We start from the raw sequence: 57,671 nt of genomic DNA, 5'->3' as shown, positions 1-57,671 counted from the left end.
GTTTTTACATCTTCAATCTCTCTACTATTTCCTTCGGCATCTTTAAAATCTGAAAACGGGACGTTATATATTTCTTGATTTGAGTCTGCTGGTATCACATACCTCAATCTATTGTTCCAATCACTTAAATCTTCAGTCATTAATACAACTTCTATTGTATTCGTTGTCTTCATTTCAAAAGATATATAGTTATAAGAATCTACTTTTAATGTTTGATCACCAGGTAACACATGTCTAAATACATTAATATTCCCTTTTACTTCACCTTGAACAATAATATTTCTATTGATTTCATACGTTCCTTCTTCATCGTAAACATCTTCATTTTGAACATCAAAATTAGTAACAGTTGCGTATTCATCAAGATAATCTAACCCCCAAGGTCCATCAGCTAAATACAATCCGTCAATCGCACTAGAATTTGGTGCCTTTAAAGAAAAACCTATATCAAATAAAACACCAGTTTCAATCTCTAAAGATTCTTTCCTTTCACCAGATAAACTTAACATTTCAGAATAATTTGCTACTGAAGCAATTTCTGTACTTTGTATGTTTCCATTAAAAACAACTTCATTAACACCTTCCTTATTGATAATGTTTAAGAATAGTTTTCCGTTCGCATATTTCCCTGAGCTAACAAATACTGAAGGAAGAATAGTATTATCTCTATTACTTATTAAGCTTTTCTCTCTAGAAAAAGTATCTAAAATATAATTCACATTTGAAAAAACTTGGGCATAAGTACTTCCCCATACTTGAAAGTTATAATAATCTCCTAACGGATATTGCTCTATATTCCAGTAGCTATGTAATTCATTTTCTACACTGCCTACCTTAATTGAAAAGCCAACTGTATACTCTATAAGTCCGTTTGCTCTTTTTATTTTTGAACTCACCATTTTGTGACCTCTAGATATCACAGTTCTTACATCTTCTACTGATGAACTATTTAAACGATCACAAATAGCTTTTGAATGATCATAAACAGTTCCTTCTGTCTTTGTTGCTAAAATAGCTGACACTCTATTATTCCCGTCGTAATAATCAGCAGCAAAAACTTCTTTTGCATTCGTAATTCCTATCAAATCATCTGGACTAGAAACAGAAGCCGTTTCTACACCATACATTCCCGTTGAAGGTAAATAGTTAATTATACTTGTACCTCCTCTGCTCATCAATAATTCTTTCTGAAATCTAGGCTGGAATTCTTTTAAATTCCTGTAGGTTTTGCTTTTACTTCTTTTTAAGTTTCTTTTTGCTATTAGTTGTGCCAACTTACCATTACTCTCTAATCCTCCATCATAAGACGATGTAACATTGTTTGCAGAATTAACATCTGCTACATTATTAATACGCATAGCTTCAAAAGGCGTTGCTGTTATGTAAAATATTGCATCATTAAAATCATTATCACAACTTCCATAATCTCTTCTAATATCTTCAAAACCTAGAATTATTCTTTCATTTTCAGAATCAGATAGCAATACATTATGATGTCTTAACTCTTCATCTGCTTCAGGATTAAATTGTGGATCTGAAAAAACTGCCCAGTGACCATACCCCACTCTTTGTTGTGAAGAACTCCATGCGTTTGCAAGTAAAACCCAACCTATACCTGTATTAGCTGGAAAACTACCTATATTAACTTTATCACCAACTTCCAATCCTCCACCACTACCTAAAGCAGATGCATTTGGAAATATAATTGTGATATCTTCTTCTGACGGAGCTGAAGTAGGCGGATTATCTAAATCATAAGTGTAAAAACCTAAGACATTTCTATACCCAGCACCTTCTGCAACAAATGTTACAAATACTTCAGCAGCTTGAATTAGTTCTACATTTGTATCATAACCAGCTGTTATATATTGCGGATTATATTCTGGTACAGGATAAGATTCAGGTAATGCATTACTGATCATTTCCATGGTTTCTGTTGAAACTTCATCTCCTGGATTTTCAAGATAATGTGGTGTTCCATTCGAAGAATAAGATCCTAAATATTTATAGTTCTGAGCTAATGTAACTTGAGAGATAAAAACGAATAAAAGTAATAATTTTTTCATGATAACGGGGTTTTACTCCCACTAAATTACTACCAAACAAACAGTTAAAACTCTAAAATTCGTTTAACCGTTTTCAACTGTAGACAAAAAGAACATGCAATTTACCCATCTGTTTATATGATGGTACCAAATGCAAAAAAGCTTCTACGAACTGCAGAAGCTTTTTATAATGTTGGCCTACAAGGACTCGAACCTTGAATATCGGTACCAAAAACCGGTGTGTTACCATTACACCATAGGCCAATAGTTATTGCGGCTGCAAATTTATAACTATTTTTTGTTTCTGCAAACTTTTTTTTCTTTTAACAGAAATTTATTAATGAAGCATAAGCTTTCACTCTATTTTTGTTTTGTATTCAACATCAGAATAATTGCTAAATTTTTACATAAAATATTTAGTACATTCGCATTGATTTTTTATTCAAATTATGAAAGACTTTAGCTTCAAAAAATGGAACATAATATTAGGTTGGGTTTCATTTGGTATTGCACTAATAACTTACACCTTAACTCTGGAACCTACAGTAAGCTTTTGGGATTGTGGCGAATATATTTCTACAGCCGTGAATTTAGAAGTTGGTCACCCTCCTGGTGCACCTCTATTTCAAATGTTAGGAGCTTTTTTTGCTATGTTTAGTGGTGACCCTAGTAATTGGGCTTTCTTGGTTAACTTCATGTCTGGTTTAGCAAGTGCTTTTACTATTTTATTTATGTTCTGGACTATTACAAATTTAGCAGAGCGTTTAGTTAATAAAAATAATTCGTTCGGTCTAGGAGAAAAGATTGCTGTTTTAGGAAGTGGACTAGTGGGCTCATTAGCTTACACATTTTCTGACAGCTTTTGGTTTAGTGCTGTAGAAGGCGAAGTATATGCAATGTCTTCATTCTTAATGGCAATTTTATTTTGGCTAGGTTTAAAGTGGGAAAGTGAAATGCATTTACAAAGAGGAAATAAATGGTTATTAGTAATTAGTTATGTTGTTGGTTTATCATTTGGTGTCCATATTTTATCATTACTGGTTATTCCTTCTATAGTAATGTTATACTTTTTTAAAAATTTCAAAGAAATTAATATTAAAACTACTGCTATAGCAACAGTTATTTCAATCTTAGTATTAGCTTTTGTCTTCAAATTTTTATTCCCTTTTACTTTAAAATTCTTCAGTGCTTCTGAGTTATTCTTTATTAATTCAGTAGGGCTTCCATATAATTCTGGAACAATAATAGCAGGTTTAGTATTGGTTGGCCTTTTTATATATGGTTTACAATACACAAGAAGAAAGAATTTAGTATTAGTTAATACTGCAATTTTATCTATTCTTTTTATCATGATAGGTTTCTCTTCTTGGTTAATGCTTCCTATTAGAGCTAATGCAGACACAATTATTAATGAAAACAACCCTTCTAGTGCAAGAGAATTATTAGCATATTATAATCGTGAACAATATGGAGATGCAAATGTGTTTTATGATAAATATTATTCATTTGCTTTTGATAAAGAATTGGAAAGAGATTCAAATGGAGAAGAAATTTATGTAGATGACAAACCTAAGTATGAAAAAATTAATGGTAAATATGAAATTGTAAATCAATACCAAAATGTAATTCCAAAGTGGTCAAGCAAACACAAAGGCTTTATTCCTAGAATGGTTGATCCTGGTGCTGAACAATACTACAAACAAATAGCAGGCATACCTCCAAGAAGTAGACGTAGACCAACTTTTGTTGAAAACTTAAAATTTATGTTCAATTACCAATTTGGTTATATGTACGGACGCTATTTTATGTGGAACTTTGTTGGTAGACAAAATGATATACAAGGACATTTGGATAATAACGGTAATTGGTTAAGTGGTATAAAACCTATTGATGAATTTTTTGGAATTCCACAAGATAAATTACCAGATGATGTTAAAAACAACAAAGGAAGAAATACATATTACTTTTTACCTTTAATATTAGGTATTATTGGTTTATTATACCATGTAAAAGAAGATAAAAAACGCTGGTATACTTTAGGTTTATTCTTCGTTTTTACTGGTTTTGCCATCATATTCTATACAAACCCTAAACCTTTTGAACCAAGAGAACGTGATTATGCTGTTGTTGGATCTTTTTATGTCTTTGCCATTTGGATAGGCTTTGGTGTTCTAGCACTTTATGAAGCTTTAAAGGTTTATGGTAAAAAACCTATCGCAGCTTTAGCTATATCGATTGTATCTTTATTAAGTGTTCCTGCATTAATGGGATTCCAAAACTGGGATGATCACGATAGAGCAGATCGTTACATTGCACAATTAAACGCACAAACTTATTTAGAAAGTTGTGACCCTAATGCCATTATATTTACCATCGGAGATAATGACACTTTCCCTTTATGGTATATGCAACAAATTGAAGGCGTACGTAGAGATATTAAAATTATCAACACAAGTTTATTTGCTACAGATTGGTACATCGATCAAATGAAGAAAAAAACATATGATGCCGATCCTATACCTTCTAAACTTCAACATCATCAGTATAAGTATGGAACTTTAGATATCGCCTATCATTTTCCTCATCCTAAATTAAAAGATTCAGTAATTCCATTAAAATCTTTCATGGACTGGATAGCTACAGATCATGAAGCTACTTATTACGAATCACCAAGTGGATTGAAAGAGAAAATATATCCAACCACAAGAATACGTATACCTGTGAATAAGCGAAATGCACTAAAATCAGGAATTGTAGCGGCTAAAGATGCAGATAAAATGGTAGATTATATTGATATAAAAATAGATGAAGCCATTACAAAGAATAGAATTTTAATGTTAGACATTTTAAATAATTTTGACTGGAAACGACCAATATACTTTACTGGTGGAGCTGGAGCAGATGAAGAATACATATGGTTAAAAGATTATTTACAGTTAGACGGAATGGCCTATAAATTAGTTCCTATTAGAACTCCTATTGCTGGTAGATCAATGTTTGATATGGGACGAATTGATCCTGAAAAAATGTACACTAACGTTAAAAAATGGGATTGGAAAACAATAAATAATGGAGAAATTTATTTAGATGAACAAGCAAAGCGTAATGTTATTTCTTTACGTAATAACTTAATGCGTTTATCTGAAGAATACTTAATCAAAGGAGATACGGCAACTGCAAAAGAAGTTTTAGACTTATCACTTCATAAAATGCCTATAAAAGACTTTGGTCATTATAGTATTTCTTTAGGTTATCCTGAACTTTACTATAGAATTGGAGATAAAAACAAAGCAAGAGAAACAGCTGAGACTCTTCTTGATATTTTTAACCAACAATTAGAACATTACAGCACATACGACAAAATCGATTACATTGCTGATGACCTAGAAACCACAATATTTATGTATCAAAATATTATGGCTCAAATTAAGAGGTTTGATAACGATAGAGCATATCAAAACACAATTGAGCAAATGCTAGACAGCAAACTCTTTTTATTAAATCATTTGGTTCAAATGCCAGAAGAGGAAAAAGAACGCGAGTTGCAAATGCTTGATTCTTTAGAAATGATGCAAAAAAAATTACTGGATTCTATCAGTATTGAATAAATCAGAAAAAGAGTATCTAAAAAATAGATACTCTTTTTTTTCTTTATAAAACATTTATTCCTTTAAAAACCTTGCTTATTCCCTCTTTTTAGCTTCTTAATACATTTCTTCTAATTACCATAGTTTCTAAAACTAAATTTGATTACAAACCTAAAATCAGATAACAATGAAACTACGAATTTATCCATCTATAGGAATTGCTAGACTTGGAAATGGTCCTACGAATAAAAAAGATGTTGTTTTTACCCCAGAAGTTCCTTGGGCAAATTTATACGAAGAAAACTTAGAATTCCACACCAAAGACGGAGCCTTAAAAAAACAAGCGCAACGCTTTTATATTTACGAATGTGACGATAACGGAAAACCTATTCAAAAAATAGATCCGGCTTCTTGCGATATCGAATGGACTGTTGAAGTTGCTAATAAAAAACCTTTCTGGTATGATTTTAATAACAGTTTAGATTTATCTGTAAACACAGATAATCACAATTTAAGTCCTAATTTTTTCACTGAAAAAATTGCTCCAGGAATAAGTACCTCTAGAAGAAATCCGAATGTTCTTAACGAACAATTAATTAACGGTAAAGATTATGATTACAGAAAGGAATTGGTTAACAGTCCAGCTCCTACAACTATTACTTCTAAAAACACATCACCAGTAGCATTAGGCGGTAAATTTCCTTTTCCTTTAGAAGGACAAAACAATAGTTTTATTGCAAAAGCAATGAATTTAAATGCTAGAGATGTAAACTTAGGAGCTATTGAATACGATGAAGGATCACTTATTTTTTATCCGGGTGATGGAATTTCTGCTGCATTAAATCCTTCTGACTTAAACACAGATTTTGCTGATAACTCAAACTGGTACGATGATATTTGTGATGGAAAAGTGACTGCTAAAGTGACCATGAATGGAACAACTTACGAACTTAATGATGCTGATTCTGCTGCTTGGGTTGCTTCTGCTCCACCAGATTACGCTCCGCAAATTCAACCTTTAGCAACAATGTACGATCTTATTTGTGGTATCGCTAACGAAAGTTTTACTACAGACTTTAGTTTAATCTTCCCTGTACTTTACAGATTATATAGAATGCAATGGGTTAACTTAAGTGATTTCCTAGCACCTTCTTTTAGAGAAACTATAGATGAATTGACAACTGAAGAATTTAAAGCTTTGTACAGTAATTCTGAAGCTGCACAACCTGTTCGTAATAAGATTTTTCAATTATTTAGAGATCCATTATACAACTATAATAACGAACCAATAATCCCTAGTAAAAGCAAAACAGATATCACAAATATTGGTAGTGGAACTCAAGAATTACAATATCCGTTTTATCCTGGAGATGGAATTAATTACCCTGGAAGTCCAGCGCAATGGTTTGCTATTCCACCAGTTTTATATGATGAATTAAGAAAATGGAGAGATGGTAGCTTTACTTCATTAGAAGGAGATTATACTACCATGGACGAGCTTGGTAAACATTATCAAAATCAATATTTAGAAGCAGCTAAAGATCCAGCTAAAACAGCTTTATTAATGACTCGTGCCGTTTTAGAAACATTATATGGTGGAGGATTCCACCCTGGTGTAGAATTAACATGGCCAATGCGACATGCACAAATGTATGCTGAAAACTCTTTAGCATATGCAAATATTACTCCTGGGAATTCTTTCTTCGGATTACGCGAAGTAAGAATTGGTGCAGCTACTCCAGAAGAACAAAGTCAAATATTTTATAATGATTTTGGATTTCAAATGAATTCTGATGATGTTAAAGAATCTATCAGCGGAAATAGTAATAAGGGGTGGTTATGGAAAAGTACACCAGGTGATTTAACAAAATGGATGGGAATTCCTTGGCAATCAGATGCTGGTAGTTGCCAGAAAGTATTTTTAGATAGTCAATATCCAATTCCTGCTTGGTGGGCCGCAAATTTACCTGTAGATGTGCTTACTGAAGAAAGTTTAGTTGCCATGCGCAATTCTGAATTAAAACCTGAAACTATTCAATATGTTTATGCGAACAGACTCCCTTGGTTAATGACTACAGATACTGGCTACGTTGGTTATCATGCAGAAGGCGGATATATGAACGGCTTGATTAACATGGTATACAAATGGAAAAATGTTGGTGTGGTTGCTGGTAGAAAATCTAATGTAAACGGAATTCCAGAATTGGTTTATGTAGCTTCAGAAAGTAAAAACGTAAAAAACATAACTTCGGTATTTTTAGGAAAAGCTATTCCTGCTAAACCTGTGAGATTAGCTCCGCCAAGTGTATTCTACACAAACACAAGAGAAATGGTTTGGATTCCAGAAGACTTATCAGCATTCCTATCATCTAATCTTGAAGGAACAGGTAATGTTCATGTTGACGATGTTTTTGAAATGAAAATTAACGGTAACATTGTTTTTACTCACGATTTTAGTAATAATTGTAGTGGCAGAATCACTCCTGAAGCTCCAATTGACATCACATCAAACTTACAAGAATTTGCAAATTCATTTGTGACTATAGAAGTAAATTACATTGATAAATGTGGAGGATCTGAAGGTTCTTCAGAATTCTTTTTAATCTTCAAATAATACATTATAATGAGTCCTGAACAATTAAAAACCGAGGTTCTAATTATTGGAAAAGGAGTTTCAGGACTCATTTTACAATTACTATTAGAAAGAAAGGGAATCAATAGTATTCTTGTTGATAAAGTAAATTCAAAACAAAACTTACCTCTAGCTGAAACTATTCCTCCTAGTACTTTAGAACTTTTATATGAAATTGATCTTTTATCTGTTTTTGAGGCTTTTTCAACAAAAACATATGGCTATCAATCAAAATGGAACAATTCACAAATTAGTGATGAAAACTTCTTCTTAAAAGGAAAATATAATAATGGTTTAAAAATCAACAAACAGAAAATCATTACTGCTTTAGAAGAAAAAAGTAAACATATTGTTCATGCTAAAGATATTACTAAAGTAGCTTTAAACGAGAAACCAAACAGTATATCAATTAGAAAACTTAATAATAAAGCCATAACAATTAATAGTGATTTAATCGTAGACGCCACAGGAAGAAAAAGATATATTTTAAAACAAGCTAACATTAGCAGTATTGAATATGATAAGAACTTGGCTTATTTATGTTATTTACCTAAAACGGGACCTAATTTAAAATACGGATTTTTCACTGAATCTTTCAGTAATGCTTGGGGAACAATTTCTGATTTAAATGAAACAACTAGAATTGTTTCTTTATACACCACAAAAGAAAATAAACTTTATACCGATTTTAAAGATTATAAAAACTGGAACACTTTACTTAACGAAACATCTTTTTTAAAATACTGTATTCCTGCAAAAGGCAATTTTAAAGTTTTTGGAAAGCAAGCAAATTCTTCAATCCCATCAAAAATTTCATTTCAGAATATATTAAGTATAGGTGATGCAGCTATGGCTTTTAACCCTATTTCTTCTCATGGAATCTCAAATGCGATTTATACAGCTAAAGAAGCTGCAATTACAATTGAAAACTATATGCGTGGTAATCTTCAAAGCCTAAAAGAATACCAAGATAAAATGTATGTTATTTTTAATGAGTACTTAAAACAGAAAGAAAAGCTATTCGAACTACATTAAATCGTAAAAACAAAAAAGTCACCTATTGGTGACTTCCTTTTATTTTTGTTTAAATTTTATACATATTGTTGAACTAAACCTATTAAGGTATTAGCATCTTGTTCTCCTGTTTTTCTCCACATCATTTCTCCATTTTTATATATCATAAAAGTTGGATTTCCTTTTACTTTTAATGCAGATGCTAAAATTTCATTTTTCTTAATGTCAATTTTAATCACTTTAGCTTTGTCTCCTAAAGCGGCTGCAACATCTCGAAGAGTGTCAAGATTATTTTCAGTATCGTCCCAGTCAAAATAAAAATCGATCAATACTGGTTTTTGAATATTAATGATTTCTCCAAACTTTGTCATTTTGTTAAAGAATTTTAACTATATAGCGCTTAAAATTACTATTTTTTTATTAAGAACCCATAAAAACACTATAAAAAAGCTGGAAATCAAGCTTTTTTTAACTCTATAACAGTAATTTCTGGCCAAATTCCTACTCTACCCGGAAAAGCATGGTATCCAAAACCTCTGTTTACGTTAATATAACGTCCGAACTCTTCATACAATCCTGCCCATTGTTTATATACATATTGAGACGGACTCCAGCGTAAAAAACCAGGAATTTCAATTCCGAATTGTAAACCATGCGTATGACCACTTAAAGTTAATTGATAATTGAAATCATCTTCTTTTACCTTTAACTCCCAATGTGTTGGATCATGACTCATTAATACTTTAAAATCTTCTTTTTGTATTCCTTCTGAAGCTTTCTTTAAATCACCTTCTTTTTTAAATCCTTTTCCCCAATTTTCAACTCCAACTAAAGCAATTTTTTCACCATCTTTCTCTATGTATCTACTTTCATTCAATAAAAGTTCAAAGCCAATTTTTGGATGAATATCTTTTATCGCTTGAAAATTAGCTTCTTTATCTTCATCAGTTTTCCAAGAAGAGTAATCTCCATAATCGTGATTTCCTAAAATAGAAAACTTACCTCGAGGTGCTTCTAATTGTTTAAACACATCAATCCAATCATCCATTTCATGAGCAAAATTATTTACAATATCACCCGTAAATAAAATCATATCCGATTGTTGCTCATTAATTAAATCTACTCCATATTGAATTTTCTCTTTATTATCGAAACTTCCAGAATGAATATCTGTGATTTGTGTAATTGTAAAACCATCAAAAGCTTCTGGCAAATCTTTAAAAGCCAATTGGTATTTTAAAACTTTGTAATTGTACTTTCCTTTAAAAATTCCATACAACATACTAGCAAAAGGAATCGCTGCTAAACTTAAAGCTAATTGAGAAATAAATTTTCTTCTTCCTGCAAGAGGTTTTGTTGCTTCATTAGACATCATCGAAACTCCTTTTTGAAAAAGTCGTACAATATCTTCACCAAACATTACAAGTACAATCATAATTTTTGGCAATAATGCTAACAACATAAATCCTGCTGCCCATTGAAATTGCCTAGTTTGACCAGAACTTCTATCAGAAGAAAAAATCGTGTAAAAAAAGTTTATGTAAGCAATTAAACTTAACCCAAGCCAAAGATATTTAATATAGGTGTTTTTTGTCACCATCTTAATGGCTTGAAAAGTATAAGCTTCAAAAATTACAATTAAACTTGTAATAATTAATACTGGGATTAACCAACGCGGCATAAATTCTATTTTTTAAAGAAAAGGCAAAGATACGGCTATCTATCAATAAATTATAAATTTCTAAATAGTAGAACATCTAAAAATATGTTAACAACCTGTAACTATAAACCTTCAGTTATAATGAGCTTAGTCGACATTTTTTAAGAACCTTAATCAGTTCTATTCGTAATATATAACTTAGAATTAAAACTCTAGTAATCGTTATTGGCTTCATGGTTGCTACAAACTCAAATACAAGAATCTAAACTTAATATACCTTTTGAATAAACTTTAAGAGGATTTTTTATAGATGGAATATATATTTTGTAGTTTTACATTCTTCAATTTTATAACCATATGGATACCAAAAAAAGACTTTTTTTATTAGATGCATACGCACTTATTTTTAGAGGATATTATGCTTTTATTAAAAACCCAAGAATAAATTCCAAAGGATTAGACACTTCAGCTATTCTAGGATTTATGAATTCTTTGTTGGATGTTATAAAGAGAGAAAAACCAGATTATTTAGCTGTGTGTTTTGATCGTGGAGGAAGTGTAGATCGTAATGAAATATTCCCTGAATACAAAGCAAACCGTCAAGAAACTCCTGAAGCTATTCGTATCGCAGTTCCATATATTGAACAAATTTTAGAAGCGATGAATATTCCTGCAATTGTAAAGGAAGGATATGAAGCTGATGATATTATTGGAACACTTGCCAAAAAAGCAGAAAAGGAAAACTTAGTGACTTATATGGTGACTCCTGATAAGGATTATGCGCAATTAGTTTCTGAAAATATTTTCATGTATAAACCACCAAGAATGGGGAATGGTTATGAGAAATGGGGTATTGAAGAAGTTCAAAAAAAGTTTGATGTAGAACGACCAGAACAGGTAATTGACTTTTTAGGAATGATGGGAGATTCTGTTGACAATATTCCTGGTTTACCTGGAGTTGGAGAAAAAACCGCTAAAAAGTTCCTTGCTGCTTATGGAAGCATGGAAGGTTTATTTGAAAATATTCATGAGTTAAAAGGCAAAATGAAAGAGAAAGTAGAAGCCAATCAAGAATTAGGTTTACTTTCTAAAAAATTAGCAACCATTATGCTCGATGTTCCTGTTGAATTAGAACAGGAGAAACTAATTTTTGAGCAACCAAATATTGAAAAAACAAAAGCAATCTTTACCGAGCTTGAGTTTAAAAGGTTAACAGATAACTTCTTAAAAACTTTTGGAGCAGCACCTACAGCAGATAATGCTACAGCTACAAAAACTGCAACAAAAGCTTCTAATCCTGCTCAATTTGATTTATTCGCTACTCCAGGAGGAGGAAATAAAACTGAAGAAATTACTGGTTTTAAAAACATAAACAATACATCTCACTTTTACCAATTAGTAAATACACCACTTTCTAGAAAATTATTACTTTCTAAATTGTTACAACAAACTTCTGTTTGTTTTGATACAGAAACTACAGGTTTAAAAGCTTTAGAAGTAGAATTGATTGGTATTGCTTTTTCTTGGGAAGCTGGCAAAGGGTATTACCTAGCTTTTCCTGAAGATCAAGAAGAAACTCAAACTATTTTAAATGAGTTTTTACCTTTCTTTGAAAATACAACTATTGAAAAGATTGGTCATAATATAAAATACGACATTAAAGTTTTATCTAATTATAATATTCCTGTTGAAGGAAAATTATTTGATACTATGATTGCTCATTATCTGATTAATCCAGATATGCGCCATGGTATGGATATTCTTGCAGAAACATACTTAAATTATCAAGCCGTTCCTATTACTGATTTAATTGGTAAAAAAGGGAAGAATCAACTTTCTATGCGTGTTATTGAATTAGAAAGACAAACAGAATACGCTGTAGAAGATGCAGACATTACATTACAACTAAAGGAACATTTTGTAAAAGAATTAGCAGACGGAAAACTTACTGAACTTTTCAACAATGTAGAACTGCCTTTAGTTTCTGTACTTACCGCTATGGAAATTGAAGGGATCAATTTAAACACGGAATATTTAGGTTCTTTCTCCAAAGAGCTTTCTGGTGATATCGAAAGTTTAGAAAAAGCCGTTTACGAACAAGCCGGAGAAGAATTTAATATTGCTTCACCAAAACAATTAGGTCCGATTTTATTTGAAAAATTAAAATTAGTTGACAAACCTAAGAAAACAAAAACGGGACAATATTCTACTGCAGAAGATGTTTTATCAGCTTTAAAAGAACATAAAATTGTTGCTGATATATTAGAATACAGACAATGTAAGAAACTATTAAGCACCTATGTTGATGCTTTACCCAATGAATTAAATCCGAAAACGAATAGAGTTCATACTGTATACGCACAAGCTGTTGCTGCCACAGGAAGATTAAGTTCTAACAATCCGAACTTACAGAATATTCCAATTCGTACAAAACGCGGACAAGAAGTTCGTAAGGCTTTTATTCCAAAAGACGAAAACTACACATTATTAGCAGCCGATTACAGTCAGATAGAGCTTCGAATTATTGCTGCTTTAAGTGAAGAAGAAACTATGATCAAAGCTTTCCAAGACGGAGAAGATATTCATGCTTCTACAGCTGCTAAAGTATTTAATGTAGCTCTTGATGAAGTGACTCGTGAACAACGTAGTAATGCAAAAACAGTAAACTTCGGAATTATTTATGGAGTTTCTGCCTTCGGATTAAGTAATCAAACAAATTTAACTCGTTCAGAATCTAAAGAATTAATTGAAGCCTATTATAAGACATATCCGAAACTAAAAGCATACATGGCAAAACAAGTTGATTTTGCTCGTGATCATGGATATGTAGAAACGGTTCTTGGAAGAAAACGTTACTTAAAAGATATTAATTCAAGAAATGCTATTGTTCGTGGTGCAGCAGAACGAAATGCAGTAAATGCTCCTATTCAAGGAAGTGCAGCAGACATTATTAAATTAGCCATGATTAACATTCATGAACGATTTAAAAAAGAAGGATTTAAATCAAAAATGTTATTACAAGTACATGATGAATTGGTTTTTGATGCTCACAAAGACGAATTAGAAACGATTAAACCAATTATTAAACATGAAATGGAAAATGCTTTTAAATTAGCTGTTCCTTTAGATGTTGAAATTGGTTTAGGAGAAAATTGGTTAGAAGCACACTAAAATAAATTACGATAGATCTTCAATCATTCTTTTATAATCCATTAAAGAATGATTGAAGTTATTTTGGTCATTATTTATAATATTTGATATTCTACTATCATTTATAAAGAAATCACAAAAATAAAAGTCTATTTTTTTCTCCCTAATAGATACTCCCGTATTAAATAAATCTAAGTTATCTAAACTATTAGGCGTGATACTATTCAAATTAAATGGTAAAAAAATGGTGGCAAAATCCCTAAAACCAAAAGTTGGAATTTTTTGATTGATGATATCTTTATCTACTGCATTAATTATCACACCTGTTATTTTAGAATATTCTCGAAAAAATTCATTCGAATTAGAACTTTTGTTAAAATAGTTTTCTAAAGCTATTTTTATACTTTGTTTTTTAAAAATTAAATCTAAAAAACTATCGAAAATTTGTGATTCAAACTCCTTTAGAATTAATAAATACAATGTCAATAATGTTTCAAATAAAGTTCCTGAGTTCTCAGTAATAATATTAGGTAAATCAGAAGTTTTATTATCTTGCTTTTTCAAAGAATCTATTAAAGAATATTTATTTAAAATCTTTTTTACTCTCCTTGGGTTTTCAAATTTTAAAGCCTTAAGAAACACTGCTATTTCATTAGATAAATCTATAGATTTACAATTTACATCAGAATACTCTTCTTCATTAAAATATACTTTTACAAGCTTACTTATATCATTTTCTTTTGGCATTGAAAAAGAAAGATCAAACACCTTTTCTAAATACTCATTTGCTTTCACTACATCTTTATATTTAGTTTTCACTGCTTCATCTACGGCTTTTTTATCTATTCCGCACAAGAAAATAGTTTTCTTCCCGTAAGTAAAAAACAATTTAATTGCCGATAATAAATTCAAAACATTTTCTGGTTCACAACGATCTAAATCATCTATAAATACAATATTATATTCTGGTTTTTTATCACCATTTTCCTCCTTTACATTTCTTCTTTCCCACGCTTCAAACTCTTCTTTGAATAGCTGTTTCAATTCAAAAAACGAATTCTCTTCAACACTTTGAATAATTTTATCTGAATTAATATTAAAAACAGGAGTTTTAAATGTAATTGATCTTGCAAAACCTTCTAAAAGTTTAGCTCCATTCTTAAAAAAGGTATCGACTTTAGTATCTGATTTATAATGCAAAAACTCTAATAAAGATTTTGGTAAGTTATGATCACTTTCATATTCCCAGGCTTCAAAGAAAAAAGTATTGAAAGAATCTTTTAATTCTTTTTCCAAATATTTCATTAAAGTACTTTTTCCACTTCCCCATTCTCCATACAAAGCAAAAAACTTAACTCTATTAAAATCATGTTTATGAGTTAGAAAAAAGTTTTTGATGATATCTCCTTTGGTTAATATTCCTATATAATCGTTTTCTTTGGTTAATTTATCTATTGGTAAGTTCGGGAGTATTTTAGCCATTCTTTTTTTTCTTAAAAATAAGAATTCATTTATGTTATTAAAGCACAAACTCGTTTTTCTAATATTCACGCCAAAAAGTTATCAACACGAAAACGTGATAGTACCCAACTTTAAGAAATCCTTGTATTTTCTAGTGTTTTTTTCTTGTAATTTTAAAAACACATAGGTTTTATTTAGAAAAACCTAAAAAGAGTTATGAAAGTTTTATGAAGTTTTGATTTCACATGAATTGCTAGGGAATTTCATTTTCACTCTCATCTATTTACACTCCAAAATTAATGTATTGTTAATTCAATATATCAATTCAAAAATAGATTGCGCAATCCAGACCAATGAAAAGTTAAAGTCTTAAAAAGTTCACTTTTATCTTACATAGCGGAAACCGAAAAGCTTACGAGTAGGTATAAACTTAAATCAAATAAAAATGAAAAACAATTTTTTAAACAAAGTAAAAGGAGCTATCCTTTTATCTAAAGAAGAGGCTAAAACTATTTCTGGAGGATACAGTGGCACTTACGACTACAGTTGCTTTTTTGTTTGTTGTCCAAGCAGTGTACCTCGTACGCATGGAGTTATTAATGCTAACGGATGTACAAGAGACAGACGTTATAAATATTACGCACCTCAGTTTGCATCTAATTACTGTGTAGCGTGTAATTAAAACATAAAAACTTTTTGAGATGAGTGTTAAACTCATCTCTTTTTCTAATAAATAACAACCTATTATGATTATTCAAAGTTTTTGGTCTAAACCTTTCTTACAAAACTCCAACCATCCTAACGCTAGATTTAAAGGTGGATGGCTTGATGAAAAATACTTTTATTATAGTATAGCATTGAGTTGTTTAAAATTTAAAGAAAATTATTCTGAAATTATACTATATACAGATCAACATGGTAAAAAGGTTTTGGGTGATATTTTAAATTTACCTTATACTCAAATCCACACTACCTTAGATGAATTAGACAATTATAATCCTAATCTTTGGGCACTTCCAAAACTTCACACCTATAGTTTACAAGAACAACCATTCATTCATGTAGACACTGATGTTTTTATTTGGGAAAAATTTCCAGAATCAAAAGTTAATAGTCCTATTTTCTGTCAGAATATTGAAGACAACTACCCTATTTATCAAGAAACTTTAGATGCGATTTTAAAAATTTTTGATTTTGTTCCTACAGAAATTATAAATTCATTATATCAAAATCAGAGAGTTTTAGCTTTTAATGCAGGAGTTATTGGAGGGAATGACATAACTTTTTACAAGAATTTATATTCAAAAGCATTAGAAATGATACATAAGAATGAACATTTATTTCCTAAGATAGATGTTGGTATGTTCAATATGATTTTTGAACAATTATTAGGTCATGCTTTAGCTAGTAAAAATGATATCGGTATTAGTCCTTTATTAGAAAATGTTGATTCGAACTTTGCCAAACTAACTAACTTTCATCTTGCTGGTTTCCAAACAAATTATGTACATGCCATAGGATATGCAAAAAGATCTTTACATGCCTGTGAACAAATAGAAGCCTTGTTAATGTATGAATATCCTGAAGTGTATAAAGATATAACTAGAAAAGGAATAGAAAATTCACTTTGGGAAAATCGATTTGAAATTTCTGAACGTAGAAAAGAATATCTTTTTACAGTTTATGATTACTTAAGATCTAAAGATATTTCAATATTATATGACACCAAATTCAAATTAAATCCAACAGTTTCATTTTCTGAAGAAAACGAAAACTCTGTTTTAAGCTTTATAAGCCCACAAGAAAACAAACTCGAAAAACTTGAACTTATAGATTGGGAAAATTTAGTTTTTTATTTTGAGGAAGCTATGAGCACAAATGAATTATGCCGTGAATTACTTAGCGATGAAGACATTCAGAAAACATACACTAAAAATCAATTACAAGAAAAAGTATTCTCTTTCATTCTTGATAAATGTATTTTACAAGAAATTTTGATCCCAGAAATTTTTGAAGATTCAGATTACACCAAATTCTTTTTAAATAAGAATTTGGCTAACTTTATTTCTTAATTCTGGAACAACAAATTTTTCAAACCAAGGATTTTTAGAAAGCCAAAATCTATTCCTTGGCGATGGATGAGGCAACACGAAATAATCTGGTAAATATTCTTCATAATTATTTACTGTCTCAGTTAATGTTCGTTTTGCTTTATCCTTTAAATAATAATTTTGTGCGTACATACCTATTAGTAGTACTAATTCAACATTAGGCATTTTGTCCCATAATCGTTGATGCCACTCAGGCGCGCACTCTTTTCTTGGAGGAAGATCTCCTGATTTTCCTTTTCCAGGATAACAAAACCCCATTGGTACTATTCCAAAAAGCGATGTATTGTAAAATTGTTCATCTGTAACATTCAACCATTTTCGCAATTGTTTACCACTAGGATCGTTCCAAGGAATGCCTGTGGCGTGAACTCTGGTTCCTGGAGCTTGACCAATAATAATAATCTTAGAGTCTACACTCGCTTCAACAACTGGTCTAGGTGCTATAAAATCTTTACAAATTTTGCAATTTTTAATCTCTTGTAGTAATTGTTTCATTAAATTATTAGGGCATAAAAAAACACTTATTACTTAGCCCGTAATAAGTGTCTCCGTTAACGGTTTTTCTTTTAATTTCTTAAAGCATAGCTCGCTCCACTCCCGAAGTCTGCTAATAATCCGAATAAACTTTTAAAAAAACCACTAACTCTCTTAAGTAATAATTTCCCCATGATAGTTAATAATTTAAAATAATCCCAATACAAAGATACACAGAAGGTTGCGTTTTTTTAAAGGTTTTTTCCTATTTTGTATTAAATGTTTAGAAATTGTTATAAATGGACATAAATTTTACATATTCTGCATTATACTGATTATCAATATCATAATTTCAGAAAATCATCAAAAGCAAAATAATACGGTTGATCTTTAAAAACCGGTAAATCAACACTTTCCGCATTTGCTATACCTACTCCCGCATACCAAACTTTGGCATTCATCTTTTTTGCGTGTGCTAAAAATGTTTCTATCCAAATTGTGTCATAATCATTAGGATTTTGTAAATTCTTGGTAGCTTTTACAATTACAAAAATTGTAGGTTCACCTTTTTTAAATAATACAAATTGAGGATATTTTTTGAGTTTACTATTTACTGCTACAAACTCATACCCCATTTCCTGCAACTTTTTCCCTACAAAATTCATTGCTAAATTATGTAAATCTTGTTCTGTAAGTGCCTGCATTATTTCTTTTTATTTCTTTTATTGAAATTCTTGTCTCCTCTTGTTTTAGGTTTCTTGTATTTTTTTGCAATCTCTCTTCGATAACTACCTCCTAGGTTTACTTTTTTATTTTTATCCTTCTTTTCATGGAAAGCTGGCCCAGGAACGTACTCTTGTGACGTTCTGTTATTAGATTGAGATTTATCTTCTTTAGGTCTTTCTTCTTCTGTCAATTGATTAGAAATCTCAACCTGTTCTGGAATCGCTAGTTTAGGAATCTCATAATTCATCAATTCTTCAATCCTAGTTTTCGCCTCTTGCTCTTTAGGAGTACTTAGCAAAATAGATTTACCTTTATGCTCTGCTCTACCTGTTCTACCAATTCTATGCATGTAATTTTCTGCATATTGAGTTGGATTAAAATTAATTACATGCGAAATCTCTTGTAAATCTAAACCTCGAGCAATTACATCTGTTGCTATTAAAATTCTATGTTTTCCTTCATTAAAGTTTTCTATAGACTTAATTCTATAGTTTTGAGTCTTATTTGAATGGATTACACAGTTGTGTCCAGGAAATTCTTCTTCTAATAAGTTAAAAATACGATCTGCATTTCTTTTATTAGGTGCAAATATTAAAACTTTATGAAACTCATTCTTATCAAAAAGTAAGTAATTAATTAGGTTAATCTTGGTATAAAAATTAGGAACTTCATAAGCAGACTGTTCTATATTATCTAACGGTGTTCCACTTACAGCTATGGCAATCTTTTTTGGTGCAATAAAGAAATCATCAATTAAAGCTTCAACATCTTCGGTCATCGTCGCCGAAAACATAATATTTTGTCTTCTAACAGGTAGTAGATCAAAAATATTTAGGATTTGAAATCTAAATCCTAAATCTAACATTACATCTACTTCATCAATTACTAATTTCTGAATTGATTTTAACTTTAAAACCTTACTAACAGCTAAATCATATAATCTACCTGGAGTAGCAACAATAATATCGCATCCTTCGGCAACTGCTTGCTTGTGTCTATTTAAATTCACACCTCCGTAAACTCCTAAAACTCTTAATGTAATATATTTAGCTAGTTTTTCTATCTCTTCTACAACCTGTAAAACAAGTTCGCGAGTTGGCACTAAAATTAAAACTCTTGGATTTAGCTGCTTTGAGAATTTTAAATCTCTTAAAATTGGTAAAATATAGGCAAACGTTTTTCCTGTACCTGTTTGAGCTATTCCAACAACATCGTTTCCTGACCTTACTACTGGAAAGGCTTCTACCTGAATAGGTGTGGGATGAGAAAAACCCAAATCGGCTATTGAGTTTCTTAGTGGATTTGATAAATCTAAATCTTCGAAAGCTGTCATTTAACTTAATTTCCGCAAAGGTACAACCAATATTTTGTATATTTAAAGTTGATAAATATAATGTAGATGGAAACTCCTAAACGTTTAGAACAAGCTTTAATAAAATTATACAATGCCTTTCATAATAATGAGTTAAATCCTGAATGTTGCTCGGCTTGTGCAGTAGGTAATATTTTAGACAACCATGATAGTTGGAAACATTTATCGGATGAACACGGTTCCACAGAATTAAGTTATGTGGGTAGAGTTCACCAAAGATTGGGAAGAAAATTTAATGGTTATACTCCTTTAGAACTTTTACGCATTGAAAAAATCTTTTTAGAAGCTTGTGGATTTGTTGTACCTCTTTGTCACTATAACAAAAAACCAGAAAACCCAACACATAAAGACAATTTATTTAATGGCTTGTGTGCCGTTGTTGCCTACTTATGTAAACTAGATAACATCGAAAATGTAATGGATTATTCTAAAATTTTTGAATTTGAGAATGAAGATCCTGTTTATCAATTTGATGTAATTTACAGTTAATATCATTTTTTAAATTGTCAAGTAAAAACACAACAGTTAACATTATTAACTGCATACCATTTTTAGTGGGTATAACTCTTTTATACTTTTCCATAAGACAAGTTATTAATAATATCAACTTTATTAATAACTCTGTAAAAGTGAAAGGATATGTTTATGGGTTTACTTCTAATTACTCCAGTTCGAGTTCAGACCAAACTACGTATTATACAGATGTTTATTTTAAAGATAATACTAATAAAACTGTTTATATCAGATCTTGTAGTTCTTCATCATTCGTTACCGATGAGGTTGGCGATGAAGTTACTGTTCGTTACATAAAAGGTAAAAGTGAAGATGGTAAAATAACTAGTTTTTTCTTTGATTTTTGGGGTGTTGCTATTATTCTTGGAGCTATTGGGATTTTACCTGCTGTTGTTGGCTTTATGTTAGCATGGAACGTTGCCGTTGATATTTTTATGAAAAGGAATTCTAAAAATTTCACAAAAATTATAGTAGCAGATGTTACTCAAGTATATGTAAATCAATCTTTAGCATTGAATCAAAAATCGCCATATATCATAGAGGCTGAATGGATAGATAAAAAGACAAATGAAAGCTATATTTTTCTTAGTGAACATATCTGGGAAGATCCACGAAGTAAGGTAAAAGATCAAATCTTAATAAAAGTAGATGATGAAAATTACAATAACTATTGGATGGATATTTCCTTTTTAGAAAAGCAATAATACAAAAGCTCTTTTTATGCTTTTTAGAGAAAAAGTTTTAAGCTACTACAAAAGAAATATTACGACTATTAGAAATTTACTCATTCTAACAGTACTTTCAGTTTTCACTAGTCATTTAACTAATTATGATGCAGATGAAGGTTACGATTTCCCTGTAATATCTACTATTATTTCTATCCTTATTGGAACTCTAATTGGAATTATAGCTGATCGAAATTTCAAGTATTTTGAAAGAAAACAATTATTCAAAACCATTAACTGGCCCACTATTTTTCGTTATGTTTTTTCTACTTTAGGATATATAACATTAATCTATCTTCCCTTTTATTTATTAGCTATTTTAGTTGCCAAAGAAGAATTTCTCTTCTACTATTATTTTGTTGGTTTACTTATTACTTTATTGTTGAGTATTATTGCTATAGCTTTACTTTACGGAGAAAAAATATATAAACTCCATAAGTTTAATGTAACTCAAGGTCAATTAATAGTAAAGAAAAACGGAAAAACCTCGATAATTTCTTATTCTGAAATTGCCTACTTCTATAGCCAAGAAAAGATCGTTTACTTAGTAAAAAACAATAATGACTCTATTATTACTGAATTTACACTTCAGAAACTAGAAGCAATATTAAATGAGCAATTATTCTTTAGAGTAAACCGACAAGTTATTGTTCATATCAATGCTGTTCAAGAAATTATTTCTGCACAAAATGGGAAATTAATTTTATCGTTAACACCAAATCCTTCAGATAAAAATTTATCAGAATTAATAATTAGCAGATATAAAAAGAAAGAGTTTATGATTTGGTTCGAAAATAAGCTTAATAATTAATGTTTATTCAGTAATTATTTTACTACCATTCAGTAAAACCTCAATGAAATTAGAGGTTGAGCTGTTGTTTTTGATTTTTCTTTGTTATCGAAAATAACAAATACAAATCATGAATATTTCACTATTTAAATCAAAATTATTACCAATCCTATCAATTATTTTCCTTTTTATTTTTTGGAAACTTCCGCTAAACATTGAATACTTCGAAATCATTATAGCGACATTATTTGTATTTCTAGTTAGCTATATAGAATTCAAATCTAAATTCTTAAAATCGTTAGGCTTCAATACAAAAGATTTTAAGTTGAATAACTTATTAATTAAAGCTCCTTTGTATGCTATTGGACTTTTTACTTTATATTATTTCGTGTTACTTCCTGGAGTAACTTATTTAACGAAACAGCCTATAGATTTTTCAGATTTTGATTCAATTAAAAATAATCCTTCGCTCTTAATAATTTCACTAGTTTTTGTATGGATTTCTGCTGCTTTTGGTGAAGAAATTGTTTGGAGAGGTTACTTTATGAAACAATTCGTAAAGCTCTTTGGAGAAGGTAAATTGAGCTTAACTCTAAATATCCTTTTATTCGGATTTTTATTTGGAATGTTACATTCGTATCAAAGAATCACAGGTCAAATAGTAACAGGGATTTTGGGAGCCATCTTATCTTTTATATTTTACAAACACAAATATAATTTATGGTTAAATATTGCTATACACGGTTTCTTCGACACTATAGCATTACTTTTATTATATTTTGAATTCCTGTAATTAAAGTTTACTCATAAAAAAAGCGAGATGTGAACATCTCGCTTTTTGATTTATTATTATATTCTTATTTGTAAACTTCTTTTATGAAATCTTCGTAAGAAACTTCTTTACTCTTAAACTTCATGTTTTCTTTAAAGAAACCTAAAAGTTTTTGAGAAAGCAATTGCGTTTGTAAACGTTGAGCTTCTTCTTGATTAGATAATACTCTACCAGCGATATTATTTAACTCTTCCTCTTCTGGATTCATGTTTCCAAACTGAGCCATTTGAGCCTTAATAAATCCTTTAGCGTAGTCTAATAACTCAGCATACTCTAAATTGATTCCGTTATCTTTCATAATCTTTCCTTCGATTAATTGGTAACGTAAACCTTTTTCTGATTTTGTATACTCTTCTTTAGCTTCATCTAAAGTTAATTCTTTTTCTCCTGCAGTTTGTAACCACTTTTGTAAGAATGTTTCAGGTAAATCAAACTTAGTATTCTCAATTAAATGCTCTGTAACAGCATTTAATAATTGTTGATCTGCTTGCTGTTGGAATTGCTTTTCAGCATCTTCCTTAATTTTATCTTTTAACTCAGTAACAGTTTTAACGCTACCATCAGCAAATAATTTATCAAATAAATCTTGATCTAATTCTGCTAACTCAGTTTTGTTAACTTCTTCTACAGTGAAAGTAACTTTTACATCTAAATCTTTAGCATCTTCATTAGAAACACCTAAAACTTGTTGTAATTTGAAATCTTCTTCGAAAAGCTTCTTCGTATCTAATTCAATAACATCACCAGCTTTAGCTCCGATTAATTTCTTTTCGTTTTTCTTTCCTTTTAAATCATTTACTAAGAAAGTCGACTTTTTGTTAATTCCTTTTTCTTCGTTAACAAAAGTTCCTGTAACATTAGAATGCTCTTCAGCAACTTCCTGAGCGATTAACTTTCCATAACGAGTTTGAATGTTTTCTACCTCCTTATCAATTAATTCGTCAGTTGCAACAATCTTGTATTCTTTAATTTTGTTTTTACCTTTTAAATCTACGTCAAACTCAGGAGCTAAACCTAATTCGAACTCAAAAGAAAACTGATCTGTATCCCAAGAAAAATCATCTTTTACAATAGGTAATGGATTTCCAAGAATATCTAATTTCTCTTCAACTAAGAACTTATTTAAACTTTCTTGTAAAAGTTTATTTACTTCATCAATCATTACAGATTTACCGTATTGCTTTTTAACCATTCCCATTGGCACATGACCTTTTCTAAAACCAGGAATGTTAGCTTTTTTTCTATAATCATTAAGAACCTCGGTAACCTTATCTTTATAATCTTCAGCTACAATATCAACTTTTACAACGGCGTTTAACGCATCTATATTTTCTTTTGTAATGTTCATGTTACGTATTTCTTCTTAAAAAATTGGGTGCAAAATTAACACTTTTCTTGTTGAGAACCAAGAGTTTTATTGAATGAAAAAAGAAAAAAATCTAAAACCTAATAATTCCTTCTTTACAAAAACGATTTTCTATTTTTTTTGATGTAGTAAAGATTGTACTTGGTCAATTAAAACACTCTTAACTTCATCATTTTCAGTAAGTAGATGAATTAATTCTTTTTTTAACTCAGAAGTGTTCTTTGAATTATAGGTTTCCTCTGGCTCGTTAACACCAACTACAGCTATGTTTTTTAGTAACATATCGTCTCGACCTGTAAGCAACCATGTAGGATTGATATCTGGAAAAGAATTTAGAATTTTGTTTAAAACATTACTTTTAAAAGAAGCTTTTCTTCGTATTGCAGTACCAATCGAATTATTAGAAACTTTTATTTTTTCCTCAAAAGAACTGATATTCATATTTTTAAAAACGATTATCTCTTCAACTCTTTTGTATGTTTCGTCAATAAAATCGCTCATAGAAATAACTTTTTTCTAAATAATTAGAATTTTGTTTTTGTTTTTAGAATTTTGTTTATAAATTTGTAATGTAGTTAGTACAAAACTCGTACAAATATAGAGTAAAGTACTTTTTAAAATTTAGAAACATGTAAAGTTTTTATGATAACAGATTTGCAACGAAAAGAATTAGAAAAAATTAAACCTCCAAAGTATAGAGAAAAAGTAAAAGATTATTTATTACAACAAGGTGAAAATTTTTCTTTAGAAACCATACAGAAGGTATATTCTGGAAAAAGAAACAATATTAAAATAGCCAAAGCAATAGTATTTGTTTTTGAAAAGTTTTACAGCGAAAAACAAACTTTAGATGAAAATATTAAATCAATTATTCAAAAAATAGATAAAAAAATTCCTTGAAGTTTTCCCAACTTTTTAAGGACGGGGGGCAACGAGACAATAGACAATATGTTTATTCGTCTCGTTTTTTGTTGAACAAAATTCTAAAATTATATTTGATCACTTTTTTAAATTACTATAAATTAGCCGAAAAAATAAAAAGCTTTACTTATTATGTTAGGAATCATCTTTACGCTTTTAATGCTTGTTTTTTTACAAGCCGTTCTAGGATTTGATAACTTATTATATATTTCTCTAGAATCTAAAAAAGCTCCAGAAGCAGATCGAAAAAGAGTTCGTAAAACAGGGATTCTAATTGCTATCGGTTTAAGAATTGTATTGCTTTTCGTTTTAATTTCAATTATAGACTTTTTCCAAACTCCATTTGCTTGGTTAACAGGTGGTGCAAAAGATATTGTAGAATTTTCTTTCAACGGACACAGCATAATAGTATTGATAGGTGGTGGTTTTATTATTTACACCGCTATTAAAGAAATATGGCATATGATTTCTATTAAAGATTTAAATCATGATCCGGAAGCAGAAGGAAATGGAAAGAAAACTGCAAATGCTGCAATCGTTAGTATTGTAATTATGAATCTTGTTTTTTCTTTTGATTCTATATTAGCTGCAATAGGTTTAACTAGTAGTATAAAAAACTCAACTACTGCTTTTATTGTAATGGCCATCGCTATTGTGATTAGTGGTTTACTAATGTTAGTTTTAGCTGACAGAATATCTAAATTCTTAGCAAAAAACAGAATGTATGAAGTATTAGGACTATTTATTTTATTAATTGTAGGAATAATGCTAGTTACAGAAGGAGGACATTTAGCGCACATTAAGTTATTTGGCAATCCTGTAGAGCCGATGAGTAAAACTACATTTTATTTTGTTATTGCTGTATTAATTGTAACTGATATCGTTCAAGGTCGTTATCAAAAGAAACTCTCTAAAGAAAAACAATAAATATTTTTTAACAGTAAAATCACGCAACCTTTATCTGTCTTTGTTATCTATGTAAATAGATAATAAAAACTATTTAGATGAAAAAGTTATTTTTACTGCTTGCAATTATTACACTACAGTCTTGTAATTCAAATGGAGATTGTGACGATACAATAGACAATGTTTTTGTTTGTAATAACTCTTTTGACTTTAATTTCAGATTACTTGATAAAGACACCAAAGAAAATTTAATCTTAAATAACACTTTTGAGGAAAACGATATTAAGTTTATAGATATCAACAACCCAAGCAATGTTCTTGAATCATATTACATGAGTTCTGGAACTTTTTCTGTGTATGAATTTTTTCAAGAATCAAAAACCATACGCTATAAGATAGAATTATCTTCTGAAAACATATTAGAAATATCTGCTAATGCTGATTTAAAAGAAATTGGTGGCTGCTGCAAAACAAAAGTTGAAATCACAAATTTAATAATTGAAGGAAACGTATTCGAATTAGATTCCGACAACATCTACAATATTTTTATTTAATAATTTTCATCCCTCTTTTAAACCTTTTTAGCTTTTTACTGTCTTAATAACAAAACACAGAATTATGAAGACATTAAAAATGAGCATAGTAATGTTTTTATCGCTTACTTCTTTACTGGTAAGTGCACAAAACTTAGGTGATAAAAAGGAACGTTTTGATAATAAATATGCTGTTGTTACTGGAAAACAACAATTAAAAAAGGATATACATCAACTCGAAGTATTTAAGAAGAAAATTATAGCTTTTGAAGAAGCCTTTATAGGTCACGAAACAAAACGTGTTAATTTATTGAAGGCTGATATTCTTTCAGACATGAAAAGAGAAATTAAACAAAGTGAACGTAAAATAAATCAAAATAGAGTTGAATTAAAGCAGAGTAAAATCGAGTTAAGAAACTCAAAAAGAGAATTAAAAAGAACTAAACGTAACGCTTTAAGAAGAAACACAGTACAAAATAGAAAAGAATTACGTGACGAAAAACGTGACACTAAAGACGATAGAAGAGATTTAAGAGACGATAAAAGAGACCTAGAGACACAGATTGCACGAACCAACCGACAAAAAGAAATTTACAAGAAAATTAAAGCTTTCAATTTTTCTAATATAAAAGCATCAGGTAAACGAAAACTAATGACTAATTCTAAGTTATTAAATGATTTTGCTAAAACGATGGAAGCAGATATAACTGCTACTAAAATTGAATTGAAAGAAGATTTTAAGGAAATGAATGAAGATAGAATAGAAAGAAGAGAAAACTTACGAAGTTAAATTTCCTTGTCCGCCCCCTGGGCACTTTTCGGTAATAACCTTGGCTAATGCCAAGGTTATTTTATTTTAAAAAATTTATCGCTTTTGTATAAAATTCTGAAGGGTTTTCAGCATGTAGCCAATGCCCAGCTTTTGATATTGTTTCTACTTCTGAATTAGGAAAATGTGCTTTAATTAAAAAACTGTCTTCATCTAAAATATAACCTGATTTTTCTCCTCTTAGAAATAGAGTTTCACCATTAAAAACTGTAGATGAGGGTAAAGGTTTCACTACTTCATGATAATTTTCAGATAGTGCTTTAAGATTGAAACGAAAAGCCAGTTGATCTTTTGTTTTCCTGTATGTGTTTTTAAGAATAAATTGACGCACACCTACTTCAGAAATTAACTCACTTAACTTTTCATCAATTAACCTTCTAGAATTTTGTATCTGAAAATCTACAGATTCTAGAGCCTTGATGATATCTTGATGATGAGGCGGATATTCTTTCGGAGCAATATCTGCTATAATTAATTTATGAATAAATTCAGGGTGTTCAGTAGCAAACAACATTGCAGTTTTACCTCCCATAGAATGTCCTAATAGGTAAACATTCTCAAGAGTATGTGCCTGAATATAATTTAGTAAATCTTCAACTAATAATTCATAACTAAACTCATCTGAATGAAAACTTCTACCATGATTTCTTTGATCAATTAAATGTACTTGAAAACCATCTTCAGCAAACTTATTTGCATGACTTTTCCAATTATCACCCATTCCAAAAAAACCATGTAAAATCAACAACGGTTTTCCTTCACCTACTATTTTACTATGTAAAATCTCACTCATTATTTAAGACGATCTAAATATAAATTTACTACGTTTTCAATCCCTAAATAAATACTCTCAGAAATTAAAGCATGACCTATAGAAACTTCAGCCAAATTAGGTATATTCTGCTTGAAATATTTTATATTTTCTAAATTCAAATCATGTCCTGCATTAATACCCAATCCTAAATCAACAGCTAATTTAGCCGCTTCTACATAAGGTTGTATTGCTTCTTTGTTCCCTTTTACATACTCCGCAGCATAATTTTCGGTATACAACTCTATTCTATCTGTTCCTGTAGTAGCAGCAGCTTCGATTAGGTTTAAATCTGTTTCTATAAAAATAGAAGTTCGAATCCCTGCTTCTTTAAACTCAGCAATAATATCTTTTAAATATGATTGATGTTTAATTGTATCCCAACCTGCATTAGAAGTTAAAACATCTTCTCCATCTGGCACAAAAGTTACTTGAGTAGGCTTAATTTCTAGCACTAAATCTTTAAACTTTTGTATAGGATTTCCTTCTATATTGTATTCTGTAACTACAACAGGTTTTAAATCATAAGCATCTTGATATTTTATATGCCTTTCATCTGGTCTTGGATGCACTGTTATTCCATTCGCTCCAAAATCTTGAATATCTGAAGCTACTTTTAACAAATTAGGAATATTTCCCCCTCTAGAATTACGTAACGTAGCAATTTTATTAATATTTACACTTAACTTTGTCATTGTTGTATTTTAAGAGTACAAAAATAACGTATTAAAAGTTTTTAAACTATATTCGTAATAATGAATATTACTGATTATATCCTCAAAGAAATTAAGGCACTAACATTAAAAGATTCTGTTCTTATTGCCAACGATTTATGTAAAGATTTACCTATAACTCATATTCCAATTGTTGATAACAATAAACTTGTAGGCTGTTTTGCTGAAGATGATATTCAAACTATAGAAAAAAAAGATGCTGAGTTAGGCGAATACACACACTTATTACATCAATTTCATACCAACACTAAAACAACATTATTAGAACTAATTACATTGTTTGCTGAAAATGATTGTAATATAATTCCTGTTTTAGACGAGGAACAAAATTATGCTGGATACTACGATTTACGTGATATTTTAGATGTATTTGTAGATAGTCCATTCATGCATCAAAATAATGAAACATTAATTGTTGCTAAATCTAAATCAGATTTTTCTATGAGTCAAGTTTCTCAAATTGTAGAAAGTAACAAGGCAAAACTTTTAGGACTCTATGTATCTAAAGAAACCGCAGACAATGTAGAAATAACAATAAAACTTTCTTCTGAAGAAATGAATGAGATTATTCAAACATTTAGAAGATATGATTACAGTGTGATATCGCAACATGAAGATGATTCTTATCTTGAAGAACTTAAAGACAGAGCAAACTATCTAAGAAAATACTTAGATATGTAATCCCCCTAACCAAGAATAACAATTAGAAAAATTGAAAAAAGTAGCTATATACGCGCAATCGTATTCGTTGAATGCAGAAAAAGAGGTTAAAACTCTTATTAAATGTTTGGAAAAACATAATATCGTCATTTTTATAGAGGAGGAATATTATAATTTACTTACTTCACATGAGGTTTTAAGTAAAAAGTATCCTGTTTTCTCACATTTTAATGATTTATCTGATTCTTTTGACATGTTATTTACTGTTGGTGGAGATGGGACTATTTTAAGAGCTGTAACTTATATCAGAAACTTAAACATTCCTATTTTAGGAATCAATACCGGAAGACTAGGTTTCTTAGCTACAATTCAAAAGAAAGAAATTAAAGAAGCTATAGCCTCTATAATGGAAGGTAAGTTCAGTCTACAAGAGAGATCTTTACTACAAATACAAACTAATCCAGGAACCGAAACTTTCTCAGAACTAAATTTTGCACTAAACGAAGTTACTATAGCAAGAAGAAATACAACTTCTATGATTGGTATAAAAACGTATTTGGATGAAGAATACTTAACAAATTATTGGGCTGATGGACTGATTATATCTACACCAACAGGTTCAACTGGTTATTCATTAAGTTGTGGCGGACCTGTAATTTTACCAGATTCAACAAGTTTAGTAATTACACCAATTGCTCCTCATAATTTAAATGCAAGACCAATAATAATTCCTGAAAAAACGAATATTCAACTAGAAGTTAGTGCTCGAGAAAAAGATTTTTTAATCTCTCTAGATTCAAGAATAGCTACTGTTCCTCAAGAAACTATAGTTCAAATTCAGAAAGCTCCTTTTACTGTAAAAACTATTTTGTTAGAGAATCAGTCTTATTTAAAAACACTTCGTCAAAAATTACTCTGGGGTGAAGACACTCGAAATAAGTAAGTTGTTTAACATAAACTTTCACAATAAATCTCTAAAAAGGAAGTTAATCAAAAAAGACAGATTATTAACTTTTTAAAGCAAATTCAATTCCATATATTTGCACGCTTTCAAGAGATGAAAAGGTATATTTTTACATTATTATTAACTTGTTTTTCAAGTATTTCGTTTTCGCAAATTCACGAAGTTGGCTTCTTCTTAGGTGGATCTAATATTATTGGAGACATCGGAGCAAGCAATTACGTATCCCCTAACCAAATAGCGGGGGGGCTTGTTTACAAGTATAATTTAAACCCACGAATAGCTATTCGCGGTAATTATAATTACATCCCAGTATCAGCTGCAGATATAGATTCAGATAATTTATTTCGTCAACAAAGAAACTTTAGTATATCCAATACTATACATGAACTAGCAGTTGGACTTGAATTCAATTTCTTCGATTATAATATTAGAATAAGAGAACAATCATTTACTCCATATATTTTAGCACAAGTTGCTGCAAATAATTATCAAAGTCCAGATAGACAACAAGGAACAGAAATTTTATTTACCAACAAATTCTCTTACGCTATACCAGTAGGAGTTGGTGTTAAAGGAAGAATATCAGATCATTTAGCATACGGGTTAGAGGTCGCAGTTCGACTTACTTTTGATGATGATTTAGATTATACAGTTAATGACATACCAGTCCTTGACTTTGGAGGTAATGGAAATGATTTTTACACGTTTGCTGGTTTTTCTATAGTGTATACTTTTGGAAGGCCTGCATGTTATGCCGATCAGAATAATTTATGAGTGAAAAACTACAACGCATTAACTTAAATAGAATTCCTAATCATATCGCTATAATTATGGACGGTAATGGTCGTTGGGCTAAAAAAAAGGGAATGCAACGTGTTTTTGGACATCGAAATGCTTTAACCGCTGTCCGTGAGTCTGTAGCTGCTGCTAGCGAAATAGGCTCAAAATTTATTACTTTATATGCTTTTTCTACAGAAAACTGGAATAGACCTAAACTTGAAGTTGATGCTCTAATGAGCTTACTTATCACTTCTTTAAAGAAAGAAATTCCCGATTTTCATAAAAATGATATTAAAGTTAATAGCATAGGAGCTGTAGATCAACTACCTAAAAAAGCCCAAAAAGTACTTAACGAAGTAATTGAAGAAACTAGCAATAATTCTAAAATAACTCTAACATTTGCACTGAGTTATGGTAGTAGAGAAGAAATTGTTAATGCTATCAAAAACATATCTAAAAAAGTTGTTAATAACGAAATTGACATAAAAAAAATTGATGAAAAAATTATAAATAGTCATTTATATACATTTAATTTGCCCGACGTTGATTTAATGATACGTACAAGTGGGGAACAAAGAATAAGCAACTTTTTGTTATGGCAAATGGCCTATGCGGAATTATATTTCACTGAAACACTTTGGCCTGACTTTAGAAAAGAGCATTTATTCGACGCAATTATAGACTATCAAAACAGAGAACGAAGATTTGGAAAGACAAGTGAACAGATTGATACCAATGTATAAAAATTTATTTTTTACAGTTTTTTTTATTGCTTTAACGGCTATAGCTAACGCTCAAGATACACCAAAAGACACTATTAATCCTAATACTAAGGATACTAAAGGTAAAATAAATTACGAGAGAGGAAAACAATATATCTTAGGAGGAATTACAGTAACTGGACTTCAAAAATTTAGTGAAGAAACTGTAAAAGTATACACAGGGTTATTAGTTGGGCAACCTGTTAAATTACCTGGTGACAAATTAACTAGTGCGATAAAAAAACTATACGATAGTAAACAGTTTAGCGAAGTTGATGTTTATTTATCTAAAATTGATGGTGAAACTGTATATCTTCAATTTGATGTAGTCGAATTACCAAAACTTAACGACATCAAGATAACAGGAGTTAGTAAATCTAAGGCAAGAGATCTTCAAAAAGAAGCTGAGCTGAGAAAAGGAACTCAAGTAACAGACAACTTAATCGTAACTACGAGAAATTACTTCAAGAAAAAATATACCGACAAGGGTTATTTAAAAACTAAAGTTTCTTTAACAACGAAAAAAGACACCACTGATACAAACGTAGTTGATATGTTTATTCATATTGATAAAGGTGATCGTATTAAAATTAAAAATATTGATTTTGTAGGAAACAAAGCACTATCTGATGGTAAGTTGAGAGGTGCTATGAAAAATACAAAAAGAAAATTTTTAGGTCGTTTTTGGAAATCTTCAAAATATATTGAAGATGATTTTAAAGAAGATTTAGAAAAAGTTTTAGAGACCTATAGTGAACTTGGTTATAGAGATGCTAGAATCTTAGAAGATCGTTTGACTTGGAACGATGACAATACAATTAATTTAGAAATTGAATTAGAAGAAGGAAGACAATATAGATTTGCCGATATCATTTTTGTTGGAAATAAAAAATACAATGATGAATTCTTAGATCGTTTCTTGAGAATAGAAAAAGGAGATGTATACAATGGTAAAGTATTGAAAGAAAGGATTTCTGGAGATGGTACACCAGACTCTCAAGACATTCAATCACTTTATCATAATAACGGTTATTTATTTTCTTCTGTAAATGCAGTTGAAACTAAAGTAAAAAATGACTCTATCACTGTAGAAATTAGAATTAGAGAAGATGAGCCTGCAACAATAGGTAAAGTAACTGTTGTAGGAAATGATAAAACGAATGATCATGTAATTTACAGAGAGCTTAGAGTTAAACCTGGAGATTTATTCAGTAGACAGAACATTATACGTTCTATTCGTGAAATAGGTCAATTAGGTTTCTTTGATACTAATGTTACTCCTGATGTAAAACCAGACTATGCTAATAAAACCGCAGATATTGAATTCTCTGTAGTTGAAAAAGGTGGTAGCCAAATTGAACTTCAAGGTGGATTTGGTGGTGGATCTTTTATTGGTACATTAGGTTTGTCATTTAACAACTTCTCGATAAGAAATATTTTCAATAAAGATGCTTATAAACCTCTTCCTATGGGAGATGGACAAAGTTTATCTTTACGTTTACAAGCTAGTAGAACAAATAGTACTTATAGTTTCTCATTTACTGAACCTTGGTTAGGAGGTAAAAAACCACAATCGTTATCTTTCTCTATATTCTACTCAAATCAGTTTAGATTCAATTTCCAGACTAGACAAGTTGATAGAAGTCAGAGCTTAGATATTTTTGGAGCTACTTTAGGCTTAGGTAAACGTTTAAAATGGCCAGATGATTTCTTTTCATTATCTCAAAGTATAAGTTACCAAAGAATTGGACTAAATAATTTCCCTTATAGAGTAGGTTCGTCAAACGCAATCTTAAATAATGGAAACTTAAATAATTTATCATATACAGCAGTTTTAAGTCGTAATTCTGCCGGACCAAGTTTAATTTTCCCTACTTATGGATCAGAGTTTTCTATAAGAGCAAAAGCTACTTTACCTTACTCTTTAATTAATGGTAAAGACTTATCAGATGAACCTGAAGGTTTAACACCGACTGAGCAACAAGATTTTTTAGCAGATCGTTTCAAATGGTTAGAATACTATAAATTATCTGCAAAAGGAAAATGGTATACTGCTTTAGCTAAGAAATTAGTATTAATGTCTAATTTTGAAATTGGTTTCTTAGGTTCATATAATGATGAACTTGGTTTAACACCTGTAGAACGTTATTTTGTTGGTGGTGATGGAATTGCTCAAGGACAATTAGATGGTAGAGAAATCGTAGGTTTACGTGGTTATGAAAACAATAGTTTATCTTCTGTAGATGGAGGATCTATTTATAATAAATTTCAACTAGAATTAAGATATTCTATTACAGATAAGCCTTCTGCATCTATATACACATTAGGATTTTTAGAAGCTGGTAATGCTTACGACAATTTTAGTACATTTAACCCGTTTGAGTTAAAGCGTTCAGCTGGATTAGGAGTACGTATATTTATGCCTGCTTTTGGTTTACTTGGTATTGATTTTGCCCATGGGTTTGATCCGTTACCAGGCTTTTCACAAAAATCTGGTTGGCAAACACATTTTATTATTGGAAGACAGTTCTAAAATACTACATTTGTAACACTTTGGTTTTTTGGCACGGTTTTTTCTAAATACACTATAAACAATGAAAAAAATAAATCTTACGTTCGTTCTTTTACTTATTGCAGTAAGTGTAAGTGTTGCACAAAAAAATCAGAGAATTGCCTATATAGACATGGATTATATTCTACAGAGTATTCCACAATATATAGAAGCTCAAAATGCTTTAAATGACAAGGTTGCTAAATGGAGATCTAACCTAGATAAAGAAGCAAGACAGATCGAAGTTATGAAAACTGATCTATCTAACGAGAAAGCAATTTTAACACAAGATTTAATAGAAGAACGTGAAGAAGATATCCAAGTAAAACAGGATGCTTTACGTAAGTTAGAATCGCTGTATTTTGGTCCTGATGGTGATATGTACATATTACGTAAGAAACTAATTCAGCCAATTCAAGACCAAGTTTACAATGCAGTACAAACTATAGCCTCGAGAAAAAAATATGATTTCGTTTTTGACAAATCGAGTGAATTAGTAATGTTATATTCTAACAAAAAACACGATATTAGCTCACTAGTTTTAAAATTGATTAAAATCGATGTAAAGAAACAAGCTAAACGTGATAAAATAGCCGCTAGAAAAAAGTTACTTGATGACGATGGAAAATCGGAAGCAGCTAAACAAAGAGATGCGAAAAAAGAAGCTATAAGGCAAAAGAAATTAACAGAGCGTGAGGCAAAGTTAAAAGCAATAGAGGAAAAAAGAAAAGCTCGTTTAAAAGCAAGAGATGAAAAACGTAGATTATTAAAAGAAAAGAAAGAAGCTTTACGTAAAGCTAAAGAAGCTAAGAAAAAAGAAGAAGCAGAGAAAAAAGACAAAACAAATTAATTTATAGAATAGAAAAGAGAACAAAAATTTTAAATTAAGACAAACATGAAACATTTAAAAGCGTTATTATTAGCTGCAATTTTTACGATTGGTTTAGGTGGAGTGGTGAATGCACAAAAAACTGCACATATTAACACCGATAAATTATTAGCTGAGATGCCAGAAACAAAAGCATTAAAAGCTGAATTAGAAAAATTACAAAAAACATACAGAGCAGATATAGAAGGAATGTTTAAAGCTTTAGAAGCTAAATATAAAAAGTTTGAAGCTGAGCAAAATTCACAGACTAAAGAAGCAAATGCTAAGAGAGCTCAAGAAATACAACAAGATAGAGCAAAAATAGCTCAAGCAGAGCAAACTATGAACCAAGAAATGGCAAAGAAGTACAAAGAAAAAACTGCTCCTATCTTAAAAAAAGCTGAAGATGCTATTAAAGCTGTAGCTGCTGAGAAAGGAATCGTTTATGTATTAGATGCAGCTCCTGGTAAAGGTTTAATCGTATTCGAAAAAGGTGAAGACATTTTTAATGCTGTAAAAACTAAATTAGGATTCTAAAACAACTTTTTTAAGTTAAACCATATTATAAAATCCTGCTTAAATTAAGCAGGATTTTTATTTTTGTGCTAACATGATTAATAATTCTAAGCAACCTATTGGTATTTTTGACTCTGGTATAGGAGGTACATCCATTTGGAAAGAGATTCAACAACTTTTACCTAATGAAGATACAATTTACTTAGCAGATAGTTTAAACGCTCCCTATGGTCAAAAAACTAAGGAAGAAATCATAAATCTTTCAATAAAAAACACAGAGTTTTTAATTCAAAGAAACTGCAAGCTTATAGTGGTTGCTTGTAACACAGCTACAACAAATGCTATTCAATATTTACGTGAAAATTATTCTGTACCTTTTATCGGTATTGAACCTGCAATAAAGCCTGCATCTCTTCAAACTAAAACAAAAACTATAGGTATACTAGCTACGAAAGGGACTTTAAATAGTGAATTATTTGAAAAAACATCATCTTTAATTAATAATGATATTAAAATCATAGAACAGATTGGAGAAGGCTTAGTAGAGTTAATTGAACAAGGTAAAATTGATTCTTCAGAAATGAATCTACTTTTAAAATCTTATATTGATCCTATGCTAAAAGAAAATATAGATTGTTTAGTATTGGGCTGTACACATTATCCTTACTTAATAAATGCAATTAGAAAAATAACTAATACTACTCTTACTATAATTGATTCTGGTGAAGCTGTTGCAAGACAAACCAAAAGAATTTTGGTTCAAAAGAATTTACTAAATACTGAAATAAAAAACACTTCAAATATTTTTTACACCAACAAAAATAAAATTGTATTGGAAAGGATATTGGAAGGCGCTAAATATAGTTCAATTGAGCAATTGGCATTTTAAAATAATTGCCCATTAATATTTGGACATGCGGCTAATCTTCTTTTAGCACATAACAAATTCATCCCCAAAGACAATTGATGGAAACCTCCTTCAGCAAAAACTAAATCTCCAGATTGTTTGGTAAAAGTATAAGCAAACATAAATCTTTTGAAATTTATTCCTAATAAAGGAGAAAAATATTGAGCATTTTCAAAAGTATTTCCGTCGAAAGAAGAACGATAAGAAATTCCAGCCCAAAGTAAAGATCCTTTTAATTTTCTGTACGCTTTAACATTTAAGTCAACAACTTTTTCTCCTGTTTGCTCTTTGAACTGAAACATAAAAGATGGTTCAAATTGTAGTTTTTTGTCGTTATTAAAATAATAACCTGCGCCAATAATATAATTCCTAAGGTTTAAAGCATCGAATTCTGAAGTCAAATTATCTTTAGCTGTTAAGAAAATATTTTTGACAGTTAAATAGCTAGAAAATCCTCTATAGTGATAAGCAAGTCCGAAATCTGAATTAAAATAAAAATCACTTTCTATGATTTGTTGTACTTGTGGATCTCCACTAAAAGTACTTTGATCTACCTCATTTTGTACAGCAGATAAAGACAAACCAAAAGATAATTGATTAAAAACACTTCCGTTACTTAAATTCAAATGATAAGCATAAGTACCTTGCACTGCTTTTTGTGAATGAAAACCATTTTTATCATTAAATAAAATAGCTCCAAAAGCAGCTTTTGAATCTTCATTAAATCTTCCGTGAAAACTTAAAGTTTGTAACTGTGGAGCGTTATCTATACCTAGCCATTGACTCCTTGCTGTTAATCGGATTTTACCACACTCTCCAATACCAGCTGCTGCTGGGTGTACCAAAAAAACATTATCAGAAAGATAATCTTGATAAATAGGCAATGTTTCTTGAGAAAAAGAAACAAAAAAAGATAAAATTACGCTTAATGATATTATTTTAGATACAAACTTCATTTAAAGTATTTACAGGTTGGCAAATATATTAGATTTAAGTCCAACTTACTAAAAATTAACATTAAAGCTAATTAGAATTATAATCAATTAAAAAAGTAAAAACTATACAATAAAAGATTGTACGGTTATAAAAGAAAAAAGAGGAAAACCTTAAAAAGATTTTCCTCTTCCTATTCTAGAAAAATTCAGAAAACTGAATTACAGAATGAAATACACAATATTACTTTAATACTGCTCTAATAAATATTTAATTAAATCGGTAGTAGTTACGATTCCAACCAACACATTATTTTCTACAACTGGTAACGCATGAAATTCTCGAGTTGACAATACTTCTGCTACTTCTTTAATTGTATCGCTCGCATTCACTGTAACCACATTTTTTGTCATTACTTGCTCAATTGTAAAAATGCTATTCAGTACAATATCTACTTCTGTTTCGTATTCTTGAACCGTTTCTGCATAACTTACTCTTAGTAAATCGGTGTGACTTAACATTCCTATGATTTCTTCGCCTTGTACAACTGGTATATGTCGTATTTCATGAGTTTTAAATAACTCTTCTGCTGTTGTTAAATCATCAATTGAACTTAGTGTTACTAAATTAGCACTCATTATTTTTGATACAGGTGTTCTTTTTTTCATAATAAATTAATTATTGGATTTATATTTTGATTGTTAAAACTGGTAAGGCTGCGTGATTTACAATATCTTCAGCAATGCTTCCATCTAAAAAATGTTCAATACCATGTTTACCATGTGTTGGCATAATGATTAGATCACTTTGGTTAGTTTGAGCATATTCTAAAATGCCATCTTCAATTTTATAATCAGAAACTTCTACTATTTTAGGTTTGTTTTCAAAACTTTCTCCGACGTTGTATAAGAAACTATCAATGCGTTCTTTCTTTTCTTTTGTCGTTTTAAATTTGGCTCCTGGAGTATTCACGTGAACCAATTCTATTTCACATTTAAAAACTGATAAAATTTCTTTAGCTTGTTTATATGGTTCTACAAAATCATTTGAAAAATCACAGGCAAAAACTACTTTTTTGAATGGTTCTGTGATCGGAAGTCCTTTAATAACCAATACTGGAATTGTAGAGTTTCTCACTACTACTTCTGAATTCGATCCTAAAAACATTTCTTTAAAACCTGTAGCTCCTTGTGAAGACATAATGATTAAATCTGCATCTTCTTGTCCTTTTAAATCATGAAAGCTACTAAAGTCTTTGTATGGCTGAATTAATGTTGAAACTGTGATATCTGATAAATATGGTTTATCTAGAAATTCATCGAACTTTTGTCGTGCCAACTTAATTTGGAATACTGCCTGCTCATTGATATATGATGACGAAACTGAAATTAATGCGTTAGACAATTCTAACATATGAACTGCAACTATTTCTGATTTAAATTGCTTCGCAAATGAAGCTGCAGTTCTTAAAGCGTTCTCAGAATGTAACGAGAAATCTACTGGTACAATAATTTTTTTCATGATAGAGAGACTTAATAATTAATAGTGTAAAACTACTTTAACTTTCAAGTAAAAACTATGATATCAATCAGTTACCCTTTTTAAAAACATGATAAAAATCATTTTTTAAAAAAGATTATTTACAAACTGTTTGGTGTTCTACTAAATTACTAACAGAATTTGCTGGTGAGATATAGGGAATATCTAAGGCTAACCCTCGTAGGATAAACAACACACCTATAAGAATTACTGCAAAAGGAACTATTTTTTTAAAGTAATTGTAAAACGTAAAATGTGTAAATTTCCCTAAGTATACAATTGAACTCATTAACGGAATTGTACCAATACCAAATAAAAACATATATAAACTTCCGTATAATGCATTATGGGTTGCTATGGCTCCTAAAATAGCCATATAAACTAATCCACAAGGAAGAAAACCATTTAAAAAACCAATAAGGAAAAATGTATTTCTTTTTTTCTCTTTGAGTTCTTTACCTAATTCAGATTTTACTTTAATGATAAACCTGTTTAATGAATTGGTTATTTTTAATCTGTGAACAATTTTGGGGAATAAAATGATTACAATCATTAGAATTCCTGTGAAAATAGATAAATGTTGCTGAAATGTAAATAATTCAAAACCTCTACCTAATAACCCGAATACCAAACCTAACAAAGCATAAGTTGATAGTCTTCCTAAATGGTAACTCATTAACTGAAAAAACTGTGTTACTTGGTTTTGCTTGTTTAATGGTAACATAAAAGCTATTGGTCCGCACATGCCTAAACAGTGTAAACTTCCTAACAAACCCAATATGAAAGCAGTGTACAGCATTAAAGTGTAAGTTCTTTATGATATAAAAAAGGAGTTCCCTTATAATTAAAATCTACTGTAATATTCCAACGTCCCCCAACTAAAAACTTTTCAGGAATATGTAGCTTTTGATTTTTTAAAACTATAGGAAACTCACTATCTAAAGTTTTATCTGAAGGTCTGTATAAGAATACTTTTCCATTTATAAATTCTGATTGAAATTCTTCTGAAAACAGCAATTCTAAACCTTTCTGATTTAATTGAATAACTATCGCATCTTTTATTGCTAATACATTTTGTTCTGCATTGATATTATCTTGATATTTTAATTCTTTTTGATAATAGCTGTCGGTTACCAAATCGTGATTGTATTTGTGGTTTGTTATCATAGTTGTAACCATAAACATGATAAATCCAATAAAAGCTAAGATTGCTATTACTATACCTGTACCCCAATTTAGTTTCATATTTGTTTTAATTTAAAGTGTTACCAAAATTTTCTAGGTCCTAAAAAATTTGTTGTGGTAGTTTCTATAAGTTTGTTTTTACTGTATACTCCTATTTTGAGTTTCACTCTGTCTTTTTTTAACTGACTTTGATGTAATTCAATAAAAAGAGAACCTTCAGCCATACCTTGTTTAGGTATTGTAAAATCTTGATGTGTTACAATTTCTATTTTCCCTTTATGAGATAATAGTTCATAATGTATATTGTTAATTTCCTCAGTAGTTTTATTTACAATTTTAAAAGAATATACGTTACTGATAATTCCGTCTGCTTTTCGTTCATATAACTGACCTGGTAATCGAAATACTTTGGCTTCAACGTCGTTTCTTAAGAATAACATTCCTGTTAAAACACCAAATAAGATGACAAGCACTGCTGCGTAACCTTTCATTCTAGCAGTAAACTTAAACGGACTCTTTTTTTCTATATTTTCAATACTTGCAAAACGAATTAATCCTTTAGGGTACCCGATATTTTCCATCATGGTATCGCATTCATCTATACAAGCGGTACAATTCACACATTCTAGTTGAGTTCCGTTACGAATATCTATTCCTGTAGGACAAACATGAACACATTGCTTACAATCGATACAATCTCCTTTACCAGAAGCAATTCTATCTTCTTTTTTATTAAATTTTGCTCTTCCTTTTTCCTTTTCTCCTCGTTTGTAATCGTATGCAACAACAACCGATTGATTATCTAATAAAACACCTTGTAATCGTCCGTACGGACAAGCGATAATGCATACTTGTTCTCTAAACCAAGCAAAAACAAAGTAAAAAACACCCGTAAAAATTAACAGCGCTATAAATATTGAAACATGATTTGCTGGTCCGTTACTTATGTATAATAAAAGTTCATCACTTCCGATAATGTATGCTAAAAACACATTCGCAATACCAAATGAAATTAAAAAGAACACGAACCATTTTAATACCTTTTTTCTGATCTTTTCAGCATTCCAAGGTTGTTTAGCCAAACGAATTTGTTTTCCTCGATCTCCTTCTATCCAATATTCTATTTTTCTGAAAACCATTTCTAGGAAAATAGTTTGTGGACAAATCCATCCACAGAAAACTCTTCCAAAAACAACGGTAAAAAGAGTTACAAAGACAACCCCAATAATCATTGATATTACTACCAAATGAAAATCTTGCGGCCAAAATGGAAATCCGAATACATTAAATTTACGTTCTAGAACATTAAATAATAAAAATTGATTTCCATTGATTTTTATAAATGGTGCAGACAATAGAAAAAGTAACAATGCGTAGCTCACATAACTACGATAATTGTATAGTTTTCCTTTAGGTTGTTTAGGAAACACCCAAGCACGTTTTCCTTCGGAGTCTATGGTACCAATACTATCTCTAAATTTTTCGTTTTTAGGTGTTTCCATTGTCAACTATCAAAACTAATTACTAACTATTCTTTTTTCCAGATTTCTCCTTGAGGTTTCTTTGGTTTAGCTGTTGTATTTCCTTCAATAGAAATAATATAACTCGCTACTTTTTGAATATCTTGAGGTTTTAAAACTCCTTTCCAAGGCACCATTCCTTTTCCTGCTCTACCGCCATTATAAACAGTATTGAAGACATTCTTAAATCCGCCACCTAAAATCCAATATTCATCTGTAAGATTTGGTCCTACACCTCCACCTCCATCAGGAGCATGACAGGAAGCGCAATTCAAATTAAAGACTGCTTTACCTCTTGCTATCGCTCCATCATCAGTAAGTAATTCTACTTTTTCTACATCAAATAAATTTGGTGTATTGGCTTTGTATTGCTCAATTTCATATTTAGCTTTTGCCATTGCTTTTTCATATTCCATTTCTTGAGAATCTCCTCCTGCAATATGAAAACGAATCAAGTAAATTACTCCGAAAACAATTGTAGCATAAAATAAATACACCCACCATGGCGGAAGTACATTGTCTAATTCTTTTATGCCATCGTAGTTATGATCTAGTACAATTTCTTCTTCCTCTTCTATTGCTTTAGATCTTGTAAACTTTTTAAATACTTTTCTGAACCAAACTTCCCATTCATCTTCTATTTCTTCTGGATTAAAACCTTCTTTTTCTAGTTTTAATTCCTCAGTCATTTTATATACTGTGTAACTAAAGTATTCTTTAACTAAAATGACTAATACTAAGAAGACTAACAGTATCCAAACTAATGGGTTTTCGTATAAACTAAATGGATTTTCATATGACGTAATTGCTTTAATTAAAGCCCAAAAACTTACAAAAACAAATAGTAGGTACATGATCGATTGAAAAACTCTTTTCATGATTTTTCTGTTTAATTATCTAATGGTATATGACTTACTTTTTTTATGTATGATTTCTTTGCCGTGAAGACCCACCAAAAAAGCAATAGAAAAAAGGTGAAGAATATGCTTAATGAAATCAATGGATAAATTTCTATTCCTGTGATACTCTCTAAATGATTTTTTACAAACTTTAACATGATTCTATTTTTTTGATAATTTGTCTTTTACATCGTTTACTTTAATATCAACTCCTAATCTTTGTAAGTAAGCTATAAGTGCTACAATTTCTCTATCTTTCATTTCTACAAAAGGAATATCATTTGCTAAAGCATATTTTTTACTTTCATCATAATTGCTCGCAAAATCAGGATCTTCATATAGGTTTTGTTGAATCTGCATTCCTTGCTCATTCATACTCTTTTGAGCATTTTTCACATCTTCTTCTGTGTAAGGAACTCCTAAAGTGATCATAGCTCGCATTTTCTTCTCCGTTTGAGATTTATCTAACTTATTTTTAATGATCCATTGATAAGCAGGCATAATGGAACCTGGTGAAGTACTTTGTGGATCGTACATATGGTTAAAGTGCCAACTGTCATTATACTTTCCTCCTACACGATGTAAATCTGGACCAGTACGTTTACTTCCCCATAAAAAAGGATGATCGTACACAAATTCTCCTGCTTTAGAGTATTCTCCATAACGTTCTACTTCACTTCTAAATGGACGAATCATTTGTGAGTGACACGAAACACAACCATTTGAGATATAAATATCTCTACCTTCTAATTCTAACGGAGAATATGGTTTTACAGCTTCGATATACGGAATATTAGACTCAACCATTAATGTTGGTACAATTTGTACTACTCCACCAATTAAAATTGCTATGGTTGCATACAATGTTAATTTCACTGGCTTACGCTCTAACCAAGTATGCCATGTTTCTCCTTTTGTTCTATATTTTGAAACTTTAGTTAACGGAGCTGCTTCAGCTAAATCATCAGTTACTTTTTCACCTTGTCTAATCGTTTGCACAATAACGTAAACCATTACAATTGCTCCTATGATGTATAAACTACCTCCGATAGCACGTAGCCAATACATTGGTAAAATCTCTTGAACTGTTTCTAAGAAGTTTGCATAAGTTAATGTTCCATCTGGGTTGAATTGTTTCCACATAAAAGCTTGAACAAAACCTGCAACATACATTGGTAATGTGTAGATAATGATACCTAAAGTTCCAATCCAAAAATGGAAATTTGCTAAAGCTCTAGAGTATAATTTTGTTTTAAATAATTTAGGAACTAACCAATAAATCATACCGAAAGTCATAAATCCGTTCCACGCTAGAGCTCCTACGTGAACGTGAGCAATAATCCAATCGGTAAAGTGTGCTATTGCATTTACATTTTTTAGCGATAACATTGGCCCTTCAAAAGTTGCCATACCATAACCTGTAATTGCTACGACCATGAATTTTAAAACTGGATCTTGACGAACTTTATCCCAACTACCTCTTAAGGTTAATAATCCGTTGATCATTCCTCCCCAAGATGGAGCAATTAACATAATTGAAAAAACTACTCCTAAATTCTGAGCCCAGTTTGGTAAAGCAGAATATAATAAGTGATGCGGACCTGCCCAGATATAAATAAAAATTAAAGACCAAAAGTGAATAATCGATAATCGATACGAATACACGGGTCTGTTTGCCGCTTTAGGAATAAAGTAATACATCAATCCTAAAAAAGGAGTAGTTAAGAAAAATGCAACTGCATTATGCCCGTACCACCATTGTACTAAAGCATCTTGAACTCCAGCATAAACAGAATAACTTTTCAATCCACTTACTGGTAATTCTAAACTATTAAAAATGTGTAAAACAGCTACAGTAACAAAAGTTGCCAGGTAAAACCAAATGGCAACATACAAGTGACGTTGACGACGTTTTAAGATCGTCCAAATCATGTTTACACCAAACACTACCCATACTACAGCAATTGCAATATCTATTGGCCATTCTAACTCGGCATATTCTTTAGACGTTGTATATCCTAAAGGAAGTGTAATTGCTGCTGCCACAATAATTAACTGCCATCCCCAGAAATTAATGTTACTTAACAGATCGCTTGCCATTCTCGTTTTTAATAAACGTTGAAGAGAATAATACACACCTGCATAAATTGCATTTCCTACGAAAGCAAAAATCACAGCATTAGTATGTAAAGGTCTTAAACGACCAAAACTAAGCCATGAAATCCCATCAGTTATATTTGGGAATAAAAACATAAAAGCTAAGAGAAGCCCTACTGAAAAACCTACGATTCCCCATAATAAGGTAGCGTAAATAAATTTTTTTACGATTTTATTATCGTAATAAAATTGTTGCATTTCCATAATTTAAATTGAATTAAAAATCTATTCTTTATTTGTATTCTTAGTTACTAACTCGTCGTCAAATAACATTCTAACTGAAGGAGTGTAGGTATCGTCATATTGTCCCTTTTTAACGGAAATTATAAATGCAATAAAAAAGACTATTGCTACTGACACACTTACTGCCAGCAATACATAAATTACCCCCATCTTGTTAGTTTATTAATTATATTTCAAAAGTAGTTTTGGAAAGATTTTTATACTATGACATTGGTCATGTTTGACTTTTATTCTTTGATAGAATATTATCTTAAAGAATCATATTTATTCTCTTCTTTGCCTTGACACAAAGAAGCAAAAGTCAAGATTTATGATAAAAACTTGAGAAAATACTACGGCTACTTCCTCCACAGATAAAAAGAACTCGCTTTGCTCAAACAACTTTTTATCTTTCACCACTCCTTCAGCCTTGATTTTCAAAATTTTTATCAATAGATCATTAGAAAAACGGTTTCTTTCTTTTATTAGATTATATCGTCATTGAGAACAACTTTGTTTCAGGTTTCTTTCGTTGTAATCGTACATCAAAAGCCATACAAATATTTCGAATAAATGGTCGAGCTTCTTGAGCTACATTCAATGAATTACTATCAATTGCTATTAAATTATCTGAAGCGATTTCTTCTAATAATTCTATTGATTTAGGTAAAGCTTCAAAATGCATTTCTTTTGCTTTCCAATTCGTAGAAAAATGACACATGATATTTAAAATGTGTTTTCGAATCACTAAATCTTCATCAGTTAAAATATGACCTCTAAATACTGGGATTTCACCATTATTAACTAATGCTTGATATTCTTTTACGGTTTTTACATTTTGTGCAAATCCGTACCAAGAATCACTAATTGCCGACATTCCTAAACCAATCATGAGTTTAGTTTTACTCGATGTGTATCCCATAAAGTTTCTATGAAGTTTTTGTGAAGTTGTCGCCTTAAACAAATTATCGGAAGGCAACGCAAAATGATCCATTCCTATTTCATGATACCCAATATTGGTTAGCATTTGTTTTCCTAATTCATATAAAGCTCTTTTCTCATCTGACTTAGGTAAATGTTCTTCACTAAAACCACGCTGACCAACTCCTTTTACCCAAGGCACATGTGCATAACTATAAAATGAAATTCGATCAGGAAGTAATTCTCTGGTCTTTAAAATTGTGTCCGTAATACTTTCTTTAGTTTGAAACGGTAATCCAAAAATTAAATCATGACTCACAGATGTATATCCGATTTCACGAGCCCATTTTGTAACTTGTTTTACGTTTTCGAAAGATTGAATTCTATGAATTGCTTTTTGAACAGTACTATCATAATCTTGAATACCAAAACTTACACGTGTAAATCCAAGATTATATAAAGTTTCTAATTGTTCTTTTGTAGTGTTATTCGGATGACCTTCAAAACTAAACTCAAAATCAGGATGCTTTTGACTTCCTTCTAAAATTGAATTGATCAATTCTTTTAATTGTTCCGAAGCAAAAAAAGTCGGTGTTCCTCCACCTAAATGAATTTCTTTAATCACAGGAACTTGAGTCATTTTTTCTCTATATAATTCCCATTCTTTAATTAGAGTTTTGATATACGGAATTTCAACTTCATGACGTTTTGTAATGTGTTTATGACAAGCACAAAATGTGCATAAACTTTCACAAAAAGGTAAATGTATGTATAAACTTATTCCTTCTGCTTGGTTACTTTCTTCAAATGATTTTTTAAAATTTTTGAGCCATTTTTCTTTTGAAAACGTAGTTGCATCCCAATATGGAACAGTTGGGTAACTCGTATATCTTGGCCCTGGAATATTATATTTTTGAATTAGTGATTTCATATTATAGTTTTTTTCCTAAAATATTAGTTGCTATAGTGGTAAACACCACAATACTTATTGAACTTAAAGGCATTAGAATCGCAGCAATCACAGGATATAATTGTCCGGTTACAGCGAAATACAGTCCGACACTATTATAAATCAGAGAAATGATAAAACAGTATTGGATAACACGCATCGTTTGTTTTGTAGCTTTTATAAATTTTGGTAGTTTTTCAAACTGATTTGCATCTAAAATTGCATCACAAGCTGGTGAAAACACATTAATATCTTCAGATACTGCAATACCAACTTCACTTTGCATTAAAGCTCCAGCATCATTTAATCCGTCTCCAATCATCGCGACATTTTTATGCTTCTTTTGAAGTTGAGAAACATAAGCCAATTTGTCTTCTGGCTTTTGATTGAATAATAATGTCGTGTTCTCTGGCAATCTTTTTTTTAAATACACTTTTTCCCCTTCATTATCGCCTGAAACAACAGAAAGATCATATGCTGAAAACGTCTGAAATACTTCATCTACATGTTTACGATAAGTATTTTTTAATGTGAACTTTCCTTTATAATCATTTTGAATGCTGACATGCACAGAAGTATCTGAACTAAATTGTTCCTTTTCATTTTTCACGAAAGAAGCAGATCCAACTTTAACATCAACAGTAGCTACGGTTGCTTGTAATCCTTTTCCTGTATGTTCAAAAACCTGACTCTCTTTCTCTAAAGAAATCTTCGTCATAGTTTCATAAATTGTTCTACTTAAAGGATGATTAGAAGCTCGTAATGTTGCTTTTAAAGCTTTTTCTTCATTAAAACTTAAGACTGAACCTGTGTATTTTACTTCACTATTTGCTCTAGTAGTTAAGGTTCCTGTTTTATCGAAAACTATCGTATCTACTTTTGCTAACTGTTCTATAACTGTAGCGTTTTTTAAATAAAATTTTTGCTTACCAAAAATTCGTAACATATTACCTAAAGTAAATGGAGCTGCTAACGCAATTGCACATGGACAAGCAATAATAAGCACAGCTGTAAAAACATTTAAAACTTTAGTTGCATCTGTAAAAAACCAAAACATACTTGCTAGAGCAGCGATGGAAAGAATAGCAATGGTAAAATTTTTACTTATTTTATTAGTGATGGTTGTAAACTTGCTGGTTTTATCTTTTTCGAAAACAGCGTTACTCCACAATTGCGTTAAATAACTTTGTTCTACAGAATTGATTGCCTCAATTTCTATAGCTCCTGACAATTGTTTTCCTCCTGCAAATAATTTATCTCCTGATTTTTTCTGAACCGGATTTGCTTCACCCGTAACAAAACTGTAATCGATTTGAGCATTTCCATTGATTAAAATTCCATCTACAGGAATTAATTCTTGATTACGAATTAAAATTCGATCTCCTTTTTCAATCTTGTAAATCTGAATGGTTTCTTCATTTCCGTTTTTATTTACTTTCGTGACAGCAATTGGAAAATAAGATTTATAATCACGCTCAAACGATAAGTAATTGTATGTTTTTTGCTGAAAGAACTTTCCTAATAACAAAAAGAAAACCAAACCTGTTAAGCTATCGAAAAAACCACTTCCTAAATCAAACAACACCTCAACAGCACTTCTTGTAAAAAGTACTAAAATTCCTAGTGCGATAGGAACATCGATATTCAATAATTTAGATCGTAATCCTTTATACGCAGAGATCAGATAATCTTGAGCTGCATACACAACTACAGGAATAGAAAAAGCAAACATCAACCAACGAAATGTGTGTTTGTACTTTTCTAACCAAAATTCATTTACTTCAAAGTATTCTGGAAAAGAAAGCAACATTACATTTCCAAAAGCAAAACCAGCTAAACCTAACTTATAAATTAAGCTACGATCGACATTTTTACTTCCTGATTCATAATCTTCTAAAGAAATATAAGGTTCATAACCAATGGAACTCAGTAGGACAACTATTTCCTTTAAACTAATTTGATCAACTTTGTATGTAATACGTACACTCTTTTTAGGAAAGTTAACTTGTGCAGTTACGATTCCTTTTTGTAATTTCTGAAGATTTTCTAACACCCAAATACATGAACTACAATGAATATGCGGAATGTATAACTCTACAATCTGAACATTTTCGTCGTTAAACGAAAGTAATTTTTGAATGATACTTTCATCATCTAAATAATCGTATTTACCTTGAATATCTAATGGTGTTGCTCCCGGACTTTCTTGTAAATCGTAATAGCATGTTAAATCGTTTAGCGAAAAAATCTCGTATACTGTTTTACATCCATTGCAACAAAACGATTTATCATCAAATTCTATTTTTTGATGCTCGTTACATTCGTCTCCACAGTGATAACAGGTTGTTTTCATATACACGATTTACGTAAAGCAAATTTCTGTATGAAAAAAAAAGTAAACTATGATATTAATCAGTTCTGATCTTATAAAATGAAGCGATCTGACCAGTTTTGCTGTAATACTGGTTTTAACTTTTCTAAAGGAATTTCTATAGAATATGTTCCTACAAATGAAGGACACATAATACAATCGTTGAAGTAAAAAATGATATGATTATTGTTAACTACAAAATCGTTTTTAGCAACTTCAAAATCATCTAAACTTACTTCGAAACATTCATAAAATAAATCTCCTTTAGCGATTTGTGTTCTAATTTCTGAATTTAAAATTTGATGAACTTCTGATAAACTTCCAGGTAAAAAATAATCTTCGAAGTGGAGTAATTTTCCTTTTATTTTATCAAAATTTACTGTTTTAAAAGTGTAGTAAGCTGCTTTAGTTTGTGCGTAATGATTCTCTAAATAAAAGAGTACACTTATGTGCGTTTCTTTTTGTTGATAAATCTTGTATTCTCCTATTCTGTGTTCTCGAATTGGATTTTTCTGTAGTGTATCACATAAGAGTTCTTGACTTTCTAAAACATCTTGTTCTATTCTAGAAAGTTGTATTAATTCGTTCTCAACAAAATCATTAAAAAGTTCAAATTTCGGATTGTAATTTTCATCTAACTGTGGATAACAGAAGTCAATTATATAATTGTCAGTTTCTTTGTACAACTGTTTATGCACCACATAATCTTTGATGAAGTTACTATTATCTTCATCTGATTTTATAGGATTGATTTTTACATTATGCTGTAACTCTTCCGTATTAAGTTGAATGGTAACAGAATCATTAATCATTAATGAATCCTTACTACTAATTTTAGTCGTAGTATGAATTGGTTCTTTATCTAACTTGCAACCAATAATTACCAATACCACTATTAAAAAAGATACAATTCTCATAATCGACATATTTAATTATGATAAAAGTATGTATCGCAGTACTTCTAAAAAATGATAAAAATCATTCTACTAGTTTTAAGGCCTCCATATCAACAATTTTAATATTTCTACCTTCAATTTCTATAATCCCGTTCTTTTTAAGTTTAGAAATACTTCGAATTAAAGTTTCGGTAGCAATACCAGCAACACTAGCTAAATCGTGTCGTGCTATTCTAATAATATCATCTGGATTTCTATTCATGCGTTCAGCAAATTTTAGTAGTGTTGCTGCTGTTTTTTTATGAACAGAATTATAGGCCATATCTAATAATTGTTCTTTTACATCTTTTAAATTATCTGCTAAAAGATCAACTAAATCTAATACAACTTTATGGTTTTTATGTAAAACTGAAATCAACTCCGACTTGTGAATTCCTACAAGTTCTGTTGCTTCCATTGCTATAGCTGTTTCTTGATAGGGAATGTTTTGAGAGAAAGAAGTATACCCGAATAAATCGTCTTCTTTGTATAGTGAAGTCGTTAACACTTTACCTTGTTCGTTAAGCTTAGAACATTTCACTCCGCCTTTCGTCACCAAATAAATATAATTAGAGTTATCGCCTTCTTCATACACTTTTTCTTCTCCTTGAAAAGAAAAAACAGTTCCGTTATCATCAAAGAAATTTTTAAGATCATTCAAATCTCTAAGTTCATTTTCATTCGGAATTTCTTCAACTACTGTTTTCTGTTCTTTTAAAATTGAAGACTTTGCCAATCTACTTTCAATTGCGCTAATTAATTCTTCTTCAGTAAAAGGTTTTGTAATATAATCGTCGGCTCCAAGATTCATTCCTTTTCGTACGTCACTTCGTTCTGTTTTTGCTGATAAAAAGATAAAAGGAGTAAACTGTGTTTTCGGATTTTTAGATAAAATTTCTAACACACCATAGCCATCAACTTCGGGCATCATAATATCACAAACAATTAAATCTGGTAATTCGCTTAATGCTTTTTCTATGCCAACTTTACCATTTTCAGCCATAACTACTTCATAGTAATCGGTTAACTCTAGTAATTCTGCTGTGTTTTCTCTTAATGTAATATCGTCTTCAATTAATAGAATTTTTCTCATAATTCAGCTTTGTTTGGGATCGTGACTATAAATGTTGAACCTACGTTTTCTTTACTCGTAAAAGTTATGGTTCCTCCTAAGTTTTCTAAATGACTTTTTACAATATTTAAACCAATTCCTGTTCCTTCATTAAGCAATACATTTTCTGCTCTAAAATAACGTTGGAATATATTTTTTTGATCTTTCTCAGGAATTCCAAATCCTTGATCTTCTACTTGTACTGTAGTTTCTGAATGATTTTGTCGTACCGAAATTGTTATGATTGTATTTTCAGGAGAATATTTTACAGCATTACTTAAAAGATTAAGAAAAGTAAGTTCCATAATCTTTTCATCTTGGTGAATTGTAATGTCTTCCATATCTGAATTACACACAATTTCCTGACCTTTTTTTAATAATAAACTTGCTCCGCTAATCGCTTCTTTTATCGTTCTTTTAATCTGAAAAGAAGTCAAATTGTATTTAATCTCTCCTTTTTCAAGTTTTTCAACAGATAAAAAATCGTTTAGGATATTATTTAAATAATGAACCTTGTTCTTTATTATCGATAAATGTTTTTCTCTTTTTTCTTGTTGTTCGGTTAATTTGTATTTCGACAACAACATTGTAGACGTTAAAATTCCGCTTAACGGCGTTTTAAATTCATGCGATACTAATGATAAAAACTTTGTTTTTAATTCATTTAATTCTCGCTCTTTCTTTAATGCTACTTTCGCTTTTTTCTCTGCAACAATTCTTTTCTTATTTTCTTCATCTAACTGCTGATTCATTTTTTCTAATTCATCTACAGTTTCACTTAAACTTTTGGTTCTTTCTCTTACTTTATTTTCTAGTTTGGTATTTAATTCTAGTATTTCTAATTCTTGATGTTTTCTCAAAGAAATATCTACAACTAACGCCATTGTATACATTTCTCCTTGCATTTCAAACGGATTTAAACCTACTTCTATAGGAAATACACTTCCGTTTTTATGTGCAGCATACAAATCTCTTCCATGTCCCATTTGTCTTTTCTGCTGTACTTTTAAAAATGAATTAAAATGCGAATCGTGAGTTCCTTTATATTTTTGAGGAATTAATGTTTTTAATTGTTGATTTAACAATTCCCCTTTGTTGTAACCAAACATTGCTTCTGCTGATGAGTTTACAACCATGATTTCTTGATTCTTATCTACCACAATAATACCTTCTGAAACAGCTTCAAAAAGAGTATCAAAAATTATTCTTTCTTCCTTGTCGAACATTCAATTAGAAATTTGATATAAAGATATATTTTATTAAAAAGACTATAGCTGATATTTATCATTTCTAGCCTCATTTGTTCATTTTATTTTTGTTCTGAATCGTATTTAAAATGAAAACAAAAAAGCTAAACATCAAGTTTTATCAGAATATTGCCAAAGTTTTTTATGCAGTTGCGAAGTCTGACAACAGTATTAATATGCATGAAATAAAAGCATTAAAACAAGTTGTAAAAGACAAATGGCTAATGATTGATGAAACTTTTGATATGTTTGGTACAGATACGGCTTATCAAATAGAAGTTGTATTTGATTGGTTGTACAGTAAAAATGCAACTACTGAAGATTGTTTTACCGATTTTTTAGAATACTACAACAACTATTCTTATTTCTTTACTCGAGAAATTAAGCAATTAATTATAGAAACTTCGTATCGTATTGCTGAAGCTTTTAAAGGAAAAAATAAGGCTGAGCTTTTGATTTTAGAAAAATTAGAACATGAATTAACTCGATTAGTTTCTTAAGTTACTATGATATAGAAAATTTACGTTCTAAAATTGGTTTTGTTTTCTTTTTTGTGACATCTCTATCGAATAAACGTTCTAGATTATTTCCTGAAACATCTTCGATTATTTTATCACATTTCAAAATATAATCACCTTTTTTCCAAGAAGTATTTGGAGTAAATTCAATTGTACTTTCATTGGTTTTAATTTTAAAACTTCCTGAAATTACTTGTCCTTTTGTATTGATAATTTGTAAGCTATTATGTAGACTTCCGAAATCTAAATTATCATTTAATTGAATTACTAAAGACTGATTTGTATTTGATTTTGGTAAAACAAATTCCCACTTTTTTATACTTGGCTGAATTCTATCTGAACCAATAACATGAAAAGCATGTTCAAATGTTTTTCCCATAGCAACACCTTCTGTATCTTTTAATTTTTCATCAATCAGTAAAGTATACGATACTCCTTCATTTAAAACTTCTCCCAAATGTTTATTCGGACCTAAATCTCTTTTTTGTCTTCCAGGTTCAATCCATAAGGTTAATAATTTTCCGTCGTTAGATAATAAAGCGTTTTCTAAAGGCAGCAAAGCTCGATCTACTTTTTCTTTTGTTTTATTATTTATCAGCCTAATATGATTATAAATATTAGCTGGATTTACTGGTTTTGAAAAGGCAACATACCATTTCAAAAAATTTGAAGGTAACTTTGATGTATTCGGATAAATTGCTGCTACATTTAATTTTTTATAATCTGTTTTTAACGGAATTAAAAACTCAAAAAAAGAATCATTTACAATAACTGTATATGTTGTGTTTAATTGAAAAGGTAATACTGGAGAAAAATACAAAGTAGAAGTATCTTTAAAAAGATCTCCTAAAATAGCTTCTCTATTTGCTAACTGTTTGTGCGAAGTAAATGAACCTTTGTATACTTTAATTTCTTGTATATTTTCATTTGTTTTTACTTCAATAATCTCCTGAGAAAAAGAAAACTTTGGAGATTGAGAAAACACCTCCAAAGTCATCAATAATACTATTGTAAAAATTCCTGATCGTATCAAATTGAATTCTAATTATATGATTATAACCAACGATTAGAACTTGTTTTTAAAGCTAATTTCCCATTAGATTCTCTTTGAATGAAAACAAACTCTTTATCGTTAAGCTTATCTAATTGTTGCACGTTTACAAATGGTAAGTTAATAAAATCAACTCCTTCTGTTCCTGCTCGTTCTTTAACTCTGGTTGTTAATGAATTTCCAAAAGATTCTATATCTGAAACCTTAAATTTCATTAACGCTCTGTTAGAATTCGCCATTAAAATAAAACGTTTTCCTTTATTGTTTGTCATTTCAATAATATCTAAAGGTGTATTCCAATTTCCTAATTCAGCAACAGTTCTTCCTTTTGTATGAGAACCTGGAGTTAAACTTTCCATAGGAAAAACGACCAACGGCGTACAGGTATAACTAGCAATAATATGTGGTTGATTATTTATAGTTGTAGTCATGAACGTTTTTATTGGTGCATGAGTTTCATATTTTCCGTGAGCAGCATGATAAATTTCTAAAGAACTATCACTTTGCTTGTTTGTGAAAGGAAAAGGAATTGCTCTAAAAGTTGAAGCAAATTCGGCATTACTTAAACCAGAAACCATAATTTGTCCGTTTGCAAATTGAATATCAGTAATTGCTAAACTACGTAACGGTCTACCTCTTCTATCTTTAGCATCTGCATTCACCACATTTGAAACATTTACTTTTGAAAATGATACTGATTTTAGTGGAACATTTTCTAATGTATTGTTGTTTACTAAGAATAAAAACGATTTTCCTGAACTGTGCTGTGCTCCTAAATAAATATTTTGATTTACAGGATTTACAACCATATCGATAATTTGTAATTGATCACTATCTGATCCTAAAAGCTGACCTAAAAGTGCTTCAATATCTTTTAAATATAATTTTTGATTTGTTGCCTTTTTTGCTGAACTCATATCTACAGCTACAACTTGAGAATTTTTACTATCTCCTAAAAATAATATTCCTTCTGGACCAAAAGTCATGGCATTTATTGAACCAATTTCTGGATTTCCAATTACAAAGTCTTCTGTTAATGAATCAACTGCATAAGTAGGCATGCATAACAATCCAATAATTAGTGTAAGTATTAATTTTTTCATTGTTTGATTTATTTGTATCAAAGTTAAACATTACAAAAGCTGATAATCGTGAAAGAAATGTTAACGTTTGTATACTTTAATATAGATAAACCATTTAAAAACAAAATTTTACATAATTACATTAATTTGTTAAGTATAAAACAAAAGAGGTTCAATTTCTTGAAACCTCTTTACATACTTATAACTATATCTGTCTTTAAATTCTATTTTATAGCTACATTTTTATTAGACTTCCAATACAATATTTCTTTAATTAAAAAGATGTTTGCGACTACCATTAAGAATAAAATCAGAATTTCTGAGACATTACTCATTTCGTAAATCATAGCCGTTATCCAATGATAAATATTAAATAAACCTAATAAAACTGCCCAAATCAAAGAAGTCCACTTAAACCATTTTTGAGCGAATTCTACAGTTAGAATCGCAAATAAAAACGCCATTCCTTCTAAAATAATTCTCCATTGATGAGCCCATCCTGGAATTTCTCCATCGGCTCCTTCTAATACTAAGGATTCTTGAAAATACACATTTGCTATTCCGTAAACATGATGTATAATGAATCCGATAACCATGGTTAACCATAGTATGATAATTTTTGTTCGCATTGCTATAAAGTTTTTATCTATTGTTTGTTCTTTTGATTGATGTAATTTTTCTTCTTCCTGCAACTGCAATTGGGCTGCTTTATAATCGATAGGGTTCTTCGTAAATGAACTTTGAGCTTTTACTTTTTCATTGATTTTAGTGTAAGCCAATAAACTAATAATTCCAATACTTAACCATAACATATCTATAGTTAAAATATCATACTGATGCTCTTGAAAAGAAGTCCATATCCATTGTTTAGAAACAATTCCATTTACAATTGGAATTAAAATACCAGTAACTCCTCCAAGTAATAAACTGATCTTATTTGTTTTGTAATTATCTCTTTTAAACCCCATGAAGAGTATCATCAAAATCCAAAGTATGAAGTAGAAATAATATATTGCAGATTGTGAATTTGTGAATCGTGCTCCAAATAACTTTATAAATAGAAAAGAAATTGCAGTTACCGGTAACATGGATAAACATATTGACAAATAAATATGCCCAATGTTAGCTGTAAATAAACGCTGACTCAAAGTCATGCTTTTTTTATTTCTAGCTTCAACCCAAATTAGAACTCCCGATAATATGACAAAACAAGTAATTAATGCTAAGACGAAATAGAGGATTTTCATGAAAACTCCTCCAAAATCACCAAAATGCAAACGAGTCAAGGCTCGTTGTGTGTCTTCAATATAATTAAGTTCCTCTGGATTTTTATCAGCTTTTATAAATCCAGTTTCCATATCAAAAATTACTCTCCCTAAACCAACAAATCTTTCTGAATCTTTCAGCTCACCTTGAAGTACATACTTCATATTAGTTCCGCCATAATTTCTTATAAATGCTGATGTGAATTCAAACTCATTCCAAAAGGTATCAGATTTTTGGATAAAGTCATTAAAAAGAGGAAGTTTTTCTTTTGTTTTTTCTTTCCAGACATACGTTTTTCGTTCTGGACGAATATCTTCTAAAAGTTTGGTTTGATCTCCATTATATAGAAAATTAGCAGGAAGTAAAACCAAAACAGATAAGCAGAAATATGCTCCTGTTACTGCAAAAATAAATTGAAAAGGTAATCCTATAATTCCTAAAGCAGTATGTGCATCTGTCCAAACTCTTTTTAAAGCAATCTTAGGATTGAATGCATAAAAATTTGAAACTATTTTTTTCCAATGTACTATCACTCCTGTGATAATTGCAAACAAGAAAAATATGGC

52 protein-coding genes and 1 tRNA gene (2 of these 53 cut by a window edge) are annotated in these 57,671 nt (G+C 30.2%); 23 read left to right on the top strand and 30 right to left on the bottom strand.

What is annotated here, in order from left to right:
• Both AQ1685_RS03760 and AQ1685_RS03755 read right to left on the bottom strand, forming a co-directional pair.
• Positions 1-2,066 carry the 5' portion of a DUF4114 domain-containing protein gene (locus AQ1685_RS03760; protein ID WP_095069593.1) on the bottom strand. The gene continues 379 nt to the left of window position 1, outside the view, so 2,066 of the gene's 2,445 nt are visible here — the first part of the coding sequence; the start codon lies at positions 2,064-2,066; its stop codon lies off the left edge, out of view.
• A 172-nt stretch (positions 2,067-2,238) separates the two neighbouring features.
• Positions 2,239-2,309 (bottom strand) — tRNA-Gln (locus tag AQ1685_RS03755).
• Positions 2,310-2,494: 185 nt separating this feature from the next.
• Here AQ1685_RS03755 and AQ1685_RS03750 point away from each other — a divergent pair.
• From AQ1685_RS03750 to AQ1685_RS03740, 3 genes are all read left to right on the top strand, one after another.
• Positions 2,495-5,653 (top strand): glycosyltransferase family 117 protein, encoded by a 3,159-nt coding sequence (locus AQ1685_RS03750; protein WP_095069591.1) that lies wholly within the window; start codon positions 2,495-2,497, stop codon positions 5,651-5,653.
• A 166-nt stretch (positions 5,654-5,819) separates the two neighbouring features.
• Positions 5,820-8,246, top strand: coding sequence for a LodA/GoxA family CTQ-dependent oxidase (locus AQ1685_RS03745; protein WP_095069589.1), 2,427 nt, complete (start codon positions 5,820-5,822; stop codon positions 8,244-8,246).
• 9 nt (positions 8,247-8,255) lie between these two features.
• Positions 8,256-9,299, top strand: coding sequence for an NAD(P)/FAD-dependent oxidoreductase (locus AQ1685_RS03740; RefSeq protein ID WP_095069587.1), 1,044 nt, complete (start codon positions 8,256-8,258; stop codon positions 9,297-9,299).
• A gap of 56 nt (positions 9,300-9,355) precedes the next feature.
• Here AQ1685_RS03740 and AQ1685_RS03735 read toward each other — a convergent pair whose 3' ends face one another.
• Both AQ1685_RS03735 and AQ1685_RS03730 read right to left on the bottom strand, forming a co-directional pair.
• Positions 9,356-9,649, bottom strand: a complete 294-nt coding sequence (locus AQ1685_RS03735) for a thioredoxin family protein (RefSeq protein ID WP_095069585.1) — start codon at positions 9,647-9,649, stop codon at positions 9,356-9,358.
• 86 nt (positions 9,650-9,735) lie between these two features.
• On the bottom strand, positions 9,736-10,959 hold the full coding sequence (locus AQ1685_RS03730; RefSeq protein ID WP_095069583.1) for a metallophosphoesterase: 1,224 nt from the start codon (positions 10,957-10,959) through the stop codon (positions 9,736-9,738).
• Between the two features lie 336 nt (positions 10,960-11,295).
• Between AQ1685_RS03730 and polA the strand changes: the two genes are divergently transcribed.
• Positions 11,296-14,109 carry a DNA polymerase I gene (gene polA, locus AQ1685_RS03725; protein WP_095069581.1) on the top strand — a complete coding sequence of 938 codons (2,814 nt, stop codon included), beginning with the start codon at positions 11,296-11,298 and terminating at the stop codon, positions 14,107-14,109.
• 6 nt (positions 14,110-14,115) lie between these two features.
• Here the strand turns inward: polA and AQ1685_RS03720 are convergent, their stop codons facing one another.
• A complete protein-coding gene (locus AQ1685_RS03720; RefSeq protein ID WP_095069579.1) occupies positions 14,116-15,570 on the bottom strand; it encodes a KAP family P-loop NTPase fold protein in 1,455 nt (484 codons plus the stop codon).
• Positions 15,571-15,994: 424 nt separating this feature from the next.
• Here AQ1685_RS03720 and AQ1685_RS03715 point away from each other — a divergent pair, with 424 nt between their 5' ends.
• Complete coding sequence (locus tag AQ1685_RS03715) at positions 15,995-16,231, top strand: hypothetical protein (RefSeq protein ID WP_095069577.1); 237 nt, start codon at positions 15,995-15,997, stop codon at positions 16,229-16,231.
• Positions 16,232-16,295: 64 nt separating this feature from the next.
• On the top strand, positions 16,296-17,621 hold the full coding sequence (locus AQ1685_RS03710) for a DUF6734 family protein (RefSeq protein ID WP_095069575.1): 1,326 nt from the start codon (positions 16,296-16,298) through the stop codon (positions 17,619-17,621).
• Here AQ1685_RS03710 and AQ1685_RS03705 read toward each other — a convergent pair.
• From AQ1685_RS03705 to AQ1685_RS03695, 3 genes are all read right to left on the bottom strand, one after another.
• Positions 17,589-18,155 (bottom strand): uracil-DNA glycosylase family protein, encoded by a 567-nt coding sequence (locus AQ1685_RS03705; RefSeq protein ID WP_095069573.1) that lies wholly within the window; start codon positions 18,153-18,155, stop codon positions 17,589-17,591. The genes AQ1685_RS03710 and AQ1685_RS03705 overlap by 33 nt on opposite strands.
• 323 nt (positions 18,156-18,478) lie before the next feature.
• Entirely contained in the window at positions 18,479-18,838 is a 360-nt protein-coding gene (locus tag AQ1685_RS03700) for a Na(+)-translocating NADH-quinone reductase subunit F (protein ID WP_095069571.1), read from the bottom strand.
• On the bottom strand, positions 18,838-20,193 hold the full coding sequence (locus AQ1685_RS03695; protein ID WP_095069569.1) for a DEAD/DEAH box helicase: 1,356 nt from the start codon (positions 20,191-20,193) through the stop codon (positions 18,838-18,840). The genes AQ1685_RS03700 and AQ1685_RS03695 overlap by 1 nt, the downstream gene beginning before the upstream one ends.
• Positions 20,194-20,259: 66 nt before the next feature.
• Here AQ1685_RS03695 and AQ1685_RS03690 point away from each other — a divergent pair, with 66 nt between their 5' ends.
• From AQ1685_RS03690 to AQ1685_RS03675, 4 genes are all read left to right on the top strand, one after another.
• Positions 20,260-20,721 (top strand): Na(+)-translocating NADH-quinone reductase subunit F, encoded by a 462-nt coding sequence (locus tag AQ1685_RS03690; RefSeq protein ID WP_095069567.1) that lies wholly within the window; start codon positions 20,260-20,262, stop codon positions 20,719-20,721.
• Positions 20,722-20,861: 140 nt separating this feature from the next.
• On the top strand, positions 20,862-21,449 hold the full coding sequence (locus AQ1685_RS03685; protein ID WP_095069565.1) for a DUF3592 domain-containing protein: 588 nt from the start codon (positions 20,862-20,864) through the stop codon (positions 21,447-21,449).
• Positions 21,450-21,465: 16 nt separating this feature from the next.
• A complete protein-coding gene (locus tag AQ1685_RS03680; protein WP_095069563.1) occupies positions 21,466-22,281 on the top strand; it encodes a LytR/AlgR family response regulator transcription factor in 816 nt (271 codons plus the stop codon).
• A gap of 109 nt (positions 22,282-22,390) precedes the next feature.
• A complete protein-coding gene (locus tag AQ1685_RS03675) occupies positions 22,391-23,053 on the top strand; it encodes a CPBP family intramembrane glutamic endopeptidase (RefSeq protein ID WP_095069560.1) in 663 nt (220 codons plus the stop codon).
• 64 nt (positions 23,054-23,117) lie between these two features.
• Here the strand turns inward: AQ1685_RS03675 and tig are convergent, their stop codons facing one another.
• Both tig and AQ1685_RS03665 read right to left on the bottom strand, forming a co-directional pair.
• A complete protein-coding gene (gene tig, locus AQ1685_RS03670; RefSeq protein WP_095069559.1) occupies positions 23,118-24,440 on the bottom strand; it encodes a trigger factor in 1,323 nt (440 codons plus the stop codon).
• A 129-nt stretch (positions 24,441-24,569) separates the two neighbouring features.
• Complete coding sequence (locus AQ1685_RS03665) at positions 24,570-24,959, bottom strand: hypothetical protein (RefSeq protein WP_095069557.1); 390 nt, start codon at positions 24,957-24,959, stop codon at positions 24,570-24,572.
• 141 nt (positions 24,960-25,100) lie between these two features.
• Here AQ1685_RS03665 and AQ1685_RS03660 point away from each other — a divergent pair, with 141 nt between their 5' ends.
• The 4 genes from AQ1685_RS03660 to AQ1685_RS03645 all read left to right on the top strand — a co-directional run bounded on the left by AQ1685_RS03660 (position 25,101) and on the right by AQ1685_RS03645 (position 27,608).
• The gene (locus tag AQ1685_RS03660) at positions 25,101-25,358 is read left to right on the top strand and encodes a hypothetical protein (RefSeq protein WP_095069556.1); all 258 of its coding nucleotides are present in this window, start codon (positions 25,101-25,103) and stop codon (positions 25,356-25,358) included.
• A gap of 153 nt (positions 25,359-25,511) precedes the next feature.
• The gene (locus AQ1685_RS03655) at positions 25,512-26,306 is read left to right on the top strand and encodes a TerC family protein (RefSeq protein WP_095069554.1); all 795 of its coding nucleotides are present in this window, start codon (positions 25,512-25,514) and stop codon (positions 26,304-26,306) included.
• A 77-nt stretch (positions 26,307-26,383) separates the two neighbouring features.
• Positions 26,384-26,839: a hypothetical protein gene (locus tag AQ1685_RS03650; protein WP_095069553.1), complete on the top strand. Its 456-nt coding sequence runs from the start codon at positions 26,384-26,386 to the stop codon at positions 26,837-26,839.
• 64 nt (positions 26,840-26,903) lie between these two features.
• Positions 26,904-27,608 carry a hypothetical protein gene (locus AQ1685_RS03645; protein ID WP_095069552.1) on the top strand — a complete coding sequence of 235 codons (705 nt, stop codon included), beginning with the start codon at positions 26,904-26,906 and terminating at the stop codon, positions 27,606-27,608.
• 61 nt (positions 27,609-27,669) lie between these two features.
• Here the strand turns inward: AQ1685_RS03645 and AQ1685_RS03640 are convergent, their stop codons facing one another.
• Positions 27,670-28,440: an alpha/beta fold hydrolase gene (locus tag AQ1685_RS03640; protein WP_095069550.1), complete on the bottom strand. Its 771-nt coding sequence runs from the start codon at positions 28,438-28,440 to the stop codon at positions 27,670-27,672.
• A complete protein-coding gene (locus AQ1685_RS03635) occupies positions 28,440-29,153 on the bottom strand; it encodes a pyridoxine 5'-phosphate synthase (protein WP_095069548.1) in 714 nt (237 codons plus the stop codon). The genes AQ1685_RS03640 and AQ1685_RS03635 overlap by 1 nt, the downstream gene beginning before the upstream one ends.
• A gap of 60 nt (positions 29,154-29,213) precedes the next feature.
• Here AQ1685_RS03635 and AQ1685_RS03630 point away from each other — a divergent pair, with 60 nt between their 5' ends.
• The 8 genes from AQ1685_RS03630 (at position 29,214) to murI (ending at position 37,181) form a co-directional block, all read left to right on the top strand.
• Positions 29,214-29,873, top strand: a complete 660-nt coding sequence (locus tag AQ1685_RS03630; RefSeq protein ID WP_095069547.1) for a CBS domain-containing protein — start codon at positions 29,214-29,216, stop codon at positions 29,871-29,873.
• 31 nt (positions 29,874-29,904) lie between these two features.
• Positions 29,905-30,795 carry an NAD kinase gene (locus tag AQ1685_RS03625; RefSeq protein WP_095069545.1) on the top strand — a complete coding sequence of 297 codons (891 nt, stop codon included), beginning with the start codon at positions 29,905-29,907 and terminating at the stop codon, positions 30,793-30,795.
• Between the two features lie 114 nt (positions 30,796-30,909).
• On the top strand, positions 30,910-31,590 hold the full coding sequence (porG, locus tag AQ1685_RS03620) for a type IX secretion system protein PorG (protein ID WP_095069544.1): 681 nt from the start codon (positions 30,910-30,912) through the stop codon (positions 31,588-31,590).
• Entirely contained in the window at positions 31,587-32,339 is a 753-nt protein-coding gene (locus AQ1685_RS03615; protein WP_095069543.1) for an isoprenyl transferase, read from the top strand. Before porG ends, AQ1685_RS03615 begins: the two co-directional genes overlap by 4 nt.
• A complete protein-coding gene (bamA, locus tag AQ1685_RS03610; RefSeq protein ID WP_095069542.1) occupies positions 32,332-34,890 on the top strand; it encodes an outer membrane protein assembly factor BamA in 2,559 nt (852 codons plus the stop codon). Before AQ1685_RS03615 ends, bamA begins: the two co-directional genes overlap by 8 nt.
• A gap of 61 nt (positions 34,891-34,951) precedes the next feature.
• Positions 34,952-35,758: an OmpH family outer membrane protein gene (locus tag AQ1685_RS03605; RefSeq protein ID WP_095069540.1), complete on the top strand. Its 807-nt coding sequence runs from the start codon at positions 34,952-34,954 to the stop codon at positions 35,756-35,758.
• Positions 35,759-35,803: 45 nt separating this feature from the next.
• Positions 35,804-36,313, top strand: coding sequence for an OmpH family outer membrane protein (locus tag AQ1685_RS03600; RefSeq protein ID WP_095069538.1), 510 nt, complete (start codon positions 35,804-35,806; stop codon positions 36,311-36,313).
• A gap of 73 nt (positions 36,314-36,386) precedes the next feature.
• The gene (murI, locus tag AQ1685_RS03595) at positions 36,387-37,181 is read left to right on the top strand and encodes a glutamate racemase (RefSeq protein ID WP_095069536.1); all 795 of its coding nucleotides are present in this window, start codon (positions 36,387-36,389) and stop codon (positions 37,179-37,181) included.
• On the opposite strand, the gene AQ1685_RS03590 is transcribed toward murI, so the two are convergent.
• The 15 genes from AQ1685_RS03590 to AQ1685_RS03525 form a co-directional block, all read right to left on the bottom strand.
• Positions 37,178-38,155 carry a PorP/SprF family type IX secretion system membrane protein gene (locus AQ1685_RS03590; RefSeq protein ID WP_095069534.1) on the bottom strand — a complete coding sequence of 326 codons (978 nt, stop codon included), beginning with the start codon at positions 38,153-38,155 and terminating at the stop codon, positions 37,178-37,180. The two genes, murI and AQ1685_RS03590, sit on opposite strands and share 4 nt — an antisense overlap.
• Positions 38,156-38,380: 225 nt before the next feature.
• Entirely contained in the window at positions 38,381-38,800 is a 420-nt protein-coding gene (locus AQ1685_RS03585; protein ID WP_095069532.1) for a CBS domain-containing protein, read from the bottom strand.
• 19 nt (positions 38,801-38,819) lie between these two features.
• Positions 38,820-39,653: a universal stress protein gene (locus AQ1685_RS03580; RefSeq protein WP_095069530.1), complete on the bottom strand. Its 834-nt coding sequence runs from the start codon at positions 39,651-39,653 to the stop codon at positions 38,820-38,822.
• A gap of 115 nt (positions 39,654-39,768) precedes the next feature.
• Positions 39,769-40,470 carry a sulfite exporter TauE/SafE family protein gene (locus AQ1685_RS03575; RefSeq protein WP_095069528.1) on the bottom strand — a complete coding sequence of 234 codons (702 nt, stop codon included), beginning with the start codon at positions 40,468-40,470 and terminating at the stop codon, positions 39,769-39,771.
• Complete coding sequence (locus AQ1685_RS03570; RefSeq protein ID WP_095069526.1) at positions 40,470-40,916, bottom strand: FixH family protein; 447 nt, start codon at positions 40,914-40,916, stop codon at positions 40,470-40,472. Before AQ1685_RS03570 ends, AQ1685_RS03575 begins: the two co-directional genes overlap by 1 nt.
• A 20-nt stretch (positions 40,917-40,936) precedes the next feature.
• Entirely contained in the window at positions 40,937-42,358 is a 1,422-nt protein-coding gene (gene ccoG / locus AQ1685_RS03565) for a cytochrome c oxidase accessory protein CcoG (protein ID WP_095069524.1), read from the bottom strand.
• A 26-nt stretch (positions 42,359-42,384) separates the two neighbouring features.
• Positions 42,385-43,254 (bottom strand): cbb3-type cytochrome c oxidase N-terminal domain-containing protein, encoded by an 870-nt coding sequence (locus AQ1685_RS03560; RefSeq protein ID WP_095069522.1) that lies wholly within the window; start codon positions 43,252-43,254, stop codon positions 42,385-42,387.
• A gap of 11 nt (positions 43,255-43,265) precedes the next feature.
• The gene (locus AQ1685_RS20460) at positions 43,266-43,433 is read right to left on the bottom strand and encodes a CcoQ/FixQ family Cbb3-type cytochrome c oxidase assembly chaperone (protein ID WP_095069520.1); all 168 of its coding nucleotides are present in this window, start codon (positions 43,431-43,433) and stop codon (positions 43,266-43,268) included.
• Positions 43,434-43,437: 4 nt separating this feature from the next.
• Complete coding sequence (gene ccoN / locus AQ1685_RS03555; protein ID WP_095069518.1) at positions 43,438-45,636, bottom strand: cytochrome-c oxidase, cbb3-type subunit I; 2,199 nt, start codon at positions 45,634-45,636, stop codon at positions 43,438-43,440.
• A gap of 21 nt (positions 45,637-45,657) precedes the next feature.
• Positions 45,658-45,825, bottom strand: coding sequence for a cbb3-type cytochrome oxidase assembly protein CcoS (ccoS, locus tag AQ1685_RS03550; RefSeq protein WP_095069516.1), 168 nt, complete (start codon positions 45,823-45,825; stop codon positions 45,658-45,660).
• Positions 45,826-46,144: 319 nt separating this feature from the next.
• Positions 46,145-47,506: an oxygen-independent coproporphyrinogen III oxidase gene (gene hemN / locus AQ1685_RS03545; protein WP_095069514.1), complete on the bottom strand. Its 1,362-nt coding sequence runs from the start codon at positions 47,504-47,506 to the stop codon at positions 46,145-46,147.
• 1 nt (position 47,507) lies between these two features.
• Positions 47,508-49,877 (bottom strand): heavy metal translocating P-type ATPase, encoded by a 2,370-nt coding sequence (locus tag AQ1685_RS03540; RefSeq protein ID WP_095069512.1) that lies wholly within the window; start codon positions 49,875-49,877, stop codon positions 47,508-47,510.
• Between the two features lie 71 nt (positions 49,878-49,948).
• On the bottom strand, positions 49,949-50,812 hold the full coding sequence (locus AQ1685_RS03535) for an RsiV family protein (RefSeq protein WP_157730075.1): 864 nt from the start codon (positions 50,810-50,812) through the stop codon (positions 49,949-49,951).
• A gap of 61 nt (positions 50,813-50,873) precedes the next feature.
• A complete protein-coding gene (locus AQ1685_RS03530) occupies positions 50,874-51,923 on the bottom strand; it encodes a response regulator (RefSeq protein WP_095069506.1) in 1,050 nt (349 codons plus the stop codon).
• A complete protein-coding gene (locus AQ1685_RS03525; protein ID WP_095069504.1) occupies positions 51,920-53,167 on the bottom strand; it encodes a PAS domain-containing sensor histidine kinase in 1,248 nt (415 codons plus the stop codon). The genes AQ1685_RS03530 and AQ1685_RS03525 overlap by 4 nt, the downstream gene beginning before the upstream one ends.
• Positions 53,168-53,277: 110 nt before the next feature.
• Here AQ1685_RS03525 and AQ1685_RS03520 point away from each other — a divergent pair, with 110 nt between their 5' ends.
• On the top strand, positions 53,278-53,688 hold the full coding sequence (locus AQ1685_RS03520; RefSeq protein WP_095069502.1) for a hypothetical protein: 411 nt from the start codon (positions 53,278-53,280) through the stop codon (positions 53,686-53,688).
• A 4-nt stretch (positions 53,689-53,692) separates the two neighbouring features.
• Here AQ1685_RS03520 and AQ1685_RS03515 read toward each other — a convergent pair whose 3' ends face one another.
• The 3 genes from AQ1685_RS03515 to AQ1685_RS03505 all read right to left on the bottom strand — a co-directional run.
• Positions 53,693-54,703, bottom strand: coding sequence for an Ig-like domain-containing protein (locus AQ1685_RS03515; protein WP_095069500.1), 1,011 nt, complete (start codon positions 54,701-54,703; stop codon positions 53,693-53,695).
• A gap of 56 nt (positions 54,704-54,759) precedes the next feature.
• Complete coding sequence (locus AQ1685_RS03510; RefSeq protein ID WP_095069498.1) at positions 54,760-55,860, bottom strand: hypothetical protein; 1,101 nt, start codon at positions 55,858-55,860, stop codon at positions 54,760-54,762.
• Positions 55,861-56,063: 203 nt separating this feature from the next.
• A protein-coding gene (locus AQ1685_RS03505) for a PepSY-associated TM helix domain-containing protein (RefSeq protein WP_095069497.1) crosses the window boundary here: on the bottom strand, positions 56,064-57,671 show its 3' portion. 456 nt of this gene lie beyond the right edge of the window; only the last 1,608 of its 2,064 coding nucleotides appear in the window; its start codon lies off the right edge, out of view; it ends in the stop codon at positions 56,064-56,066.

The organism is Tenacibaculum jejuense (assembly GCF_900198195.1).
Classification (GTDB): domain Bacteria; phylum Bacteroidota; class Bacteroidia; order Flavobacteriales; family Flavobacteriaceae; genus Polaribacter; species Polaribacter jejuensis.
The sequence above is the reverse complement of the archived record's forward strand: the minus strand, read 5'-3'. Positions and strand labels throughout refer to the sequence as shown.

Bases quoted from the DNA above. Each gene is read 5' to 3' on its own strand.
- AQ1685_RS03750 (WP_095069591.1), top strand. From the start codon at position 2,495: ATGAAAGACTTTAGCTTCAAAAAATGGAACATAATATTAGGTTGGGTT.
- AQ1685_RS03745 (WP_095069589.1), top strand. From the start codon at position 5,820: ATGAAACTACGAATTTATCCATCTATAGGAATTGCTAGACTTGGAAAT.
- AQ1685_RS03740 (WP_095069587.1), top strand. From the start codon at position 8,256: ATGAGTCCTGAACAATTAAAAACCGAGGTTCTAATTATTGGAAAAGGA.
- AQ1685_RS03735 (WP_095069585.1), bottom strand. From the start codon at position 9,649: ATGACAAAGTTTGGAGAAATCATTAATATTCAAAAACCAGTATTGATC.
- AQ1685_RS03730 (WP_095069583.1), bottom strand. From the start codon at position 10,959: ATGCCGCGTTGGTTAATCCCAGTATTAATTATTACAAGTTTAATTGTA.
- polA (WP_095069581.1), top strand. From the start codon at position 11,296: ATGGATACCAAAAAAAGACTTTTTTTATTAGATGCATACGCACTTATT.
- AQ1685_RS03720 (WP_095069579.1), bottom strand. From the start codon at position 15,570: ATGGCTAAAATACTCCCGAACTTACCAATAGATAAATTAACCAAAGAA.
- AQ1685_RS03715 (WP_095069577.1), top strand. From the start codon at position 15,995: ATGAAAAACAATTTTTTAAACAAAGTAAAAGGAGCTATCCTTTTATCT.
- AQ1685_RS03710 (WP_095069575.1), top strand. From the start codon at position 16,296: ATGATTATTCAAAGTTTTTGGTCTAAACCTTTCTTACAAAACTCCAAC.
- AQ1685_RS03705 (WP_095069573.1), bottom strand. From the start codon at position 18,155: ATGAAACAATTACTACAAGAGATTAAAAATTGCAAAATTTGTAAAGAT.
- AQ1685_RS03700 (WP_095069571.1), bottom strand. From the start codon at position 18,838: ATGCAGGCACTTACAGAACAAGATTTACATAATTTAGCAATGAATTTT.
- AQ1685_RS03695 (WP_095069569.1), bottom strand. From the start codon at position 20,193: ATGACAGCTTTCGAAGATTTAGATTTATCAAATCCACTAAGAAACTCA.
- AQ1685_RS03690 (WP_095069567.1), top strand. From the start codon at position 20,260: ATGGAAACTCCTAAACGTTTAGAACAAGCTTTAATAAAATTATACAAT.
- AQ1685_RS03680 (WP_095069563.1), top strand. From the start codon at position 21,466: ATGCTTTTTAGAGAAAAAGTTTTAAGCTACTACAAAAGAAATATTACG.
- AQ1685_RS03675 (WP_095069560.1), top strand. From the start codon at position 22,391: ATGAATATTTCACTATTTAAATCAAAATTATTACCAATCCTATCAATT.
- tig (WP_095069559.1), bottom strand. From the start codon at position 24,440: ATGAACATTACAAAAGAAAATATAGATGCGTTAAACGCCGTTGTAAAA.
- AQ1685_RS03665 (WP_095069557.1), bottom strand. From the start codon at position 24,959: ATGAGCGATTTTATTGACGAAACATACAAAAGAGTTGAAGAGATAATC.
- AQ1685_RS03660 (WP_095069556.1), top strand. From the start codon at position 25,101: ATGATAACAGATTTGCAACGAAAAGAATTAGAAAAAATTAAACCTCCA.
- AQ1685_RS03655 (WP_095069554.1), top strand. From the start codon at position 25,512: ATGTTAGGAATCATCTTTACGCTTTTAATGCTTGTTTTTTTACAAGCC.
- AQ1685_RS03650 (WP_095069553.1), top strand. From the start codon at position 26,384: ATGAAAAAGTTATTTTTACTGCTTGCAATTATTACACTACAGTCTTGT.
- AQ1685_RS03645 (WP_095069552.1), top strand. From the start codon at position 26,904: ATGAAGACATTAAAAATGAGCATAGTAATGTTTTTATCGCTTACTTCT.
- AQ1685_RS03640 (WP_095069550.1), bottom strand. From the start codon at position 28,440: ATGAGTGAGATTTTACATAGTAAAATAGTAGGTGAAGGAAAACCGTTG.
- AQ1685_RS03635 (WP_095069548.1), bottom strand. From the start codon at position 29,153: ATGACAAAGTTAAGTGTAAATATTAATAAAATTGCTACGTTACGTAAT.
- AQ1685_RS03630 (WP_095069547.1), top strand. From the start codon at position 29,214: ATGAATATTACTGATTATATCCTCAAAGAAATTAAGGCACTAACATTA.
- porG (WP_095069544.1), top strand. From the start codon at position 30,910: ATGAAAAGGTATATTTTTACATTATTATTAACTTGTTTTTCAAGTATT.
- AQ1685_RS03615 (WP_095069543.1), top strand. From the start codon at position 31,587: ATGAGTGAAAAACTACAACGCATTAACTTAAATAGAATTCCTAATCAT.
- bamA (WP_095069542.1), top strand. From the start codon at position 32,332: ATGTATAAAAATTTATTTTTTACAGTTTTTTTTATTGCTTTAACGGCT.
- AQ1685_RS03605 (WP_095069540.1), top strand. From the start codon at position 34,952: ATGAAAAAAATAAATCTTACGTTCGTTCTTTTACTTATTGCAGTAAGT.
- AQ1685_RS03600 (WP_095069538.1), top strand. From the start codon at position 35,804: ATGAAACATTTAAAAGCGTTATTATTAGCTGCAATTTTTACGATTGGT.
- murI (WP_095069536.1), top strand. From the start codon at position 36,387: ATGATTAATAATTCTAAGCAACCTATTGGTATTTTTGACTCTGGTATA.
- AQ1685_RS03590 (WP_095069534.1), bottom strand. From the start codon at position 38,155: ATGAAGTTTGTATCTAAAATAATATCATTAAGCGTAATTTTATCTTTT.
- AQ1685_RS03585 (WP_095069532.1), bottom strand. From the start codon at position 38,800: ATGAAAAAAAGAACACCTGTATCAAAAATAATGAGTGCTAATTTAGTA.
- AQ1685_RS03580 (WP_095069530.1), bottom strand. From the start codon at position 39,653: ATGAAAAAAATTATTGTACCAGTAGATTTCTCGTTACATTCTGAGAAC.
- AQ1685_RS03575 (WP_095069528.1), bottom strand. From the start codon at position 40,470: ATGCTGTACACTGCTTTCATATTGGGTTTGTTAGGAAGTTTACACTGT.
- AQ1685_RS03570 (WP_095069526.1), bottom strand. From the start codon at position 40,916: ATGAAACTAAATTGGGGTACAGGTATAGTAATAGCAATCTTAGCTTTT.
- ccoG (WP_095069524.1), bottom strand. From the start codon at position 42,358: ATGGAAACACCTAAAAACGAAAAATTTAGAGATAGTATTGGTACCATA.
- AQ1685_RS03560 (WP_095069522.1), bottom strand. From the start codon at position 43,254: ATGAAAAGAGTTTTTCAATCGATCATGTACCTACTATTTGTTTTTGTA.
- AQ1685_RS20460 (WP_095069520.1), bottom strand. From the start codon at position 43,433: ATGTTAAAGTTTGTAAAAAATCATTTAGAGAGTATCACAGGAATAGAA.
- ccoN (WP_095069518.1), bottom strand. From the start codon at position 45,636: ATGGAAATGCAACAATTTTATTACGATAATAAAATCGTAAAAAAATTT.
- ccoS (WP_095069516.1), bottom strand. From the start codon at position 45,825: ATGGGGGTAATTTATGTATTGCTGGCAGTAAGTGTGTCAGTAGCAATA.
- hemN (WP_095069514.1), bottom strand. From the start codon at position 47,506: ATGAAATCACTAATTCAAAAATATAATATTCCAGGGCCAAGATATACG.
- AQ1685_RS03540 (WP_095069512.1), bottom strand. From the start codon at position 49,877: ATGAAAACAACCTGTTATCACTGTGGAGACGAATGTAACGAGCATCAA.
- AQ1685_RS03535 (WP_157730075.1), bottom strand. From the start codon at position 50,812: ATGAGAATTGTATCTTTTTTAATAGTGGTATTGGTAATTATTGGTTGC.
- AQ1685_RS03530 (WP_095069506.1), bottom strand. From the start codon at position 51,923: ATGAGAAAAATTCTATTAATTGAAGACGATATTACATTAAGAGAAAAC.
- AQ1685_RS03525 (WP_095069504.1), bottom strand. From the start codon at position 53,167: ATGTTCGACAAGGAAGAAAGAATAATTTTTGATACTCTTTTTGAAGCT.
- AQ1685_RS03520 (WP_095069502.1), top strand. From the start codon at position 53,278: ATGAAAACAAAAAAGCTAAACATCAAGTTTTATCAGAATATTGCCAAA.
- AQ1685_RS03515 (WP_095069500.1), bottom strand. From the start codon at position 54,703: ATGACTTTGGAGGTGTTTTCTCAATCTCCAAAGTTTTCTTTTTCTCAG.
- AQ1685_RS03510 (WP_095069498.1), bottom strand. From the start codon at position 55,860: ATGAAAAAATTAATACTTACACTAATTATTGGATTGTTATGCATGCCT.